Annotated in this window: 57 protein-coding genes and 1 tRNA gene (1 of these 58 cut by a window edge); 39 read left to right on the top strand and 19 right to left on the bottom strand. The window is 66.9% G+C overall.

Going from position 1 to position 56,005, the window contains the following annotated elements; translation table 11 throughout:
- Together QZM35_RS30370 and mnmC are read right to left on the bottom strand one after the other, a co-directional pair.
- Positions 1-255, bottom strand: the beginning of a protein-coding gene (locus QZM35_RS30370; RefSeq protein ID WP_089424132.1) for a cation:proton antiporter. 960 nt of this gene lie to the left of the window's left edge; only the first 255 of its 1,215 coding nucleotides appear in the window; its start codon is at positions 253-255; its stop codon lies beyond the left edge, outside the window.
- A 671-nt stretch (positions 256-926) separates the two neighbouring features.
- Positions 927-2,873 carry a bifunctional tRNA (5-methylaminomethyl-2-thiouridine)(34)-methyltransferase MnmD/FAD-dependent 5-carboxymethylaminomethyl-2-thiouridine(34) oxidoreductase MnmC gene (gene mnmC, locus QZM35_RS30365; protein WP_301777392.1) on the bottom strand — a complete coding sequence of 649 codons (1,947 nt, stop codon included), beginning with the start codon at positions 2,871-2,873 and terminating at the stop codon, positions 927-929.
- Between the two features lie 388 nt (positions 2,874-3,261).
- Between mnmC and QZM35_RS30360 the strand changes: the two genes are divergently transcribed.
- On the top strand, positions 3,262-3,540 hold the full coding sequence (locus QZM35_RS30360; RefSeq protein WP_006401505.1) for an HU family DNA-binding protein: 279 nt from the start codon (positions 3,262-3,264) through the stop codon (positions 3,538-3,540).
- Positions 3,541-3,658: 118 nt separating this feature from the next.
- Here QZM35_RS30360 and QZM35_RS30355 read toward each other — a convergent pair whose 3' ends face one another.
- Positions 3,659-4,972 carry a GTP-binding protein gene (locus QZM35_RS30355; RefSeq protein WP_089424129.1) on the bottom strand — a complete coding sequence of 438 codons (1,314 nt, stop codon included), beginning with the start codon at positions 4,970-4,972 and terminating at the stop codon, positions 3,659-3,661.
- A 159-nt stretch (positions 4,973-5,131) separates the two neighbouring features.
- Positions 5,132-5,581, bottom strand: coding sequence for a lytic transglycosylase domain-containing protein (locus tag QZM35_RS30350; protein WP_069246751.1), 450 nt, complete (start codon positions 5,579-5,581; stop codon positions 5,132-5,134).
- A 366-nt stretch (positions 5,582-5,947) separates the two neighbouring features.
- Here QZM35_RS30350 and gspD point away from each other — a divergent pair, with 366 nt between their 5' ends.
- The 3 genes from gspD to gspF are packed head-to-tail and all read left to right on the top strand — an operon-like array spanning position 5,948 to position 10,996.
- Positions 5,948-8,278 carry a type II secretion system secretin GspD gene (gspD, locus tag QZM35_RS30345; protein WP_301777391.1) on the top strand — a complete coding sequence of 777 codons (2,331 nt, stop codon included), beginning with the start codon at positions 5,948-5,950 and terminating at the stop codon, positions 8,276-8,278.
- Positions 8,275-9,774, top strand: coding sequence for a type II secretion system ATPase GspE (gene gspE / locus QZM35_RS30340; RefSeq protein WP_039351516.1), 1,500 nt, complete (start codon positions 8,275-8,277; stop codon positions 9,772-9,774). Before gspD ends, gspE begins: the two co-directional genes overlap by 4 nt.
- Positions 9,775-9,778: 4 nt before the next feature.
- Entirely contained in the window at positions 9,779-10,996 is a 1,218-nt protein-coding gene (gene gspF / locus QZM35_RS30335; protein WP_069246748.1) for a type II secretion system inner membrane protein GspF, read from the top strand.
- A 35-nt stretch (positions 10,997-11,031) separates the two neighbouring features.
- Here gspF and QZM35_RS30330 read toward each other — a convergent pair whose 3' ends face one another.
- Positions 11,032-11,442 (bottom strand): type II secretion system protein N, encoded by a 411-nt coding sequence (locus tag QZM35_RS30330; RefSeq protein ID WP_039351532.1) that lies wholly within the window; start codon positions 11,440-11,442, stop codon positions 11,032-11,034.
- 175 nt (positions 11,443-11,617) lie between these two features.
- Here QZM35_RS30330 and gspG point away from each other — a divergent pair, with 175 nt between their 5' ends.
- From gspG to QZM35_RS30290, 8 genes are read left to right on the top strand one after another with little or no spacing between them, the layout of a single operon-like run.
- Positions 11,618-12,070, top strand: a complete 453-nt coding sequence (gene gspG, locus QZM35_RS30325) for a type II secretion system major pseudopilin GspG (protein WP_011350483.1) — start codon at positions 11,618-11,620, stop codon at positions 12,068-12,070.
- Between the two features lie 38 nt (positions 12,071-12,108).
- Complete coding sequence (locus tag QZM35_RS30320; protein WP_089424127.1) at positions 12,109-12,678, top strand: GspH/FimT family pseudopilin; 570 nt, start codon at positions 12,109-12,111, stop codon at positions 12,676-12,678.
- A 2-nt stretch (positions 12,679-12,680) separates the two neighbouring features.
- Positions 12,681-13,082, top strand: coding sequence for a type II secretion system minor pseudopilin GspI (gene gspI / locus QZM35_RS30315; RefSeq protein WP_046550081.1), 402 nt, complete (start codon positions 12,681-12,683; stop codon positions 13,080-13,082).
- Positions 13,060-13,749 carry a type II secretion system protein J gene (locus QZM35_RS30310; protein WP_301777390.1) on the top strand — a complete coding sequence of 230 codons (690 nt, stop codon included), beginning with the start codon at positions 13,060-13,062 and terminating at the stop codon, positions 13,747-13,749. Before gspI ends, QZM35_RS30310 begins: the two co-directional genes overlap by 23 nt.
- Before the next feature lie 2 nt (positions 13,750-13,751).
- A complete protein-coding gene (gspK, locus tag QZM35_RS30305) occupies positions 13,752-14,882 on the top strand; it encodes a type II secretion system minor pseudopilin GspK (RefSeq protein WP_174974705.1) in 1,131 nt (376 codons plus the stop codon).
- Between the two features lie 26 nt (positions 14,883-14,908).
- Positions 14,909-16,270: a type II secretion system protein GspL gene (gene gspL, locus QZM35_RS30300; protein ID WP_089424126.1), complete on the top strand. Its 1,362-nt coding sequence runs from the start codon at positions 14,909-14,911 to the stop codon at positions 16,268-16,270.
- Positions 16,267-16,773: a type II secretion system protein M gene (gene gspM, locus QZM35_RS30295; RefSeq protein WP_301777389.1), complete on the top strand. Its 507-nt coding sequence runs from the start codon at positions 16,267-16,269 to the stop codon at positions 16,771-16,773. Before gspL ends, gspM begins: the two co-directional genes overlap by 4 nt.
- A 32-nt stretch (positions 16,774-16,805) precedes the next feature.
- Entirely contained in the window at positions 16,806-17,594 is a 789-nt protein-coding gene (locus QZM35_RS30290; protein ID WP_301777388.1) for a type II secretion system protein N, read from the top strand.
- Positions 17,595-17,616: 22 nt separating this feature from the next.
- Here the strand turns inward: QZM35_RS30290 and QZM35_RS30285 are convergent, their stop codons facing one another.
- Both QZM35_RS30285 and QZM35_RS30280 read right to left on the bottom strand, forming a co-directional pair.
- Entirely contained in the window at positions 17,617-19,188 is a 1,572-nt protein-coding gene (locus QZM35_RS30285) for an efflux transporter outer membrane subunit (protein ID WP_089424124.1), read from the bottom strand.
- 276 nt (positions 19,189-19,464) lie between these two features.
- Entirely contained in the window at positions 19,465-19,749 is a 285-nt protein-coding gene (locus QZM35_RS30280) for a multidrug ABC transporter ATPase (protein WP_089439027.1), read from the bottom strand.
- 174 nt (positions 19,750-19,923) lie between these two features.
- On the opposite strand from QZM35_RS30280, the gene QZM35_RS30275 reads away from it, so the two are divergent.
- Both QZM35_RS30275 and QZM35_RS30270 read left to right on the top strand, forming a co-directional pair.
- On the top strand, positions 19,924-20,415 hold the full coding sequence (locus QZM35_RS30275; protein WP_301777387.1) for a MarR family winged helix-turn-helix transcriptional regulator: 492 nt from the start codon (positions 19,924-19,926) through the stop codon (positions 20,413-20,415).
- Between the two features lie 177 nt (positions 20,416-20,592).
- Positions 20,593-22,152, top strand: a complete 1,560-nt coding sequence (locus QZM35_RS30270) for a DHA2 family efflux MFS transporter permease subunit (RefSeq protein ID WP_206148630.1) — start codon at positions 20,593-20,595, stop codon at positions 22,150-22,152.
- A gap of 39 nt (positions 22,153-22,191) precedes the next feature.
- Here the strand turns inward: QZM35_RS30270 and QZM35_RS30265 are convergent, their stop codons facing one another.
- Positions 22,192-23,118 carry a LysR family transcriptional regulator gene (locus QZM35_RS30265; protein ID WP_085041246.1) on the bottom strand — a complete coding sequence of 309 codons (927 nt, stop codon included), beginning with the start codon at positions 23,116-23,118 and terminating at the stop codon, positions 22,192-22,194.
- Between the two features lie 140 nt (positions 23,119-23,258).
- Between QZM35_RS30265 and QZM35_RS30260 the strand changes: the two genes are divergently transcribed.
- From QZM35_RS30260 to fliR, 9 genes are all read left to right on the top strand, one after another.
- The gene (locus tag QZM35_RS30260) at positions 23,259-23,735 is read left to right on the top strand and encodes a CidA/LrgA family protein (protein WP_089424120.1); all 477 of its coding nucleotides are present in this window, start codon (positions 23,259-23,261) and stop codon (positions 23,733-23,735) included.
- A gap of 13 nt (positions 23,736-23,748) precedes the next feature.
- Complete coding sequence (locus QZM35_RS30255; protein ID WP_069246735.1) at positions 23,749-24,471, top strand: LrgB family protein; 723 nt, start codon at positions 23,749-23,751, stop codon at positions 24,469-24,471.
- 253 nt (positions 24,472-24,724) lie between these two features.
- Positions 24,725-25,261 carry a flagellar basal body-associated protein FliL gene (gene fliL / locus QZM35_RS30250; protein ID WP_089424119.1) on the top strand — a complete coding sequence of 179 codons (537 nt, stop codon included), beginning with the start codon at positions 24,725-24,727 and terminating at the stop codon, positions 25,259-25,261.
- Positions 25,262-25,283: 22 nt separating this feature from the next.
- Entirely contained in the window at positions 25,284-26,282 is a 999-nt protein-coding gene (gene fliM, locus QZM35_RS30245; RefSeq protein WP_069246733.1) for a flagellar motor switch protein FliM, read from the top strand.
- Positions 26,275-26,766, top strand: coding sequence for a flagellar motor switch protein FliN (gene fliN / locus QZM35_RS30240; protein ID WP_069246732.1), 492 nt, complete (start codon positions 26,275-26,277; stop codon positions 26,764-26,766). Before fliM ends, fliN begins: the two co-directional genes overlap by 8 nt.
- Complete coding sequence (gene fliO, locus QZM35_RS30235) at positions 26,763-27,326, top strand: flagellar biosynthetic protein FliO (RefSeq protein ID WP_089430390.1); 564 nt, start codon at positions 26,763-26,765, stop codon at positions 27,324-27,326. Before fliN ends, fliO begins: the two co-directional genes overlap by 4 nt.
- A gap of 36 nt (positions 27,327-27,362) precedes the next feature.
- Entirely contained in the window at positions 27,363-28,124 is a 762-nt protein-coding gene (gene fliP, locus QZM35_RS30230; protein ID WP_027788754.1) for a flagellar type III secretion system pore protein FliP, read from the top strand.
- Between the two features lie 20 nt (positions 28,125-28,144).
- The gene (gene fliQ / locus QZM35_RS30225; protein WP_039351961.1) at positions 28,145-28,417 is read left to right on the top strand and encodes a flagellar biosynthesis protein FliQ; all 273 of its coding nucleotides are present in this window, start codon (positions 28,145-28,147) and stop codon (positions 28,415-28,417) included.
- Between the two features lie 23 nt (positions 28,418-28,440).
- Entirely contained in the window at positions 28,441-29,223 is a 783-nt protein-coding gene (gene fliR, locus QZM35_RS30220; protein WP_089430389.1) for a flagellar biosynthetic protein FliR, read from the top strand.
- 132 nt (positions 29,224-29,355) lie between these two features.
- On the opposite strand, the gene QZM35_RS30215 is transcribed toward fliR, so the two are convergent.
- Positions 29,356-29,820 (bottom strand): CPBP family glutamic-type intramembrane protease, encoded by a 465-nt coding sequence (locus QZM35_RS30215; RefSeq protein WP_301777386.1) that lies wholly within the window; start codon positions 29,818-29,820, stop codon positions 29,356-29,358.
- A gap of 19 nt (positions 29,821-29,839) precedes the next feature.
- Positions 29,840-30,091, bottom strand: coding sequence for a response regulator transcription factor (locus tag QZM35_RS30210; protein WP_179255026.1), 252 nt, complete (start codon positions 30,089-30,091; stop codon positions 29,840-29,842).
- A gap of 316 nt (positions 30,092-30,407) precedes the next feature.
- Between QZM35_RS30210 and QZM35_RS30205 the strand changes: the two genes are divergently transcribed.
- The 8 genes from QZM35_RS30205 (at position 30,408) to QZM35_RS30170 (ending at position 42,164) form a co-directional block, all read left to right on the top strand.
- On the top strand, positions 30,408-31,412 hold the full coding sequence (locus QZM35_RS30205; RefSeq protein ID WP_089430481.1) for an ABC transporter substrate-binding protein: 1,005 nt from the start codon (positions 30,408-30,410) through the stop codon (positions 31,410-31,412).
- A gap of 121 nt (positions 31,413-31,533) precedes the next feature.
- Positions 31,534-32,331 carry an ABC transporter ATP-binding protein gene (locus QZM35_RS30200; protein WP_039351969.1) on the top strand — a complete coding sequence of 266 codons (798 nt, stop codon included), beginning with the start codon at positions 31,534-31,536 and terminating at the stop codon, positions 32,329-32,331.
- Between the two features lie 37 nt (positions 32,332-32,368).
- Complete coding sequence (locus QZM35_RS30195) at positions 32,369-33,226, top strand: ABC transporter permease (protein ID WP_089424115.1); 858 nt, start codon at positions 32,369-32,371, stop codon at positions 33,224-33,226.
- 88 nt (positions 33,227-33,314) lie between these two features.
- A complete protein-coding gene (locus QZM35_RS30190) occupies positions 33,315-34,682 on the top strand; it encodes a sensor histidine kinase (protein ID WP_301777431.1) in 1,368 nt (455 codons plus the stop codon).
- Positions 34,683-34,695: 13 nt separating this feature from the next.
- Positions 34,696-35,373, top strand: coding sequence for a response regulator (locus tag QZM35_RS30185; protein WP_041492705.1), 678 nt, complete (start codon positions 34,696-34,698; stop codon positions 35,371-35,373).
- Positions 35,374-35,654: 281 nt separating this feature from the next.
- The gene (locus QZM35_RS30180; protein WP_089424113.1) at positions 35,655-36,785 is read left to right on the top strand and encodes a porin; all 1,131 of its coding nucleotides are present in this window, start codon (positions 35,655-35,657) and stop codon (positions 36,783-36,785) included.
- Positions 36,786-37,119: 334 nt separating this feature from the next.
- Positions 37,120-39,138: a site-specific DNA-methyltransferase gene (locus QZM35_RS30175; RefSeq protein ID WP_174974697.1), complete on the top strand. Its 2,019-nt coding sequence runs from the start codon at positions 37,120-37,122 to the stop codon at positions 39,136-39,138.
- On the top strand, positions 39,138-42,164 hold the full coding sequence (locus tag QZM35_RS30170; protein WP_174974695.1) for a type III restriction-modification system endonuclease: 3,027 nt from the start codon (positions 39,138-39,140) through the stop codon (positions 42,162-42,164). Before QZM35_RS30175 ends, QZM35_RS30170 begins: the two co-directional genes overlap by 1 nt.
- A gap of 256 nt (positions 42,165-42,420) precedes the next feature.
- Here the strand turns inward: QZM35_RS30170 and QZM35_RS30165 are convergent, their stop codons facing one another.
- The 5 genes from QZM35_RS30165 to egtB form a co-directional block, all read right to left on the bottom strand.
- Complete coding sequence (locus QZM35_RS30165; protein ID WP_089430385.1) at positions 42,421-42,804, bottom strand: hypothetical protein; 384 nt, start codon at positions 42,802-42,804, stop codon at positions 42,421-42,423.
- 188 nt (positions 42,805-42,992) lie between these two features.
- Entirely contained in the window at positions 42,993-43,247 is a 255-nt protein-coding gene (locus QZM35_RS30160) for a hypothetical protein (protein ID WP_089430384.1), read from the bottom strand.
- A 43-nt stretch (positions 43,248-43,290) separates the two neighbouring features.
- Positions 43,291-43,593, bottom strand: coding sequence for a hypothetical protein (locus QZM35_RS30155; RefSeq protein ID WP_046550033.1), 303 nt, complete (start codon positions 43,591-43,593; stop codon positions 43,291-43,293).
- Positions 43,594-43,889: 296 nt separating this feature from the next.
- The gene (gene egtD, locus QZM35_RS30150) at positions 43,890-44,903 is read right to left on the bottom strand and encodes an L-histidine N(alpha)-methyltransferase (protein WP_301777385.1); all 1,014 of its coding nucleotides are present in this window, start codon (positions 44,901-44,903) and stop codon (positions 43,890-43,892) included.
- Positions 44,887-46,110 carry an ergothioneine biosynthesis protein EgtB gene (egtB, locus tag QZM35_RS30145; RefSeq protein WP_089430382.1) on the bottom strand — a complete coding sequence of 408 codons (1,224 nt, stop codon included), beginning with the start codon at positions 46,108-46,110 and terminating at the stop codon, positions 44,887-44,889. The genes egtD and egtB overlap by 17 nt, the downstream gene beginning before the upstream one ends.
- Before the next feature lie 562 nt (positions 46,111-46,672).
- On the opposite strand from egtB, the gene QZM35_RS30140 reads away from it, so the two are divergent.
- Both QZM35_RS30140 and QZM35_RS30135 read left to right on the top strand, forming a co-directional pair.
- A complete protein-coding gene (locus QZM35_RS30140) occupies positions 46,673-47,149 on the top strand; it encodes a carboxymuconolactone decarboxylase family protein (protein ID WP_089424106.1) in 477 nt (158 codons plus the stop codon).
- Positions 47,149-48,030 carry a sigma-70 family RNA polymerase sigma factor gene (locus QZM35_RS30135; RefSeq protein ID WP_301777384.1) on the top strand — a complete coding sequence of 294 codons (882 nt, stop codon included), beginning with the start codon at positions 47,149-47,151 and terminating at the stop codon, positions 48,028-48,030. Before QZM35_RS30140 ends, QZM35_RS30135 begins: the two co-directional genes overlap by 1 nt.
- A 108-nt stretch (positions 48,031-48,138) precedes the next feature.
- On the opposite strand, the gene QZM35_RS30130 is transcribed toward QZM35_RS30135, so the two are convergent.
- On the bottom strand, positions 48,139-48,642 hold the full coding sequence (locus QZM35_RS30130) for a DUF2628 domain-containing protein (protein WP_089424104.1): 504 nt from the start codon (positions 48,640-48,642) through the stop codon (positions 48,139-48,141).
- Positions 48,643-48,950: 308 nt separating this feature from the next.
- A tRNA-Val gene (locus tag QZM35_RS30125) sits at positions 48,951-49,027 on the bottom strand.
- A gap of 587 nt (positions 49,028-49,614) precedes the next feature.
- On the opposite strand from QZM35_RS30125, the gene QZM35_RS30120 reads away from it, so the two are divergent.
- From QZM35_RS30120 to QZM35_RS30105, 4 genes are all read left to right on the top strand, one after another.
- Entirely contained in the window at positions 49,615-49,800 is a 186-nt protein-coding gene (locus tag QZM35_RS30120) for a hypothetical protein (RefSeq protein ID WP_174974672.1), read from the top strand.
- Between the two features lie 70 nt (positions 49,801-49,870).
- On the top strand, positions 49,871-50,587 hold the full coding sequence (locus tag QZM35_RS30115) for a hypothetical protein (protein ID WP_301777383.1): 717 nt from the start codon (positions 49,871-49,873) through the stop codon (positions 50,585-50,587).
- A 76-nt stretch (positions 50,588-50,663) separates the two neighbouring features.
- Positions 50,664-50,981, top strand: coding sequence for a hypothetical protein (locus QZM35_RS30110; RefSeq protein WP_301777382.1), 318 nt, complete (start codon positions 50,664-50,666; stop codon positions 50,979-50,981).
- A gap of 678 nt (positions 50,982-51,659) precedes the next feature.
- Entirely contained in the window at positions 51,660-52,220 is a 561-nt protein-coding gene (locus QZM35_RS30105; protein WP_254600248.1) for a hypothetical protein, read from the top strand.
- Between the two features lie 248 nt (positions 52,221-52,468).
- Here the strand turns inward: QZM35_RS30105 and QZM35_RS30100 are convergent, their stop codons facing one another.
- Positions 52,469-53,227, bottom strand: coding sequence for an anti-sigma factor (locus QZM35_RS30100; RefSeq protein ID WP_089430376.1), 759 nt, complete (start codon positions 53,225-53,227; stop codon positions 52,469-52,471).
- Entirely contained in the window at positions 53,224-53,745 is a 522-nt protein-coding gene (locus QZM35_RS30095) for a sigma-70 family RNA polymerase sigma factor (protein ID WP_089430375.1), read from the bottom strand. Before QZM35_RS30095 ends, QZM35_RS30100 begins: the two co-directional genes overlap by 4 nt.
- A gap of 156 nt (positions 53,746-53,901) precedes the next feature.
- Here QZM35_RS30095 and QZM35_RS30090 point away from each other — a divergent pair, with 156 nt between their 5' ends.
- Together QZM35_RS30090 and QZM35_RS30085 are read left to right on the top strand one after the other, a co-directional pair.
- Positions 53,902-54,996: a catalase family peroxidase gene (locus QZM35_RS30090; protein WP_301777381.1), complete on the top strand. Its 1,095-nt coding sequence runs from the start codon at positions 53,902-53,904 to the stop codon at positions 54,994-54,996.
- On the top strand, positions 54,996-55,526 hold the full coding sequence (locus QZM35_RS30085; RefSeq protein WP_174974674.1) for a cytochrome b: 531 nt from the start codon (positions 54,996-54,998) through the stop codon (positions 55,524-55,526). Before QZM35_RS30090 ends, QZM35_RS30085 begins: the two co-directional genes overlap by 1 nt.
- Positions 55,527-56,005: the final 479 nt, after the last annotated feature.

The following is a 56,005-nucleotide window of genomic DNA, read 5'->3' as shown; positions in this document are numbered from 1 at the left end:
GAGCTCGAACAGCAAGAGGCCGAGCGCGACGTCGATCAGCAACCGCGAAGTTTCGTCGGTGCTTGCATCGATCACGCCGAAGCCGAACGACCCGGCGATGAGACCGATCACCGCATAGCCGGTGATGCGAGGCAGACGCCATGCGCGATAGCAAAGCTCGCCACACAGGCCGGCCGCGAACAACGCGAGCCCGGCCCAGAACACGGCATCCGGCGTAAGCGGCCAGTTGGGCAGGAATGAGAACGCCGACTTCATCGTGGTGACTTCTCCTTTGGAAGCGACCGCCAGCGACACGGGGTCAAGCGTCAGAAATGGATGCGCGCCGGCTGGGTATCGCCCCGAATGTGATTGTTGTGTCGACGACGGCGGGACATGGGATCCGCCTTTTCCACCACAGGGCGGAAAGTCGTTCAGGTTGCCGATCTGGATTGTCGGCCTGGTGTGTGAACGGACTGCGCAGTCTCGATGATTCAGATTCGAAATCGTGCCGACCGTTCCATTGAAGCATGTCCGGCGCCTGGCCGGATGAACGCGAAGGAAACCGATTGTGCCACAGCTTTTTCGGTCTGGAACCCATTGAATCGACTCGCGGCGCTGTGCGGTACCGCAGGTCTTTGGTTTCAAAGGTTTACTTGTATATATACGTAGTAGAAGTTAACAAAGGGCGCACAGTTCTGTGGATAACTTCGGTTTACGTCGACAGATCAAGGCGTTGCAGAACCCATAACCCGTTGCACAGGCTGTTCGCGCACAGAGGTTTGAGTTGAGCAACTTTCGGGCCGCCTCACAGCTGTGCCGAGTTGCCCAGTTTACGTCCACTGTGATTACACACGAAGTGCGCGTGGATTTCGCGCGGTTATCCACAGCGTCGAGTGGATAACCTTGCGCGAAAAAATCGGGAAACTGTGAGCAGCTTGGGTGAACGGTCAGCCGGGCGGGCCGACGCGGCGCGCGCGCAACGCGCGGATCAGGAAGCGTGCAGGGTCGACGGCATCGGCAAGTTCGCGCTCGAGCGGCCAAGGCTCGCCTTCGAGTTGCGACGCGATCAATTCGGCGCCGAGCGCCGCCCATACGAGGCCGCGCGAGCCGAAGCCGAATGCGCCGTAGAGCCCGGGCATGCGCGGCAGGTCGCGTGCCTGCGCACCGCTCAGCGCGCGGGCATTGGCGATGGCGCCTGCTTCGTCCGCGAGCGGGCCGAGCAGCGGCAGGCGGTCGCCGACGACCCAGCGGAACGCAACGCGGCCGCGCAGTGTGTCGGGGTCCGGCAGGTCGCCGATCAGGCCCGGTAGCAGATGCCGTACGCGCTCGATGTTTTCGAGGTGGCCGGCCGCGCGCATCGCGGGATCGACGTCGTCGGGTTCGAACGTCGCGCCGATCAGCAGCGTGCCGTCGTCGAGCGGCACCGCGTAACCGTCGCCGATCGTCGGGCACGGCAGCGGGGCCGTGCTGCCCGCCGGCAGCAACGTGAGCTGGCCGCGCACCGGCTGCAGCGCGACATGGTGCAGCCCGGCGAGCCGCGCGGCGTCGCCGGCATTCGCGAGCACGACGACGGGCGCTTCGGCCAGCGTGCTGCCCGCATCGTCGAGTGCATGCCATGCGTCGCCCCGCCGTTCGAGCTTGGCAACGCGGGTGGAAGCGAGCAAGCGTACGTGTTCGCCGGCCGCCGCATATTGGGCCGCGCACAGCCCGGCCGGCCAGACGGCGCCGCCGTGCGGAAACAGCAGGCCGCCCTGCGCGACCGGCAGGTTCAGATGCGTGCGCGCGGCCTCGACGTCGAGCAGCGAGACATAGTCGGACGGCGCACCGAACGCATCGAATGCCTCGCGCATCCGCTCGAAGTCGCCGGCCGATTCGGCGAGATGGATCATCCCGTGCGTGCTGCGCGCGAATGCGTGACCAGCACGTTCGAGTGCCTGCCAGCGTGCGAGCGCGTGCAGGAAGCCGCCGCGCGTGAGCCGGCTCGCGACGTTGTCGTCGCGTGTCATCAGCGGATGGAATACACCGGCCGGATTGCCCGACGCGTCGCTCGCGATCCGGTCATGTCGCTCGATCAGCGTGACTTCCCAGTCGCGCGCGGCCAGGCGTTCGACGACCGCGCAGCCCGCCAGCCCCGCGCCGATCACGATCGCACGGCGCGTCGCAACGGGCAGTGCGAGCGGCGGCTCGTGCCGGCGCGCGCGCCAGCGCGGCGCATATTCGCCGACGAGCAGATCGTCGACCTCGCGATACGTGAAACCCGATTTGACGAGGGCGTGTTTCAACGCGTCAGAACTCGCATGCGCTGCAAAGGTGGCGTGTTCCCCGGCGATTTTCGACAGCGCGCGGATCACGTCGGCCGATTGGAGATCCGCGTCGTTCGATGCCGCGAAGCGGTCGAGACAGAACGCGTCGGCGCGCGCGACGATCTTCCCCAGCATGTCGATCGCATCGCCGAACGCCAGCGTGAGCACCACGCGTCCTTCGTCGAATTCGAGCCGATGAAGGCCCGGCACGCGCATCGGCCACGCGTCGGCAAGGGCATCGACATCCGCCGATATGGTTGTGTCCGCAACGATATACGAAGCGGCGAGGCGCAGGTCGTCTCGTGCGAACGGATGCGGTTCGACTGCGACGAAATGCAGCCGCTCGCAGCGCGCGGGATCGTCGCGCCAGGCGGCCCAGGCCGCGAGAAAGCTGCCGCCCGCGCCGAATCCGGTCGCCACGATCGTGAACGTGCGGCGGCCCTGCCAGCGTGCCGGCAGCCCATTGCCCGCGACGAACACGCGATGCGCGAGCGCGCCTGATGCGCCGCGATGGAGATCGCCGAACTCGGGCGAGACGAGCGTGCCGTCGTCGCGGCGCGCGAGCGTGGCGGGAACAAGTCGGTCGGTCATGCGAAACAAAAAACGTGGCAGCCAAGCCTGGCAAGGGATTGCGCGGGGCCGTCCGACCGGTCGTTGGAAAAAGCCAACGGCGCGGCGCACGGGCGGACCGCGCTGCGTATCCTGTCCGGTTGGCGCTGGTCAAAAAACGGGCAGTCGATGATTCATTCGGCGAAATACCGATGAAAATCTTTGAAACCCTTGTCGTTATTGGGTTTGCGCTGCGCTATCATAGCAACGCCGTACCGCGGGGTGGCCACCGGCTCACCGGAGGGCGCGTCGCGCGGGCCAGGATTCGGCGCTGTGTCGTCGGAGTCTGACTCTCGACGGCACGGTTCGCGCACGTATAATCGGCGCGTTCGCGCTGTTCGTGTCAACCTAACCTGATAAAGGAACCTTAATGAACAAACAGGAACTGATCGACGCCGTCGCCGCCCAAACGGGCGCCAGCAAGGCTCAAACCGGCGAAACGCTGGACACGCTGCTCGAAGTCATCAAGAAGGCCGTGTCGAAGGGTGATGCGGTTCAGCTGATCGGCTTCGGCAGCTTCGGTTCGGGCAAGCGCGCAGCACGTACGGGCCGCAACCCGAAGACCGGCGAAACCATCAAGATCCCGGCAGCCAAGACGGTCAAGTTCACGGCTGGCAAGGCGTTCAAGGACGCCGTCAACAAGCGTTAAACCAGCGCCTGTTCCAAGAAAAACCCGCCTTTCGGCGGGTTTTTTGTTGGGCGCGCGCAGCATTTTCGCCACAGTCCGCGCCCCTCTTGCAAGATTTAACGGTTGTTTTTACAACGCGTTACGCGTGCACGATCTGCGTGTCGCCGTGATCGTCGTCGTCGTGCGAATCGACATCCCACGCCGGGAACGGATCGTCGAACGCGTGCCATCCGGCCGCGCCGAGCGCGAATTCCGCATCGGTCAGCAGGCACGCATCGAGCTTCTCGCGCCATGCATCCGCATCGAGCGCGATACCGATCAGCACGAGTTCCTGCCGGCGATCGCCCACTGTGCGATCGTCGATGTCGCCGTGCCATTCAGCGCGGATTTCACCGAGCAGCTCGTCGTCGTCCGGCCATTCGGCGCGATCCTGCGCCGCCCACCAAAGTCCCGCCGGGCCATGTCGGCATACGCCGCCCGCCTGCGACAGCGAACCCGCGATGTCGTTGCGCGTCGCGAGCCAGAAGAAGCCCTTGCTGCGCAGCACGCCCGGCCACTCCTGATGCAGCAGCGCCCAGAGTCGCGCCGGATGAAACGGCCGGCGCGCGCGATAGACAAAATTGCCGATCCCGAATTCGTCGGCTTCGCCGTGCACGTGCGCATGATGTTCGTCATGGCAGTCGGGGTCGTCGCAATGCGTGTGATCGTGATCGAGCGACGCGAGCCAGCCAGGTGCGTTCGCGGCCTCGTCGAAATCGAAGCGGCCCGTGTTCAGCACTTCGTCGAGCGGCACGTTGCCGAACGTCGACACGACCTGGTGCGCGCGCGGATTGAGTCGCGCGAGGATGTGCTGCAGGCGGGCAAGGTCGTCCGCGGCGACGAGGTCGGCCTTGTTGATCACCAGCACGTCGCAGAATTCGATCTGCTCGATCAGCAGCTCGACGAGCGTGCGGTCGTCCTCTTCCGATGCGGCGATGCCGCGCGTCGCGAGTGCATCGTCCGAGCCGTAGTCGCGCAGGAAGTTGTACGCGTCGACCACGGTGACGAGCGTGTCGAGCCGCGCGATGGTCGACAGCGACGTGCCGTCATCGTCGACGAACGTGAAGGTTTCGGCGATCGGCATCGGCTCCGCGATGCCGGTCGATTCGATCATGATCGCGTCGAAGCGGCCTTCCGATGCGAGCGTGCGGATCTCGACGAGCAGGTCGTCGCGCAGCGTGCAGCAGATGCAGCCGTTCGACATCTCGACGAGGCGTTCCTCGACGTGCGACAGTGCCTGCGCGTCGCGCACGAGCGACGCATCGATGTTGACCGCCGCGAGATCGTTGACGATCACGGCGACTTTCAGGCCCGCGCGGTTCGCGAGGACGTGATTGAGCAGCGTGGTCTTGCCGGCGCCGAGGAAGCCGGACAGCACGGTGACGGGCAACGGCTGGTTCATTGCCGGATTCATAGCGATATGCACCAACGGAAAAATTGAAAAAGCGGCCGCGACGCCCTTCCGGGGCGCGATCGTCCCGCGGACGGGCGAAATTGCGGCGTGAGATCCGCATTGTGCATCAAACGCGCGCCGGCCGGCCGGTACGGCATCAGGCCGCGCTGCGGCGCGGCGTCACTGCACGGGCGGCAGCAGCTTCCACTGCGTCAGGATGCCGGCGATCTGCCGTGCATACTTGTCGCGCAGCGACGGGGTTTCCGAATGATAGGCGCCGACCGCCTGCCACGTGTTGCCGTAACGGTTCATCTTCTGCTTGAGATGCCACGCAGCGATATAGACGTTCTTGCACGGCTCCATCAGCGTGTCGCGGCCGATTCCATAGCGCGACAGCGTGGGCAGGTGGATCGAATTGATCTGCATCAGGCCGTAGTCGACCGAGCCGTTCGTGTTCTTGTTCAGCGCGCCGGGCCGGTTGCGCGATTCCTGCCACGCGATCGCGCGCAGGATCAGCGGATTGACCTGCTGATATTTAGCGGCCTCGTCAAAACAGTCCGCGCGAGCGTTCGCGCTGGCGAAATACCCGCCGGCGGCGATCAACACGATCGAAACGAACCGTCTGTTCATGGTGCGAAATCGACAAGAAAATGCGTGAGGGTCGGGAAAACCCGTGCCTGTTATTCGTGCGACGAGAATCGTGCCGCCCGTATCATACCGACAGTCCGTCAGCTTGCGACAGTCAGGAATACGGCCGCCCGGTTATACCGCATTTCCGTGTCGGTTCATCGTGAAACGGGAGCGATGGCCGCATGCCGAGAATAATGCAGAATCTTACAGATTGCATACGATTCGCCGGATACATGTCGTATGTGAGACAGTCCTCGGATCAATGTGATATTTCGGACATGAAAAACTGCTAATGTCGCCTCTTTCGGACTTGGATCCCAGCACTACCGCCGGAAGTGGCCTGAGCCGGCATCGACCCATTCATCCATGACAAGAAATCGCTTCGTTATGCGGCGTGTCGCCACGACCCTGATCGTCGCCGGCATCATCGTCTCGCAGGCCGCCTACGCTCAGGTCACGCTCAATTTCGTGAATGCGGATATCGACCAGGTCGCCAAGGCGATCGGCGCCGCAACCGGCAAGACCATCATCGTCGACCCTCGTGTGAAGGGGCAGCTCAACCTCGTGGCCGAACGGCCGGTGCCGGAAGACCAGGCGCTGAAGACGCTGCAGTCGGCGTTGCGCATGCAGGGCTTCGCACTCGTGCAGGACCACGGCGTGCTGAAGGTCGTGCCCGAGGCCGACGCGAAGCTGCAAGGCGTGCCGACCTACGTCGGCAATGCGCCGCAGGCGCGCGGCGACCAGGTGATCACGCAGGTGTTCGAGCTGCACAACGAATCGGCGAACAACCTGCTGCCCGTGCTGCGGCCGCTGATCTCGCCGAACAACACGGTTACCGCCTATCCGGCGAACAACACGATCGTCGTGACCGACTACGCGGACAACGTGCGGCGCATCGCGCAGATCATCGCCGGCGTGGACAGCGCCGCGGGCGCGCAGGTGCAGGTCGTTCCGCTGCGCAACGCGAATGCGATCGACCTCGCCGCGCAGCTGCAGAAAATGCTCGACCCGGGCGCGATCGGCAACAGCGACGCGACGCTGAAGGTGTCGGTCACGGCCGACCCGCGGACCAACTCGCTGATGCTGCGCGCGTCGAGCGCGTCGCGCCTCGCGGCCGCCAAGCGGCTCGTGCAGCAGCTCGACGCGCCGAGCGGCGTGCCGGGCAACATGCACGTCGTGCCGCTGCGCAACGCCGATGCGGTGAAGCTCGCGAAGACGCTGCGCGGGATGCTCGGCAAGGGCGGCGGCAGCGACAGCGGCTCGTCGGCGTCGTCCAACGATGCGAACAGCTTCAACCAGAGCGGCGGCTCGTCGTCGAGCGGCAACTTCTCGACCGGCACGTCCGGCACCCCGCCGCTGCCGTCGGGCGGCCTCGGCGGCTCGTCGTCCTCGTCCGGGTATGGCGGCGGCTCGTCCGGCGGTGGCCTCGGCACCGGCGGCCTGCTCGGCGGCGACAAGGACAAGAGCGGCGACGACAACCAGCCGGGCGGGATGATCCAGGCCGACTCGGCCACCAACTCGCTGATCATCACCGCGTCCGATCCGGTGTACCGGAACCTGCGCTCGGTGATCGACCAGCTCGACGCACGGCGCGCGCAGGTCTATATCGAAGCGCTGATCGTCGAGCTGAACTCGAATACGTCCGGCAACCTCGGCATCCAGTGGCAGGTCGCGAGCGGCCAGTTTCTCGGCGGCACGAACCTGAGCCCCCAGCTGGGTATGGGCAATAGCATCGTCAATCTGACGACGGGCTCGGCGGGCACCACCGGGGCCGGCCTGGCGGCCAACCTGGCTACGCTGACCCCAGGCCTCAACATCGGCTGGCTGCACAACATGTTCGGCGTGCAGGGGCTCGGCGCGCTGCTGCAATACTTCGCGGGCGTGAACGACGCGAACGTGCTGTCGACGCCGAACCTGATCACGCTCGACAACGAGGAAGCGAAGATCGTCGTCGGCCAGAACGTGCCGATCCCGACCGGCTCGTATTCGAACCTGACGAGCGGCAATACGAACAATGCGTTCAATACCTACGACCGTCGCGACGTCGGCCTGACGCTGCACGTGAAGCCGCAGATTACCGACGGCGGGATCCTGAAGCTGCAGCTCTATACCGAGGATTCGGCGGTCGTCAGCGGCACGACGAACGCGCAGACCGGCCCGACCTTCACGAAGCGCTCGATCCAGTCGACGATCCTGGCCGACAACGGCGAGATCATCGTGCTCGGCGGCCTGATGCAGGACAACTACCAGGTATCGAACAGCAAGGTGCCGCTGCTCGGCGACATTCCGTGGATCGGTCAGCTGTTCCGTTCGGAATCGAAGCTACGCGCGAAAACCAACCTGATGGTGTTCCTGCGCCCGGTGATCATCTCCGATCGCAGTACCGCGCAGGAAGTCACGTCCAACCGCTACGACTACATCCAGGGCGTGACGGGCGCGTACAAGTCGGACAACAACGTGATCCGCGACAAGGACGATCCGGTCGTCCCGCCGATGCCGATCGGCCCGAGCCAGGGCGGCACGGCCGCGGGCAACCTGTTCGATCTCGACAAGATGCGTCGCCAGCAGCTGCAGCGCCAGGTGGCGCCGGTGCCGGCCCAGCCGTTGCCGGAAGCGACGCCTGCGCAGCCGCAGAGCGTGCCGCAGCAGGCCGTGCCGCAACAGCCGCTGACGGCCACGCCGGGAGCGTCGCAGTGAGCGACGTGCACGCCTCTTCCACCCACGACGGCGCGCCGGGCGAACGGCAGCCGCCGTCGCCGCTCGCCGCGCGACTGTTGCCGTACGGCTTCGCGAAGAGCGGCCAGGTGCTGATCGCGCATCAGCTCGACGACACGCTCGAGGTGTGGATCAGCGAACGCACGAGTGACGCCGCGCTCGCGGAAATCGCGCGCAACTTCGGCTCGATCTCCGTGCATCGCGTGCCGGCCGACGAGCTCGCGCAGGCGATCAACCATGCATACGCACGCCAGGACGGCAGCGCCGCGCAGGTGGTCGGCGAAGTCGAGGGCGAAGTCGACCTGTCTCGGCTGATGCAGGACATCCCCGAAGTCGAGGATCTGCTCGAATCGGAAGACGATGCGCCGATCATCCGGATGATCAACGCGCTGCTCACGCAAGCGGCACGCGAACAGGCGTCGGACATCCACATCGAGCCGTTCGAGAACGCGTCGGTCGTGCGCTTTCGCGTCGACGGCACGCTGCGCGACGTCGTGCGGCCGAAGAAGGCGCTGCACGGCGCGCTGATCTCGCGGATCAAGATCATGGCGCAGCTCGACATCGCCGAGAAGCGCCTGCCGCAGGACGGCCGCATCACGCTGCGCGTCGGCGGGCGGCCGGTCGACGTGCGGGTGTCGACGCTGCCGACCGGGCACGGCGAGCGCGCGGTGCTGCGTCTGCTGGAAAAGGATGCGCAGCGCCTGAACCTCGAGGCGCTCGGAATGGGCCGCGACACGCTCGTGCAGTTCGACAAGCTGATCGCACGCCCGCACGGCATCGTGCTCGTCACGGGCCCGACGGGTTCGGGCAAGACGACCACGCTGTATGCGTCGATGTCGCGGCTCGAAACCGCGACGACGAACATCATGACCGTCGAGGACCCGATCGAATACGACCTCGGCGGCATCGGCCAGACGCAGGTGAACGAGCGGATCGGGATGACCTTTGCCCGTGCGCTGCGCTCGATCCTGCGCCAGGATCCGGACGTGATCATGATCGGCGAGATCCGCGACCTCGAAACCGCGCAGATCGCGGTGCAGGCATCGCTGACGGGCCACCTCGTGCTCGCGACGCTGCACACGAACGATGCGGCCTCGGCCGTCACGCGGCTGACCGACATGGGCGTCGAGCCCTACCTGCTCGCGTCGTCGCTGCTCGGCGTGCTCGCGCAGCGGCTGGTGCGGCAGCTCTGCCCCGTCTGCAAGGAAGAACGCCAGGAAGAAGGCCGCACCGTGTGGCATCCGGTCGGCTGCGACAAGTGCGGGCATTCGGGGTATTCGGGCCGGCGCGGCGTATACGAACTGCTGCTGGTCGACGAGTCGATCCGCTCGCTGATCCACCGCAATGCCGCCGATGCGGAGATTCTCGCCGCCGGCCGGGCGGAAGGGATGCGCACGCTGCGCGACGACGCCGAGCGCTGGCTCGCGTCCGGTGCGACGTCGCTCGAGGAAGTGCTGCGCGTGACGGGAGGCGCATAGCGCGATGCCGGCATTCCGTTTCGAAGCAATCGATTCGGCGGGACGCGCGCAGAAAGGCGTCATCGATGCCGACAGCGCACGTGCCGCGCGCGGGCAACTGCGTACGCAGGGGCTCACGCCGCTCGTCGTCGAGCCGGCCGCCAGCGCGACGCGCGGGGCGCGCTCGCAGCGGCTCGCGTTCGGCCGCAAGCTGTCGCAGCGCGAACAGGCGATCCTCACGCGCCAGCTCGCGAGCCTCCTGATCGCCGGGCTGCCGCTCGACGAGGCGCTCGGCGTGCTGACCGAGCAGGCCGAGCGCGACTACATCCGCGAACTGATGGCCGCGATCCGCGCCGAGGTGCTCGGCGGCCATTCGCTCGCGAATGCGCTGGGCCAGCATCCGCGCGACTTTCCGGAAATCTACCGCGCGCTCGTCGCGGCCGGCGAGCACACCGGCAAGCTCGGCATCGTGCTGTCGCGCCTGGCCGACTACATCGAGCAGAGCAACGCGCTGAAGCAGAAGATCCTGCTCGCGTTCACGTATCCGGGGATCGTCACGCTGATCGCATTCGGCATCGTCACGTTCCTGCTGAGCTACGTCGTGCCGCAGGTCGTCAACGTGTTCGCGAGCACGAAGCAGCAGCTGCCCGTGCTGACGATCGTGATGATGGCGCTGTCGGATTTCGTGCGGCACTGGTGGTGGGCGATCCTGATCGCCGTCGTGCTCGTCGTGTGGTTCGTGAAGGCGACGCTGTCGCGCGACGGGCCGCGCCTCGCGTTCGACCGCTGGGTGCTCACCGCACCGCTCGCGGGCAAGCTCGTGCGCGGCTACAACACGGTGCGCTTCGCGAGCACGCTCGGCATCCTCACCGCGGCGGGCGTGCCGATCCTGCGCGCGTTGCAGGCGGCCGGCGAGACGCTGTCGAACCGCGCGATGCGCGCGAACATCGACGACGCGATCGTGCGCGTGCGCGAAGGCTCCGCGCTGTCGCGCGCGCTGAATAACGTGAAGACGTTTCCGCCGGTGCTCGTGCACCTGATCCGTTCCGGTGAAGCGACGGGTGACGTGACGACGATGCTGGATCGCGCGGCCGAAGGCGAAGCGCGCGAGCTCGAGCGTCGCACGATGTTCCTGACGAGCCTGCTCGAGCCGCTGCTGATCCTGGCGATGGGCGGCATCGTGCTCGTGATCGTGCTGGCCGTGATGCTGCCGATCATCGAGCTGAACAACATGGTGCAGTGACGGCCTGACCGCGGGGCGGGCCGTCGCCTTCGGCTTCAGCGAACGTAGATCGCCGGGGACGGCGTGTTGGCGGGCAGCTGGACTTCGGTGCGGGCGCCGTTGCGCTCGACGATGATCGAGCGGGGGCGGACTTCGGCGAGCTTCGCGCCGGACGTGACGTCCGCGCCGAGCGACACGGCACGCGGCGGTTCGCCACCGACACCGATGATCGCGGCGCCGCCGTGGTCGAGCGCGAGGATGCCGAACAGGTGGATGTCCTGCACGGCATTCTTGTCGAGCTGACCGCCGAAGAGCGCCGCGGCGTCCTCGGTGCGGATCGGCAGCCGCGCGGCGGCGGCGGGCAGCGGCGCTTCGCGGGCGGACAGCGTGACGACCCAGTAGGTGGCCGTCGCGCACAAACCCGCGAAGAGGGCTAGGGAGAGGATCCGGATCGAGAGCGCGTTCATGCGCGCTATTGTACGGATGTATATGAAATTTGCGTTGGGTGAAAGCCCTCGGCAATGCGCGCCTTACAATGCGTGCTCCGCGCCCGCGGGTTCGGAAGGTTGCCGTCAGGCAATCGTCCGGCGCGCCGGGTGCGTCACCCGACCAACGACATTTTTTGGAAAGAGGTAGTCAGTCATGCAAACGTGGATCACTCGCCGCAACGCGGCCGTGCGTCGCCAGCGCGGTTTCACGCTGATCGAGATCATGGTGGTGGTCGCGATCCTCGGGATCCTGGCGGCGCTCATCGTGCCGAAGATCATGAGCCGCCCGGACGAGGCACGCCGCATCGCCGCGAAGCAGGACATCGGCACGATCATGCAGGCGCTCAAGCTGTACCGTCTCGACAACGGCCGCTACCCGACCCAGGATCAGGGCCTGAACGCCCTGATCCAGAAGCCGTCCACCGATCCGATCCCGAACAACTGGAAGGACGGCGGCTATCTCGAGCGCCTGCCGAACGATCCGTGGGGTAACGGCTACAAGTACCTGAACCCGGGCGTGCACGGCGAGATCGACGTGTTCAGCTACGGCGCCGACGGCAAGGAAGGCGGCGAAGGCAACGACACCGACATCGGTTCGTGGCAATAAGCGCTCACTGACCGGCCCGACGCTTCGTCCCCTTCTTCATGCTCGCCACTCGCACGACCTTCCGCTGCGGCCGCGATTGCCGTGTGCGTCGCGGCGCGGCTTCGTCCGCACCGGTGCGTGCCGACGGCGGGCAGGCGTTGCATGAGGCGCGGCGTCATCGCGCGCGCGGCTTCACGCTGCTCGAAATGCTGGTCGTGCTCGTGATCGCGGGGCTGCTCGTGTCGCTCGCGTCGCTGTCGCTCACGCGCAATCCGCGCACCGACCTGCGCGAGGAGGCGCAGCGCATCGCGCTGCTGTTCGAGACGGCCGGCGACGAAGCGCAGGTGCGTGCCCGGCCGATCGCGTGGCAGCCGACCGCGCACGGCTTCCGTTTCGACGTGAGCTCGCCCGACGGCTGGCGCACGCTGCGCGATGACCTGCTGCGCCCGCGCGACTGGGACGGTGGCGTCACGGGCGCCGACATCGATTATCCGGGGTCCGACACGCATGCGAACCGCGTCGTGTTCGGCACCGAGAGCATCGACACGCCGGTGCGCGTGACGCTGCATTCGGCGGTCGGCAGCGCGACGATCGTCGGCACCGGCAACGGCCGCTACGAGGTGCAATGACGATGCGTCGTCGCCTGCCCTCTTCCGTTTCTTCATCGCGCGGTTTCACCATGATCGAGGTGCTGGTCGCACTCGCGATCATCGCGGTCGCGCTCGCCGCATCGATCCGCGCGGTCGGCACGATGGCGACCAACGCGTCCGATCTTCATCGCCGCCTGCTCGCCGGCTGGAGCGCCGACAACGCGCTCGCGCAGATGCGGCTCACGCACGCGTGGCCGGAGATCGGCGAACAGAGTTTCGACTGCTCGCAAGGCAACGTGCAGCTCGTCTGCACGCAGCGCGTGAGCACCACGCCCAACCCGGTGTTCCGGCGCGTGCGGATTTCGGTGAGCATGCCCGGGCACACCGGCGTGCTCGCGCAAATGGTGACGGTGGTCGCGAATGAAACCAGCCGTCCGCTCTGACGCGCCGATGCGACGCCTGCTCGCCCGCCCCGCCCGCGGCTTCACGCTGATCGAGCTGATGATCGCGATCGCGATCCTCGCGGTGGTCGCGATCCTCGCGTGGCGCGGGCTCGACCAGATCATGCGCGGTCGCGACAAGGTCGCGGCCGCGATGGAAGACGAGCGCGTGTTCGCGCAGATGTTCGACCAGATGCGCATCGACGCGCGGCTCGCCGCGACCGACGACGAAGCCGGCCAGCCGGCGATCGGCGTGGCCGGCAATACGCTGCAGATCGTCCGCGAACTCGAGGTGCCGGGCGTGGCGCCGCGGCTGCAGGTGGTGCGCTACCGGATCGCCGGCGGGCGCGTCGTGCGCTATGCATCGCCCCCGATCGACGACGCGAACCGGCTGCGCAACATGCTGAAGGACAGCAGCGTCGAAGGCTGGAGCTGGGTCGCGCTGATGGGTGGCGTCGGCGCGATCGACGCGAAGCTGTACGTGCCGCGCGTGGGCTGGACCACCAACCTGCAGACGGCCAACGACGCGCTCGCGCAGAACAACGATGCGCTCAAGGTGCCGCAAATCGGCAACGCGCCGCCTGCGCGCGCGGTGACAGGGCTGCAGGTCAGCATCGGCGCGACGTCGCTGCGCGTGCCGGTCACGCGCATCTTCCTCGTCGGGGAATGACGATGCGCGCGCGCCCTCCCCGCTCATTGCTTGCCACCCGTGCCGCCGGTCACGCACGGGCACGCGGCCGCCAGCGCGGCGCGGCGATCATCACCGCGCTGCTGGTCGTCGCGCTGTCGGCGATCCTCGTCTCGGGGATGCTGTGGCGCCAGCAGGTGCAGATCCGCCGGATCGAGAACCAGCGCGTGATCGCGCAGGCGCAGTGGGTCGCGCGCGGCGCGCTCGACTGGACCCGGATGATCCTGCGTTCCGAAGGCGATACGGCGCCCGGCATCACGTATCTCGGCGGCATCTGGGGCGTGCCGATCGCGAAGACGAAACTGTCGGACTTCCTCGGCCGGATCGGTGCGCCCAACGACGCCGGCGGCGAAGACACCTATCTCTCCGGCTCGATCGAGGACGCGCAGGCGAAGTTCAACCTGCGCAACCTCGTGGCGTCGCCGGCGCCCGGCGTGCTGCAGTTGAACGTCACGCAGGTCCAGGCGTTCCAGCGCCTGCTGACGACGCTCGGCTACGACGGCGCGTTCGCGAAGCGCATCGCGCTGCAGGTGCGCGCGAGCCTGCTGAATTCGGCGACGCGTTTCCAGATGCCGACGCTGCCGGGTGGCGGTACGGCGCCGCCGGTCACCGCGCCGGTGACGACCGATCAGCAAGGCGGCGGCGGCTTCACCGACGATCCCGGCATGACGGGCGGCGATCGCGGGCCCGCGCCGCTGATGATGACGGGCGTCGACAGCCTGCTCGACGTCGACGGCGTGACGCCCGAGATGGTCGCGCGGTTGCGCCCGTTCGTCACCGTGCTGCCGACTACCACGCCCGTGAACATGAACACCGCGCCGGCCGAGGTGATCGCGGCGCTGATGCCGGGGATGAGCGTATCGTCCGCGCAGGCGCTCGTGTCGCGCCGCGAGACCGTGTTTTTCCGCAACGTCGGCGACGTGCAGCTCGCGCTGCGCGGCGCCGGTGCGCCGAACGTGACGCTCGACTCGAGCGTCATCGACGTCAATTCGAGCTATTTCATCGTGCATGGCCGGATCCAGCATGACCGGGCGGAGGTTGATCGCACCTCGCTCGTGTATCGTGATCCGACCACGCACTCGACACGGGTCGTGCGCATTCGCGACCAGCTATAACGACGCCAATCGGGAGAGGAGCTCTTGTGAGCACGTTGATTGTTTCTTTGCCGCCGCGCGAGCCTGCCGTGCCGTTGCAGGAATGGCAGTGGCCCGAGCTGCCGTTCACGCTCGTCGACAAGGCCGGCCACGTGCAGCGCGCCGGACGCGCCGCGCTTGCGTTGCTGCCGCGCGCGAATGCGACCGTGCTGATCGTCGCCGCGCGCGACGTGCTGCTGCTGGCCGCGACCGTGCCGCCGCTGAAGGGACCGAAGCTGCGCCAGGCGCTGCCCAACATCGTCGAGGATCAGCTGATCCAGGATCCGCTCGGCTGCCATATCGCGCTCGATCCGGACGCGCTGCCCGACGGGCGCCGCGTGCTGGCCGTCGTCGATCGCGCGTGGTTCCGCACGATCTGCGACGCGTTCACGGCGGCCGGCCACCGGCACCTGAGCGCGGTGCCCGCGACCCGCTGCCTGCCGGCGCCGCACGTCACCGCCGCGCCGGCCGACAGCGAAGTCGATGCCGCCGCGGTTGCTGCCGACGCCGTCGAGGCGCCGCCCGCCCGTCCGGCGACGGTGGCCGCGGTGCTCGGCCTCGCGGCAGCGGTCGAACCGGTGCTCGTCGAGGCCGGCGCGCTGCCGGCTGCGGCCGGTGCGCCGCGCCTCGAACTCGCGGTCGCGCGCGGTGCGCTCGGCGAAGGCTTCGCGGCGCCCGCGTCGCGTGCTGCCGGCACACTGGCTGCGCTGGCAGGCGGCGGCGACGTCGAACTGTACGAACTCGGCGAACCGGGCGCGGAGCCGCGCCTGGCATCGGTCGGACGCACCGACGGCGGCCCGCTGCTGCCGGGCGCCGCGCCGCTGTCGTTCGACGCGTTCGCGCGGCGCGCGCTGACCGAGAAGTTCGACCTGTGCCAGTTCGAATTCGAATCGCAGCCGTGGCGCTTCGACCGCGCGACGGTGAAGCGCCTGCGCGTGCCGCTCGCGCTCGTCGCGGCGACGCTCGGCGTGGCGGTGATCGGGATGAACCTGCACTGGTGGAAGCTGTCGCGCGAGCGCGATGCGCTGTCCGCGCAGATCACCGAGACGCTGCTGTCCGCATTCCCGAAAACGACGACGGTGCTCGATCCGCCCGCGCAGATGCAGCGCCAGCTCGACCAGTTGCGTCTCGCGGCCGGCGAACTGTCGCCGAACGATTTCCTCGCGCTGGCGAGCGGGCTGTCGCGCTCGATGGGCGCACTGCCGCTGAACGGCATCGCGTCGCTCGACTATCACGACCGGCGGCTCGACGTCGGCTTCAAGCCCGAGGTCAAGGTCGATCCCGATTTCACGCAGCGCCTCGCGCGTAACGGACTGTCCGGCGAAGTCGACAGCAACACGGGCAAATGGACGATCCGGAGCCGCTCATGAAGACGGAACAACTGAACCAGACGCTGGCCCAGTTCTGGGGCGAGCGCTCCCAGCGCGAAAAGATGCTGCTCGGCTGGGGCGGCGCCGTGCTGGCGGTCGCGATCGCGTATTCGGTGCTGTGGGCGCCCGCGCAGGAAGGCCGCGCGCGGATCCAGCGCGAGCTGCCGACGATGCGCCGCGAGCTGGCGCAGATGACCGCGCAGGCGAACGAGGCGAAGTCGCTGACGGCCGCCGCACAGGGCGTGGCGCCGACCGGCCTCGCGCTGAAGGACGCGCTGACCGCGTCGCTGTCCGATCACGGGCTGCAGGGCGCGCAGGTGCAGATCGTCGGCAACGGCGTGCAGATCCAGATGAAGAACGTGTCGTTCCCGGCGTGGACGCAGTGGCTCGACGATGCGCGCCGGCAGTTCAAGGTGCAGGTCGGCGAGGCGCATGCCACCGCGCTGAAGGACGATGGCCAGGTCGACCTGACGGCCGTGATGCAACCGTCTACGCAGAAATGACGCAGTTGGACGACGCAAGTGGCGGTCGGCCGATGAGGCCGGGGATCAAGCGGCTCGCCACCGCATTGCCGTGGGTACTGGCGGGCGGCCTGGCGACGGCGGTGACGCTCGTCGCACTTGCGCCGGCCGCGTGGATCGCGCCGCAGTTCGCGCGCGCGACCGGCGGGCACGTGAATCTCGTCGATCCCGACGGGTCGCTGTGGCACGGCTCGGGCACGCTGATGCTCGCGCCGGGGGCCGACCAGAGCGCGGCGACGCTGCTGCCCGGCCGGGTCGAATGGACCACGCGCTTCTGGCCGCTGCTGACCGGGCGCGTGCAGATGCGCATGCGGCAGACCGAGGCGATGCCCGACGCGGTCACGCTCGATGCGACGTGGCGCGGCGCGGTGCTGTCGGCGGGCACGATGGCCGTGCCCGCGTCGCTGCTCGCGGGGCTTGGCACACCGTTCAACACGCTCGACCTGCAGGGCGACGTGCGGCTCGGCTGGAGCGACTGGCGCCTGATCGGCAACAACGCGTTCGGCCAGCTGACGGTGACGATCGAGTCGATGAGTTCGCGCGTCTCGCGCGTGAAGCCGCTCGGTTCGTACCGCGCGGTGCTGCAGGCGAAGGGGGCCGGTGCCGATCTCGATCTGTCGACGACGCAGGGCCCGCTGTTCCTCGACGGCCACGGCACCTTCGGCCCGGGCCAGGGCTCGTTCCGCGGCACCGCGCACTCGGCGCCCGAGCAGCAGGCGAACCTCGCGGGGCTGCTGAACCTGCTCGGTCACCCGATCGGCAACAACGAGGTATCGCTGATCTTCGGCGACGCGCAGCGCTGACGCGCGCGTCGCCCTTCCCTTCCTACTTCTGCGCGAGCGGCGCGGCGACCGCCGGTGCGGTGGCCGCGGGCGCGGCCGCACCGGACGCCGGCACCGGTGCAGGCGCCGCCACGTCGCCGTTCTCGCGCGCCATCTCCGCGACGTTCCAGCCGCCGCCGAGCGCCTTCACGAGCCCGACCGACGACGTCATCCGCTGCCCGGCGATCGTCGCGAGCTTCTGCTGTGCGGTGAACGCGGTGGTCTGCGCGGTCAGCACGTTCAGGTAGGCGACCGTGCCGGCCTTGTACTGGTTCGTGACGATCGCGAGCGAATGCTCGGCGCTGTCGACGGCCTGCCGCTGCACGTCGATTTCCTGCGCGAGGATGCGCTGCGACGCGAGGTTGTCCTCGACGTCCTGGAACGCGGTGAGCACCGCGAGGCGGTACGCGGCGACGTCCTGGTCGTAGGTCGCACGCGCGGCGTCGGTCTGCGCGGCGCGCAGGCCGGCGTCGAACAGCGTGGCCGCGAGCTGCGGGCCGACCGTCCAGAAGCGCGCCGGCAGCGTGAACAGCTGCGACCACACCGAGCTCTGGAAGCCACCGGTGGCCGACAGCGTGAGCGTCGGGAAGAACGCGGCGATCGCGACGCCGATCTGCTCGTTCGCGGCCGCCGCACGGCGCTCGGCCGCGGCGATGTCGGGCCGGCGCTCGAGGATCGCGGACGGCACGTCGACCGGCGTGATCGGCGGCTCGGCGGTGAGCGGATTCGGCGGCAGCGAGAAGGTCGACGCCGGTTCGCCGATCAGCGTCGCGATCGCATGCTCGTACTGCGCGCGGGCCACGCCGTTGTCGATCGATGCGGCCTGCGCGCTCTGCAGCTGCGTCTGCGCCTGGATCACGTCCGCACGTGCGGCAACGCCCTGCGCGTACTGGTTCTGCGTGAGCTTCAGCGACTGTTCGTACGACTTCACGGTGTCGTCGAGCAGCTTCTGCAGCGTATCGGACGTGCGCAGCTGGAAATAGGTCTGCGCGAGCAGCGCCTGCTGCGACAGCCGCGCGTTCGCGAGATCGGCCGCGGCGGCCGCTTCGCCGGCACGCTGCGCGCTGACGGTGCGACTCACCTTGCCCCACAGGTCCGGTTCCCAGCTCGCGTCGAGGCCGACGCTGTAGCTGTTGTTGATCGAGCCGGACGAACCGCTGCCGAAGCTCGACGACGAACCCGACGACACCGACGTGCGCGGCGTGCGGGCGCGCGAGCCCGACGCGGTCAGCCCGACGGTCGGGAAATACGCGGCCCGCGCCTCGGTGACGAGCGCGCGCGCCTGCCGGTACGCGGCCGCCGATTGCGCGATGGTCTGGTTCGACGCGTTGAGCCTGCCGATCAGCGCATCGAGCTGCGGATCGTTGTAGACCGTCCACCACGCACCGCGGTCGGTGCGGTCGGCGGGCTGCGCGACCTTCCAGCCGGCCGGCGCTTCCTTGTAGGCGGCGGGGATCGACGTGTCGGGCCGGTGATAGTCGGGCCCGACGGCGCAGCCGGCGAGCAGCACGGCCGTCGCGACGGCGACGGCGGCGCTCAGCGGGCGAAGGGCGCGCGGGAGGGAGGCGTACGGCATGGTGGTTTTCCTGTCTGGGCGCGACGTCCGGCGAGCGGCGTCGCGCGATGCGGTCGTCGTGCCGCTGGCGGACAAATGGTAACTGACGGCGGGAAAGCTGCGCAGCCCCAAGGGTACGGTGCACAAGGACAGGAATGTGTTACCGGCGCGAGCGGCCGGTTTACCGGCCATTACGGCCAGCTGACGGGAAGACAGGGATGCGACGCCGGCCGTGCGGGGCGCGGTCGGCGCTCAGGCGGTGCAGCCAGGAAGGCGGGGGACGCGCACGGTCAGTGATCAGTGGCAGCGCGCGGGCAGCGGGAGCGGTTCGGCGGCGGACCGCCATGTCGACGGCTCCGTCGCGGCCGGCTGGCCCGCGCGGCGAGCGCCGTCTTTCGCGTTGCGCTGCCGGCGATGATCGAACCATGCGAACCCGAGCGCCGCGAGCGAGCCGCCCGGGACCACCAGCATCGTCACGTACAGCGCGATCTTCCAGCCGCGGTGCGGCCCGGAGAACGCATGATGAGCGGTATCGGTCAGGTTGCGGCGCAGCGCGCCGGCGGCATTTTTCAGGAACAGCATCGCGAACATCCTCGGGGTGCCCGCAGCGCGGGCGCATCGGTCAGAACATAGTCTCCGGCAGTGCAACATGCACGTCGTAACTGGTTGCCTCAAATAATATTGACTATGCAATCAATTTTCAAGATACTGGGCGCGTTTAAATCTGAAACGCACTATTGCTGCGTGCGCAATCGCATGACCGGCGGCCTCTACGATCCCGAGAACATCGCGCTGGAAACGAGCCTCGGCTATTACCTGTCGAAGGCGAAGCAGGCGCTCGTCGAGCGGATGGACCGTGCGCTCGAGCCGCTCGACCTCACCGCGCAGCAGATCGGCGTGATCCTGCTGCTGTCGCGTGGCTATGCGCGCACGCCGTTCGAGCTGTCCCGCAAGATGTCGTACGACAGCGGGTCGATGACGCGGATGCTCGACCGGCTCGAACGCAAGGGGCTGGTCGCGCGCTCGCGCAGCGAGCAGGACCGTCGGATGATCGAGCTGACGCTGACCGAACGCGGCGCCGAAGCCGCGCGTGCACTGCCGTCGCTGATCGCGACCGCGCTCAACGCGCAGCTCGACGGCTTCTCGGCCGACGAGCTCGCGACGCTCACCGGTCTGTTGCAGCGCTTCATCGCCAACGGGCCCGGCTCGGCCGGGTGCCCGAAACCCGACGAAGAAGCGGACGGCTGAGGTGCGCGGAGGCCCCATGTCTAAGTTAAGCACTCGCTTATTTATCTGTCTGGGCAGAAGATGACAAGGCACGCGCTCCCCTTTTCCCTTTATCCGTTCCACCCGGCCGGGTTGCGCTGCGGCGCACACCCGTGCGTTGCGCCGGCGCATCGCGCGCGCCGCGTCTAGGAGATTCCGATGTCCGCCACCACGGCATCCGCCGCCCCCGCCGCCGAACCCGCGCCGTTGTCCGGCGGTGCGCTCGCGCTGCTCACCGTCGGGCTCGCGCTCGGCACCTTCATGGAAGTGCTCGACACGTCGATCGCGAACGTCGCGGTGCCGACCATTTCCGGCAGCCTCGGCGTCGCGACGAGCGAAGGCACCTGGGTGATCTCGTCGTACTCGGTGGCGTCCGCGATCGCGGTGCCGCTCACCGGCTGGCTCGCGCGGCGGGTCGGCGAGGTGCGGCTGTTCACGCTGTCGGTGCTCGCGTTCACGGTCGCGTCGGCGCTGTGCGGCCTCGCGACCAACTTCGAGACGCTGATCGCGTTCCGGCTGCTGCAGGGCCTCGTGTCGGGGCCGATGGTGCCGCTGTCGCAGACGATCCTGATGCGCAGCTACCCGCCCGCGAAGCGTGGGCTCGCGCTCGGGCTATGGGCGATGACGGTGATCGTCGCCCCGATCTTCGGCCCGTTGCTGGGCGGCTGGATCAGCGACAACTACACATGGCCGTGGATCTTCTACATCAACCTGCCGATCGGCATCTTCTCGGCGACCTGCGCGTATTTCCTGCTGCGCGGCCGCGAGACGAAGACGTCGAAGCAGCGGATCGACGCGATCGGCCTGGCACTGCTCGTGATCGGCGTGTCGTGCCTGCAGATGATGCTCGACCTCGGCAAGGACCGTGACTGGTTCAACTCGACGTTCATCGTCGCGCTCGCACTGATCGCGGTCGTGTCGCTCGCGTTCATGCTCGTGTGGGAGGCGACCGAGAAGGAGCCGGTGGTCGACCTGTCGCTGTTCAAGGACCGCAACTTCGCGCTCGGCGCGATGATCATCTCGTTCGGCTTCATGGCGTTCTTCGGCTCGGTCGTGATCTTCCCGCTGTGGCTGCAGACGGTGATGGGCTACACGGCCGGCAAGGCCGGCCTTGCGACCGCGCCGGTCGGGCTGCTCGCGCTCGTGCTGTCGCCGCTGATCGGCCGCAACATGCACCGGCTCGACCTGCGGATGGTCGCGAGCTTCGCGTTCATCGTGTTCGCCGGCGTGTCGATCTGGAACTCGACGTTCACGCTCGACGTGCCGTTCAACCACGTGATCCTGCCGCGGCTCGTGCAGGGGATCGGCGTCGCGTGCTTCTTCGTGCCGATGACGACGATCACGCTGTCGAGCATCTCCGACGACCGGCTCGCGAGCGCGTCGGGGCTGTCGAACTTCCTGCGCACGCTGTCCGGCGCGATCGGCACCGCGGCGAGTTCGACGTTCTGGGAGAACGACGCGATCTACCACCACGCGCGACTGTCGGAATCGGTGAGCGTGTATGCGCAGAGCACGACCGACTACCAGGGCGCGCTGTCGCAGCTCGGCATCGTCGGCCAGACGGCCAATGCGCAGCTCAACCAGCTCGTCACACAGCAGGGCTTCATGATGGCGACCAACGACTTCTTCCTGCTGTCCGCGTTCATGTTCGGCGCGCTCGCGGCGCTCGTGTGGGTCACCAAGCCGAGGAAGGGGGCGGGGCCGGCGATGGGGCATTGACCGCGCGGCGGGCGGCTGTTGCGCCCGCCTCGGCGGGCCTCACTCCCTTGCCCGCAACCCACCAAACGCCAGATCGTCACCCGGCGCGATCGGCAGCGTCGCCCGCGCCACGTCGAGCCACGCGCGCGCCGCGTGCGACAGATACCCCTTCTTCAGCCAGCCGAGCGCGATCGCCCACGTGATCTCCGGCTCGACGATCGGCCGGCACGTGAACTGGCCTGCGTCGAGCCGCCGGCAATACGGCTCGGGCAGCAGCGCGATGCCGACCCCCGCATGCACGAGCGCGGCCATGAAATCCCAGTGGCCGCTGCGGCTCACGATCGACGGCGTGAAGCCGGCCTGCCGGCACGCATCCAGCACCGCGTCGTGCAGCGCGAGGCTTTCCGCGTAGAACACGAACGACTCGCGCGCGAGATCCGCGAGCGGCACGGCCGCGTGATCCTCCCAGCGCGATTCGCGCGGCGCGACGAGCCACAGCGGCGCGCGCACCATCGGCAGCCGCTCGAAAGTGCCGGGATCGACCGGCTCCAGCAGCCCGCCGAGTTCCAGCTCACCCGACGTCAGCGCGGCCTCGATCATCCGCGCGCCCTGCTCGAACAGCTTCAGCTCGATGTTCGGGTAGCGCTGCTTGTACGCGGCGATGATCGGCGTGAACAGTGAGCCGCCGAGCGGCGGGATGCCGATCGTCAGCTCGCCGCGCCCGAGCGTGCCGAGATCGTTCAGCTCCGACTGCAGCTGCGCCTGCGCGGCGAGCACGTCCTGGCCGCGCTGGAACACGATCCGCCCCGCGTCGGTCAGCACCATCTGCCGGCCGTCGCGCAGCAGCAGCGGCGAGCCGATCTCGTCCTCGAGCGCCTTCACCATCTTGCTGATGGTCGGCTGGGTCACGAACAGCTTGTCGGCGGCCGCCGTGAAACTCTGCTGGCGAACCACCTCGACGAAGTACCGCAACGCGCGCAATTCCATCGATGACTCCCCAAAGTGGTGCGGCGATCAGAAAGCGAATTCCGAATTGGAATGACAAGGATAGAGACAAGTCATTTTATTTATGGTTAGGGGAAACCCTATACTCCCACCATCAACGGAATATCTGTAGGGAGCCCGCCATGACCAAGCCGACCGCCGCACTCGCCGCCCGCCCCGCCGCTTCGGGCAGCCTGGCCCGCACGGGCCGGATCGCGCTGCAGGCCGCCGCGCTCGGTGCGCTGTGGATGGCGGTCGACTGGGCCGTGCGAAAGATCGGGCTGCCGATTCCGTCCGGCGTGATCGGCCTCGCGGTGCTCCTCGTGCTGCTGTTCTCGGGCCGCGTCGCGCCCGCATGGGTGAAGGACGGCGCGAACTGGCTGCTGTCCGACATGCTGCTGTTCTTCGTGCCGGCCGCCGTCGCGGCCGTGCAGTACGGCGGGCTGTTTCGCGAGGACGGCTGGCGCATCGCGCTGGTGATGCTCGCCGGCACCGCGTTCGTGATGGTCGCGGTGGCCGTCGCGGTCGACCTCGCCGCGAAGCTCGAGCGCCGGCTCGCCGTGCAGCGCGTGTTCGCCGAACGCCGCCGCACGCGCCTCACCGCCGCGTCCGCCCACTGAGCCGGAGCCTGCCATGCTTGCCGCATTGTCGAACCTGTCCGCCGACCAGGCGAACACCGCGATCTCGTTCGGCTGCTTCGTGCTGACGGTCGTGCTGTATTTCGCGTCGAAGCGGCTCTACGCATACAAGAAGACGCTGCTGTTCTCGCCGCTCGTGTTCGTGCCGGGCGTGCTGGTGCTGCTCGTCCTGCTGACCGGCATCCCGTATTCGGTCTACTTCCACGACACGCGCTGGCTGATGTGGCTGCTCGGCCCGGCGACGATCGCGTTCGCGGTGCCGATCTACGACTATCGCGACCTGATCCGTCGCCACTGGCTGTCGCTGTCGGTCGGCGTCGCGGTCGGGATCAGTGCGGGCGTGTGCGGGTCGCTGCTGCTCGCGAAGCTGCTGCACCTGTCGCCCGAGCTGCAGCGCTCGCTGATGACGCGCTCGGTGTCGACGCCGTTCGCGCTCGCCGTGTCGGACAAGATCCACGCGCCGAAGGATCTCACCGCGCTGTTCGTGATCGCGACCGGCATCTGCGGGATGCTGCTCGGTGAGCTGGTGCTCGCGCTGGTGCCGATGCGCACGCGGCTCGCGCGCGGTGCGCTGTTCGGCGCGGCCGCCCACGGCGTGGGCACCGCGAAGGCGCGCGAGATCGGCAGCGAGGAAGGCGTCGTGTCGAGCCTGACGATGATGATCGCGGGCGTCGCGATGGTGCTGATCGCGCCGCTCCTGACGCTGCTGCCGATCTGACCGGGCGGCGGACGCCCGCCAGGCGCCGGCCCGGCCTGGCGCAATCGTGCCTGCCGCCAGCGGCGCGGCAGGCCCCGCGCGGCGGGTACGGCGCTCACGCCCCACGCCACCCACCCGCTTCAGCCGCCCGCCCCGGCGGCCCTTTCCGCCCCCACTTACCCTGCATCGAGCCGACACCCGGCCGACAATCGGCTGAGATAGCCGCAAATCCCCCCTCTTTTCCGCCCATCGGGCTCGGCCCGGATGCCGAACAATGCATGCTACGAGACATCACGCACGCATTCACATGGCCTCCACGACCGCAAACCCGACCGCCGACAAGCCGGCTTCCTCCGGCAAGTTCAAGCGCATCGCGCTGATCGCCGTCATCGCGCTGGGCGCGGCAGCCGCCGCAGCCGGCGGCATGTACGTGTTCCTGAGCAAGGAAGGCGTCGGCCATGCGAGCAAGCCCGCCGAGCCGGCGCCGCTGGCCGCGCCGGTGTTCTTCCCGCTCGACCCGCTGACCGTGAACCTGCAGTCCGACGACGGCGCGCAGCACTACCTGCGCGTCGGCCTGTCGCTGAAGCTCACCGACTCGAAGGCGCAGGAGCAGCTGACCGCGCGGATGCCGGAGATCCGCAGCCGGATCCTGCTCGCGCTGTCGAACAAGCATCCCGAGGAACTCGCGACGCCGGACGGCAAACGTTCGCTCGCGAAGGAACTGCGGGAGCTGATCGAGCAGCCGACGCAGCCGGGCAACCAGCGCGCGAAGGTCGACGACGTGCTGTTCACCGAGTTCGTCGTCCAGTAACGCGGCCGCGAAAGGAGCGCGTATGGGTCACCAGGAGTTCATGTCCCAGGAGGAGGTCGATGCCCTCCTCAAGGGCGTCACGGGCGAAGCCGATTCAGTCGACGAACAGCGCGACACGTCGGGCGTCCGCCCCTACAACATTGCGACGCAGGAGCGGATCGTCCGCGGCCGGATGCCCGGCCTCGAGATCATCAACGACCGCTTCGCGCGCCTGCTGCGGATCGGCATCTTCAACTTCATGCGGCGCACGGCGGAAATCTCCGTCAGCCAGGTGAAGGTGCAGAAGTACAGCGAGTTCACCCGCAACCTGCCGATCCCGACGAACCTGAACCTGGTGCACGTGAAGCCGCTGCGCGGCACGTCGCTGTTCGTGTTCGACCCGAACCTCGTGTTCTTCGTCGTCGACAACCTGTTCGGCGGCGACGGGCGCTTTCACACGCGCGTCGAGGGCCGCGACTTCACGGCCACCGAGCAGCGGATCATCGGCAAGCTGCTGAACCTCGTGTTCGAGCACTACACGACCGCCTGGAAGAGCGTGCGGCCGCTGCAGTTCGAGTTCGTGCGCTCGGAAATGCACACGCAGTTCGCGAACGTCGCGACGCCGAACGAGATCGTCATCGTCACGCAGTTCTCGATCGAGTTCGGGCCGACGGGCGGCACGCTGCACATCTGCATGCCGTACTCGATGGTCGAGCCGATCCGCGACGTGCTCGCGTCGCCGATCCAGGGCGAGGCGCTCGAAGTCGACCGCCGCTGGGTGCGCGTGCTGTCGCAGCAGGTGCAGTCCGCCGAGGTCGAGCTGACCGCGAACCTCGCCGAGATCTCGTCGAACTTCGAGAAGATCCTGAACCTGCGCGCGGGCGACGTGCTGCCGCTGGAGATCGAGGACACGATCACCGCGAAGGTCGACGGCGTGCCGGTGATGGAATGCGGCTACGGAATTTTCAATGGTCAATATGCGTTGCGCGTGCAGAAGATGATCAGCGCGGGCGATTCGATGAAGGAAGGTGGATATGAGTGAGCTGAACCAGACGCCCGAGGACGACGCACAAGCGATGGCCGACGCGGCCCTCGCGGCATCGGCCGCCGCCGCACAGGCGGCACCGGCCGCGGCGGAGGAAGATCCGGGCATGGACGACTGGGCGGCCGCGCTCGCCGAGCAGAACGAGCAGCCGGTGCCGGCCGGTGCGACAGGCGCCGGCGTGTTCCAGCCGCTGTCGAAGGCCGCGGCAAACACGACGCACAACGACATCGAGATGATTCTCGACATCCCGGTCAAGATGACCGTGGAGCTCGGCCGCACGAAGATCGCGATCCGCAACCTGCTGCAGCTCGCGCAGGGTTCGGTCGTCGAGCTGGACGGCATGGCCGGCGAGCCGATGGACGTGCTCGTGAACGGTTGCCTGATCGCGCAGGGCGAGGTCGTGGTGGTCAACGACAAGTTCGGCATCCGCCTGACCGACATCATCACGCCGGCCGAACGCATCCGGAAACTGAATCGATGAACGTAGTAAAGCCCGGCCGCCGCGTGCGCGTCGCAAGCGTGGCAGCGGCTGCCGCGGCCCTTGCGGCGTCGCTTGCCTGCGTACCGGCCGGCGCCGCCGACATGAACGCGGTGAACCACCCCGGGTCGATCGCATCGAGCGTGATGGTCGGCTCGGCCGCACCGTCGCTCGGCTTCGGCGCGGTGCTGCAGACGCTGGTCGGGCTCGCGGTCGTGATCGGTCTCGTGTTCGCGTGCGCGTGGCTCGCGCGCCGCTTCGGCTTCCAGCATGCCCGCCGCGGCGGCCCGCTGAAGGTCGTGTCGAGCGTCGCGGTCGGCGCGAAGGAAAGCGCGACGATCGTCGAGATCGGCGACACCTGGCTCGTGCTCGGCGTCGCGCCGGGCAACGTGCGATTGCTGCATACGCTGCCGGCCGGCTCGGCGGCGGCCCCGGTTTCCGCTGACGCGCCCGCCGGCGCCGCCCCGTCCGACGGCGGCCTGCCCGGCACGTTCGGCTCGCGGTTTCGCGACGCGCTCGCGGGCGAAGCCGCGAAGCGCCTCGGTCGCGGCAAGGACCGCTGACATGGCGCCGCGCCCTCTTTCCGACCCCGCATTCCGATGAAACACGCCTTCCTGCATCGCGCGGCGCGCTTCGCGCCCGTGCTGATCCTCTGCCTCGCTCCCGCGCTCGCCTGTGCGCAGGCGAACGGCCTGCCCGCGTTCAACGCGAGCCCGGGCCCGCACGGCGGCACCACGTATTCGCTGAGCGTGCAGACGATGCTGCTGCTCACGATGCTGTCGTTCCTGCCGGCGATGCTGCTGATGATGACGAGCTTCACGCGCATCATCATCGTGCTGTCGCTGCTGCGCCAGGCGCTCGGCACCGCGACGACGCCGCCGAACCAGGTGCTCGTCGGCCTCGCGATGTTCCTCACCTTCTTCGTGATGTCGCCGGTGCTCGACCGGGCGTACAACGACGGCTACAAGCCGTTCTCCGACGGCTCGATGCCGATGGAGCAGGCGGTGCAGCGCGGCGTCGCGCCGTTCAAGACCTTCATGCTGAAGCAGACCCGCGAGACCGATCTCGCGCTGTTCGCGAAGATCTCGAAGGCCGCGCCGATGCAGGGGCCCGAGGACGTGCCGCTGTCGCTGCTGGTGCCGGCGTTCGTCACGAGCGAGCTGAAGACCGGCTTCCAGATCGGCTTCACGGTGTTCATCCCGTTCCTGATCATCGACATGGTCGTCGCGAGCGTGCTGATGTCGATGGGGATGATGATGGTGTCGCCGTCCACCGTGTCGCTGCCGTTCAAGCTGATGCTGTTCGTGCTGGTCGACGGCTGGCAGCTGCTGATCGGCTCGCTCGCGCAGAGCTTTACGTAAGCCGCGGAGGAACACGCACGATGACGCCCGAACAAGTGATGACGCTCGCGCACCACGCGATGATGGTCGGCCTGCTGCTGGCCGCCCCGCTGCTGCTGGTCGCACTCGCGGTCGGCCTGGTCGTGAGCCTGTTCCAGGCCGCGACGCAGATCAACGAGGCGACGCTGTCGTTCATCCCGAAGCTGCTCGCGGTCGCCGCGACGCTCGTGATCGCCGGCCCGTGGATGATGACGACGATGCTCGACTACCTGCGGCAGACGCTGCTGCACGTCGCGACGCTCGGCGTCGGCTGAGCCGCGCGCACCACCCGGCGACGATGTTCTCGGTTACCTACGCGCAGCTCAACGGCTGGCTCACGGCGTTCCTGTGGCCATTCGTGAGGATGCTCGCGCTCGTCGCGACCGCGCCCGTCGTCGGCCATGCGGCGGTGCCCATCCGCGTGAAGATCGGCCTCGCCGCGTTCATGGCGCTGGTCGTCGCCCCCACGCTCGGCGCGATGCCGGACGTCACCGTGTTCTCCGCGCAGGGCATCTGGATCGTCGTCATGCAGTTCCTGATCGGCGTCGCGATGGGCTTCACGATGCAGATCGTGTTCGCGGCGGTCGGGGCGGCCGGCGACTTCATCGGGCTGTCGATGGGGCTCGGCTTCGCCACCTTTTTCGATCCGCACACGAGCGGCGCGACGCCCGCGATGGGCCGCTTCCTGAACGCGATCGCGATGCTCGCGTTCCTCGCGGTGGACGGTCACCTGCAGGTGTTCGCCGCGCTCACCGCGTCGTTCCAGTCGCTGCCGGTGTCGGCCGACCTGCTGCACGCGCCCGGCTGGCGCACGCTCGCGTCGTTCGGCACGACGGTGTTCGAGATGGGGCTGCTGCTCGCGCTGCCGGTGATCGCGGCGCTGCTGATCGCGAACCTCGCGCTCGGCATCCTGAACCGCGCGGCGCCGCAGATCGGCGTGTTCCAGGTCGGCTTTCCCGTCACGATGCTCGTCGGGCTGTTGCTCGTGCAACTGATGATCCCGAACCTCGTGCCGTTCGTGGCGCACCTGTTCGACATGGGGCTCGACGCGATGGGGCGGGTGCTGACGGGCTGGCGCTGAGCGCGGGTCATTCGTCCCGACGTACAGGCGTTGCCTCGACCGAGTCATCAAGATTTCGTGTGGGTTCAGGGGCCGTTCATCCGGCCAATTGGCGACGAATCTACGGATTGACCCGGGAACAATGCGTTCGCGTTAGATGAGGATGCTTGCCAGCGTGTTGCGGGCGGCATGGGCGGTGGCGACGACCAAAAAGGGACGACCACCAGGGTAATCACGCAGCACGAAGACCGTTGCGAAAATCAGCCCGCCCCATAAAGCGACTGCCACGTACAGGATGCTGTAGCCGTGCGTTGCACCGAACACAAGAGTGGAAACACCGATCGCTGACCAAACGTTCCCTCCGAATGTGCGGCGAAGCAACCGAATGGGAAGCCACTGGAAGAGAAATGTTTCCACTATTGGTGCAGCGAGCGAGCCAACAGACAGGCGCATCAATAGGTCGTACTTCACTATCTCAGGCAGCGCACCGGAGGACGGGCTGAGTGGTAATCCGAACACAAATTGGCCACCCCAGACAAAAACACCAGCGACGTATGTGAGAACGCAAGTCAGAAGCGCGGAAACGAGTACCGGGCTATGCGAGATAGTGCGAATCACGCTGTTATCAGGGCAGTCTTTAATAGTCGACGACGATGAGATCGACCGGGGAGCGAGTCAATGCGTCAATCAGCCCCTCCCCGCTATTGCAGCAATGCGAGATGAGGAAATCCGGTTCCCATTGAGGCAGACGCTTCAGCATTTCGATTACGACCGGATGGTCGTCGGCAATGGCGATGGTGGTTAGACTCATTGGATCGTCGAAATGAAATATCAAGTCAGAAAGCGAACCGAACAGATTATGAGAAATCAGAGGCGGCACGTTGCGCAACGCGATGCGTCCTCGTCGACCAAGGCTATTGTCGTGATGTCATGCTTCCGTAGTTGATCTGGGCGCAATGGATGATCCTCTTCGTGCTTGCCAAAGCGTAATGCCGAGAAATCAGCATAGATAGGCCTATTGCCATTCCAACCTCCGGCGCAATCCGGCTGGGGGGCGCTCTTCGAGCATTCGCGTCGGATTCGTGGAAAACCCCTAAAGGAACCGCCAACCCGCGAAAGGTTGCAGAAGGTTTCGCCTCCCTATACTCGTCGTGACGATGCATCAAGCATCGCGCCATACGAATACAACGAAGGAGACGATCCCGATGCGACCCATCCTGCGCACCCTCGCCATTGCAGCCAGCCTCAGCTGCGCGCTCGCCGCTCACCCCGCTTTCGCCGACGACGGCGGCAAGATCACGATCATGGTCGGCGGGATCGCGAAGCTGATCTACCTGCCCGCGCGGCTCACGCAGGAACTCGGCTACTTCAAGGCCGAAGGGCTCGACGTCGAGCTGCTGTCGCAGCCGGCCGGCGTCGACGCCGAGAACGAACTGCTGGCAGGCGCCGTGCAGGGCGTGGTCGGCTTCTACGACCACACGGTCGACCTGCAGAGCAAGGGCAAGGACGTGAAGGCGATCGCCGTGCTCTGCCAGGTGCCGGGCGAAGTCGAGATGGTGTCGACCAAGGCCGCGCCGACCTTCAAGTCGATGGCCGACGCGAAGGGCAAGACGCTCGGCGTGACGGGCCTCGGCTCGTCGACCAGCTTCCTCACCCAATACCTTGCGCTCCAGCACGGCGTGCAGTCGACCCAGTACACGATGCTGCCGGTCGGCGCCGACGCGAGCTTCATCGCAGCGATCAAGCAGGGCCGTATCGACGCCGGCATGACGACCGAGCCGACGGTGTCCGCGCTCGAGAAGATGGGCGACGCGAAGGTGCTGGTCGACCTGCGCACGCTCGAAGGCACGCGCGCCGCACTCGGCGGCACCTACCCGGCCGCGAGCCTGTACGTGCAGTCGGCGTGGGCCGATTCGCACAAGGATCAGGCGACCAAGCTCGCGCACGCGTTCGCGAAGACGATGCAGTTCATCCACACGCACAGCGCCGACGAGATCGCCGCGAAGATGCCGGCCGACTACCAGAAGGACAAGGCGCTGTACGTGAGCGCGCTGAAGGCGTCGCTGCCGATGTACACGGCCGACGGCAAGATGCCGGCCGATGGCCCGGCCACCGTGCTGAAGGTGCTGTCGGCGTTCAACCCGTCGGTGAAGGGCAAGCACATCGACCTGGCGCGCACCTACACGAACGATTTCGTGAACGCGAAGTAATCGAACTCGGCAGTCGCGCCGGCGGCGGCGATCCCGCCGCCGTGCGCGCCCCGTTCCGGCCCGGTTGACCGGCCCGGCGCCGCCACGCTGCGACGCTCTCCTCACCCGCAGGATCAATGCGATGAACCAGGCAGTCTCCCCGAGCACACCGGCGATCGAGTTTCGCAACGTGTCGTGCCGCTTCATTTCGCCGGAAGGCAAGGCCACCGTCGCGCTGCGCGACTTCAGCATGAGCGTCGCGCGCGGCGAGTTCATCGCGATCGTCGGCCCGACCGGCTGCGGCAAGTCGACGACGCTGAACCTGATCACCGGGCTGCTCAAGCCCGCAACGGGCGAAGTGCGCGTGATGGGCCGCCCGGTCGACGGGATCGACCCGCGCATCGGCTTCGTGTTCCAGGCCGACGCGGTGTTCCCGTGGCGCAACGTGATCGACAACGTCGCGGCGGGCCCGCTGTTTCGCGGCCGCTCGAAGGACGTCGCGTACACGCAGGCCGAGGAATGGATCCGCAAGGTCGGCCTCGACAAGTTCACGAAGCACTACCCGCACCAGCTGTCCGGCGGGATGAGGAAGCGCGTCGCGCTCGCGCAGACCTTCATCAACCAGCCGGAAATCCTGCTGATGGACGAGCCGTTCTCCGCGCTCGACATGCAGACGCGCACGCTGATGCAGGACGAGCTGCTGCAGCTCTGGTCGGCGAACAAGGGCTCGGTGGTGTTCGTCACGCACGATCTCGAGGAGGCGATCGCGCTGGCCGACCGCGTGTTCGTGCTGACCGCGCGGCCCGCCACGCTCAAGCGCGTGTACGAGATCGACCTGCCGCGCCCGCGCGTCACGTCGGAGATCCGCTACGACACGCGCTTCATCGAAATTTCCAAGGACATCTGGCACGACCTGCGCGAAGAAGTGCAGATCGGCTGACGCATACGCTCAAGGCAAGGACCGCAAGGACAGGAGCATGACCGACATGACGCTTCCCCCCACCGCCATTCCGGCAACGACGCTCGAGGACGAGTCGCGCGCCGCTCAAACCCGCCTGCGCCGCCGCCGGCAACTGATCATCGGCCTGCGGATCGCCGTACTCGTGATCGTGCTCGGCGGGTGGGAACTCGCCGCACGGTTGAAGTGGATCGATCCGTTCTTCTTCTCGCAACCGACGCTGATCTTCGCGCAGATCCAGGACTGGTTCGTGAACGGCACGTCGCAGGGGCCGCTCCTCACGCAGGTGTGGGTCACGCTCGAGGAAACCGGCATCGGCTTCGTGATCGGCTCGGTGGCCGGCGTGATCTGCGGGATCGTGCTCGGCCGCAACAAGCTGATGGCTGACGTGTTCGGCCTGTACATCCAGATCGCGAACTCGATTCCGCGCGTCGTGCTCGGCTCGATCTTCGTGATCGCGCTGGGCCTCGGGATGGCGTCGAAGATCGCGCTGGCCGTCGTGATGGTGTTCTTCGTCGTGTTCGGCAACGCGTTCCAGGGCGTGCGCGAAGCCGACCGCTACCTGATCGCGAACGCGCAGATCCTCGGCGCGTCGCGCCGGCAGATCACCACGTCGGTCGTGATCCCGTCCGCGCTGAGCTGGATTCTCGCCAGCCTGCACGTGAGCTTCGGCTTCGCGCTGGTCGGTGCGGTCGTCGGCGAATTCCTGGGTTCCAAGCAGGGCATCGGCCTGCTAATCTCCACCGCCCAGGGCGCGTTCAACGCGAGCGGCGTGTTCGCGGCGATGATCGTGCTGGCGGTGGTCGCGCTGGCCGCCGACTACCTGCTGACCTGGCTCGAGAAGCGGCTGCTGAAGTGGCGCCCCGCGGCGTTCTGAACGCCGCAGGCGGACGCCTGACATGACACACCCAACCGCGCCGGCGCTCCCGGCGCGGTTCGGCATTTCGGAGAAGGAGCGCAACAGGATGGCGCACAGCCTGCGCGGACGGCTGCTGTGGTGGCTGCTGCTGCCGCTCGCGGTGTTCGTGCTGATCGCCGGCGCGATGTCGTACGACACCGCGCGGACCACGGCCGCGCTCGTGCAGGACAGCGCGCTCGTCGCGTCCGCGCGCACGATCGGCGAGGACGTCGAATGGCGCAACGGGCTGCCGGTCGCCGACGTGCCGCCGGCCGCGCTGGAGATCTTCGAATCGCCGTCGCGCGATTCGGTGTTCTACAAGGTGATCGACGGCCACGACCGCCTGCTCGCGGGCACGCCGGCGCTCGACGTGCCCGCGCGGCATGGCGTCGAGCCGACGCTGTACGACACGTCGCTCGACGGCGTGCCGTTGCGCGCGGTGGCCTACGATCGCCAGCTGTACGACGAGGGGCAGATCGAGACGGTGACGGTGGTCGTCGCGAAGACGACGCGTTCGCACGGCGCGATGGTCGCGACGATCTGGCGGCCGCAGCTGGTGCGCCTGTCGCTGATGCTGGTGCTCGCGATGGGGCTCGTGTACCTCGGCCTCACTTTCGAGATGCGGCCGCTGATGAAGCTGAAGGACGACGTGGCCGACCGCGGGCCGATGGAGCTGGAGCCGATCCGTCCCGAGCGGTTGCAGCACGAGCTGCGGCCGATCGTCGACGCGATCAACCAGTGCATCGCGCGGCTCAACACGCACACGGCCACGCAGCGCCGCTTCATCGCGGATGCCGCGCACCAGCTGCGCACGCCGATCGCGGTGCTCGATACGCAGATCCAGTACGCGCAGCAGCGCGGCAACGACGATCGTGAGCTCGCGTCGGTGCTCGACAGCATGCAGCGCAGCAGCCGCAAGATGGCCGACGTGACCGACAAGCTGCTCCTGCTCGCGCATGCGGAAGCGACGCCGTCGACGCTGCTGACCCATCGCGTCGATCTCGCGGCCGTGGTGTCGAGCGTGCTCGAGGAAACGATCGTGCTCGCGCAGCGGCGCGATATCGATCTCGGGGCCGACCTCGGCGAACGGCTCGACGTCGCGGGCAGCGACAGCCTGCTGACCGCGCTGGTGATGAACCTCGTCGACAACGCGGTGCGCTACACGCAGCCGGGCGGCTGCGTGACGGTGGCCGCCCGCCGCGACGGCGACGCGATCGTGCTCGACGTCGTCGACAACGGCCCGGGCATCCCGGCCGAAGCGCGGCCGCACGTGTTCAAGCGGTTCTACCGCGTGTCGGCCGACACCGAAGGCTCGGGCCTCGGGCTCGCGATCGTCCGCGAGATCGCGCAGGCGCACGGCGGCAGCGCGTCGCTTGCGCCGGGAGCCGGCAATCGCGGTATCGTCGTAACCGTACGGCTGCCCGCCTACGATTGAAGAGAACGCCGTCATGAAACTCCTGCTGGTCGAAGACAACGCCGAACTCGCGCACTGGATCGTGAACCTGCTGCGCGGCGAGGATTTCGCGGTCGATTCCGTCGGCGACGGCGAACGCGCCGACACGGTGCTGAAGACCGAACGCTACGACGCGGTGCTGCTCGACATGCGCCTGCCCGGCATCAGCGGCAAGGAGGTGCTCGCGCGGTTGCGGCGCCGCAACGACAACGTGCCGGTGCTGATGCTGACCGCGCACGGCTCGGTGGACGACAAGGTCGACTGCTTCGGCGCGGGCGCCGACGATTACGTGGTGAAGCCGTTCGAATCGCGCGAGCTGGTTGCGCGGATTCGTGCGCTGATCCGCCGGCAGGCCGGCGTCGGCACGACGCAGCTCGTGTGCGGCGATCTCGTCTACGCATTCGGCACGCGCGAATTCCGCTGCGGCGAAACGGTGCTCGCGCTGCGCCGCCGCGAGCACGCGATCCTCGAAACGCTGATGCTGCAGCAGAACAAGACGGTGTCGAAGGCGCGCCTGATGGACAGCGTGTTCGCGCTCGACGACGAACCGAGCGCCGACGCGATCGACATCTACATCCACCGGCTGCGCAAGCATCTCGCGGGCAGCACGGCCGAGATCATCACGCTGCGCGGGCTCGGTTACATCCTGCGCATGAAGAGCACGCAGGACTGACGGGCCGCGTAGCGAGCCCTGAATACCGATTCGTAGCACGAAACGTCATCGATGCATGCCGGCGCCCCCGGCTTGCCGGCTTCCGCCTGCCTGCCCGATCCGTGATGGTTGCGCGTTCGGTGTTTTCACCGATCCGATTCTTTCCTCCGGGAAAGCGTCGTGAAGGATTGCCCCCTCTACGATGCTATGCGTCGGCCCTCTCGCTGTGGCCGGCAAGAGTCGGCATACATTGCGTACTGCCAACGACCAGATTCCAATGCGGCAGCTCGGAGGAGACGATCTTGAAACGAAAAACCCTTGCCCTTTCCATCGCGGCGGCTGGCCTGTGCGCCGGCACCCAGGCGCATGCGCAATCGAGCGTGCAGCTCTACGGCCTGATGGACCTGAGCTTTCCGACCTACCGGACCCACGCCGACGCGAACGGCAAACACGTGATCGGCATGGGCAACGAAGGCGAACCGTGGTTCAGCGGCAGCCGCTGGGGCCTGCGCGGCGCTGAAGACATCGGCGGCGGCACGAAGATCATCTTCCGCCTCGAAAGCGAATTCGTGGTCGCGAACGGCCAGATGGAAGACGAAGGCCAGATCTTCGACCGCGACGCGTGGGTGGGCGTCGAGGACGAGCGCTTCGGCAAGCTGACGGCCGGCTTCCAGAACACGATCGCCCGCGATGCGGCCACGATCTACGGCGATGCGTACGGTTCCTCGAAGCTGACGACCGAGGAAGGCGGCTGGACCAACTCGAACAACTTCAAGCAGATGATCTTCTACGCGGCCGGCCCGACCGGCACGCGCTACAACAACGGCGTCGCGTGGAAGAAGCTGTTCAGCAACGGCATCTTCGCGAGCGCCGGCTACCAGTTCAGCAACTCGACCTCGTTCGCGACCGGCTCCGCGTATCAGGCCGCGCTCGGCTACAACGGCGGGCCGTTCAACGTGTCGGGCTTCTACAACCACGTGAACCACAACGGCTTCCGGAACCAGACGTTCTCGGTCGGCGGCAACTACACGTTCGACATCGTGCGCCTGAATGCCGGCTACTTCCGCTACAACGGCGACCAGGGCCCGCTCGGCCAGCGTCACGACGATTCGTGGACGGTGTCGATGAAGATCGCGCCGAAGGGCGCGCTCGACTACGAGCTCGGCTACCAGCAGATGCGCATCAAGAACGCCGCGAACAACGCGGACGGCTTCACGCCGAACGCCAACCTCGGCGCGTTCAGCCTGACCAACGGCGTCGCCAACGGCTTCAAGGAGACGATCTACGGGTCGGTGTTCTACCACCTGAGCAAGCGCACCGAGGTGTACCTGGCCGGCGACTACATGAAGCTGCATGGCGGCTACACGGTGTCGTCGACGTTCGGCGCGAAGAACCAGCTCGAACTGACGTCGGGCATCCGCACGCGCTTCTGACCTGAAACGGGGCCAGACGGGCCCCGCCGCACCTCCGTCCGGGATTCTCCATGCGGGCACGCCGGCGCTTGGCGCCGACCGTGCCCTTTTTTTGTCCTTTCCCGAGCGCGCCCGGGACGCCTGCCAGGCGCCCGCCCGTCGGCCATGCGACAACCGGCCCGAAGCCGCTGGCGGCCCGTCCGGCGGGCAATCGCGGCCGATGCCCGCACGCTCGCCCCACATCGGCGCTTGACCTCGGCCGGGTGACTCGATAGCGTTTCGGGTTTGCCCGGGTGGCCGTTGCCGCCGGGGCCGTGAGTGCGCCCGATGTCCTGGCGCGCGCGGCCGGGCTCCGATGGAAAAGACGATGCAGAAACTCGATGCGGCCAGCCCGCAGGCGATGTCGACGGATTTCACCGCCGACAACGTCGCGCGCCTGAAGGCGCTGTTCCCCGAACTCGTGACCGAAGGCCCGGACGGCGCGTCGGTCGACGTCGACGTGCTGAAGGCGCTGGTCGGCGACCGCACGGTCGGCGACGCCGACGAGCGCTACGGCTTCCACTGGCACGGCAAGCGCAGCGCGCGCCAGGCCGCGCTCACGCCGTCGACGGGCACGCTGCGGCCCTGCCCCGACGACAGCGTCGCGTGGGACGACACGCGCCATCTCGTGATCGAGGGCGACAACCTCGACGTGATGAAGCTGCTGCACAAGAGCTACGCGGGCAAGGTGAAGCTCGTCTACATCGACCCGCCGTACAACACCGGCAGCGATTTCGTCTATCCGGACGACTTCAGCGACAGCATCCGCCACTACCTGGCGATGACCGGGCAGACCCACGGCGGCGTGAAGCGCAGCACCAACACCGAAGCGAACGGCCGGTTCCACACCGACTGGCTGAACATGATGTATCCGCGCCTGAAGCTCGCGCACGCGCTGCTGTCCGACGAAGGGCTGATCGCCGTGCACATCGACGAGCATGAGGTGCACGCACTGGTGCTGATGCTGCGCGAGATCTTCGGCGAGGAGAACGAGCTCGGCGTCGCCGTGTGGGACAAGCGCAACCCGAAGGGCGACGCGCGCGGCGTCGCGTACCAGCATGAATCGCTGGTGCTGTTCGCGCGCAACGCCGAGACACTGCTCGAACAGGCGCCGCTCAAGCGCCCGAAGCGCAATGCGCAGCGCATGCTCGACGCCGCGCATGACGCCGTGTACCGCAGCGGCAACGCGAAGGACGCGCAGAAGGCGTACCGCGCATGGATGAAGGCGCAGACCAACCTGTCCGGCGGCGAGGTGATGTACGACCGGCTGTCGCCGGAAGGCCGCGTGTACCGCCTCGTGTCGATGGCCTGGCCGAACAAGAAGAAGGCGCCGGACGAGTATTTCACGCCACTGATCCACCCGGTCACCGGCAAGCCGTGCGCGATGCCGGCGCGCGGCTGGCGCAACCCGCCCGCGACGATGCAGGCGCTGATCGAGCGCGGCCAAATCGAATTCGGCGCGGATGAAACCACGCAGCCGCAGCGGATCTACTACCTCGACGAGAACATGTACGAGAACGTGCCGTCGGTGCTGCCGTTCGCGGGCTCCGACGACGCGTTGCTGAAGACGCTCGGCATCCCGTTCGACCTGCCGAAGCCGGTCGATTTCGCGGCGGCCGTGATCGGCTGGTGCACGCGCGGCGACGACATCGTGCTCGACTGCTTCGCCGGCTCCGGCTCGACCGGCCACGCGGTGATGCAGGTGAACGCGACCGACGGCGGCGCGCGCCGCTACATCCTCGTGCAGCTGCCCGAGGCGCTCGACCGCCGCGACAAGACGCAGACGGCGGCCGCCGACTTCTGCGCGAAGCTGAAGAAGCCGCTGACGCTCGCCGAAATCACGAAGGAACGCCTGCGCCGCGCCGCGCAGCAGGTCGCGCGCGACTATCCGGAAAGCTATGGCGACCTCGGCTTTCGCGTGTACCGGCTCGACACGACCAACGTGATCGAGTGGGACCCGCGCCGCGACGACTTCGACCACGCGCTCTTCGCGTCCGTCGAGCACGTGAAGACCGGCCGCACCGAGGACGACCTGCTCGCCGAGCTGACGCTGAAGCTCGGCCTCGACCTGTGCACGCCGGTCGAGCATCACCAGGTGGCGGGCAAGACCGTGCACCTGATCGGCCGCGCGATCGTCGCGTGCTTCGATGCGCGCATTTCGCGCGACGACGCGGGGCCGCTGGCCGACGGCATCGTCGACCTGCTCGATGCGACCGGCACGACGCACGACGTCACGTGCCTGTTCCGCGACAGCGGCTTCGTCGACGACGTCGCGAAGCTCAATCTCGCCGCGCTGCTCGAACAGCACGGCGTGAAGCGCGTGCGGAGCCTGTGATGCGGCTGCATTTCGAAGCGGATCTCGACTACCAGCGCGAGGCGATCGACGCCGTCTGCGACCTGTTTCGCGGCCAGGAATCGTATCGCGGCGACTTCAGCGTGCTCGCGAACGCCGCGCCCGGCACGACGGCCGCCGCGCAAGGCTCGCTCGGCTTCGCGGTGTCGGAACAGGGTGTCGGCAACCGGCTGTCGCTGACCGACGACGCGCTCGCGCGCAACCTCGCCGACGTGCAGCTGCGCGGCGGGCTGCCGCCGTCCGGCCTGCCCGGCTCGCGCGACTTCACCGTCGAGATGGAAACCGGCACCGGCAAGACCTACGTGTACCTGCGCACGATCTTCGAGCTGAACCGCCGCTACGGCTTCACGAAGTTCGTGATCGTCGTGCCGTCGATCGCGATCAAGGAAGGCGTGCACAAGACGCTCTCGATCACCGAGGATCACTTCCGCGCGCTGTACGCGGGCGTGCCGTACGACTACTTCCTGTACGACTCCGCGAAGCTCGGCCAGGTGCGCCACTTCGCGGCGAGCGCGGCGATCCAGATCATGGTGATGACGGTGGCCGCGATCAACAAGAAGGAAATCAACAACCTCTACAAGGACAGCGAGAAGACCGGCGGCGAGAAGCCGATCGACCTGATCCGCGCGACGCGGCCGATCGTGATCGTCGACGAGCCGCAAAGCGTCGACGGCGGGCTCGAAGGCCGCGGCCGCGAAGCGCTCGCCGCGATGGCGCCGCTCTGCACGCTGCGCTATTCGGCCACGCACGTCGACCGCCACCACATGGTGTACCGGCTCGACGCGGTCGACGCGTACGAGCGCAAGCTGGTCAAGCAGATCGAGATCGCGTCGGCGATCGTCGAGGATGCGCACAACAAGCCGTACGTGCGGCTCGTCGGTGTGTCGAACCGGCGCGGCGCGATCAGCGCGCGCATCGAGCTCGACGTCGCGACGACGGCCGGCGTGAAACGCCAGATCGTGTCGGCCACCGACGGCGACGATCTCGAACGCCTGACCAAGCGCGCGCTGTACGCGGGGCTGCGGATCGGCGAAGTCCATGCGGTGAAGGGTGCCGAATACGTCGAGCTGCGCCATCCGGAAGGCGAGGCGTTCCTGTCGCTCGGCGAGGCGTTCGGCGACATCGACACGCTCGCCGTGCAGCGCGAGATGATCCGCCGCACGATCCGCGAGCATCTGGACAAGGAACTGCGCCTGGCCGAACGCGGCGTGAAGGTGCTGTCGCTGTTCTTCGTCGATTCGGTCGAGCGCTATCGCCGCTACGACGAAAACGGCATGCCCGCGAAGGGCGACTACGCGCTGATCTTCGAAGAGGAATACGCACGTGCGGCACGCGTGCCGGCCTACCGCGCGCTGTTTGACGGCGTCGACGTCGCGCTCGAAGTCGGCCGCGCGCACAACGGCTACTTCTCGATCGACCGCAAGGGCGGCTGGACCGACACGAGCGAAAGCAGCGCCGCGGCGCGCGAGAACGCAGAGCGTGCGTACGGCCTGATCATGCGCGAGAAGGAAGCGCTGCTGTCGTTCGACACGCCGCTGAAGTTCATCTTCTCGCACTCGGCGCTGAAGGAAGGCTGGGACAACCCGAACGTGTTCCAGATCTGCACGCTGCGCGACATCCAGACCGAGCGCGAGCGCCGCCAGACGCTCGGCCGCGGGCTGCGCCTTGCCGTCGACCAGGACGGCGAACGCGTGCGCGATCCGGGCGTGAACACGCTCACCGTGATCGCGACCGAGCGCTACGAGTCGTTCGCGGAGAACCTGCAGAAGGAAATCGAGGCCGACACGGGCATCCGGTTCGGGATCGTCGAGGAACACCAGTTCGCGGCGCTGCCCGTGCAGGAAGGCGACGGGCCCGCGCATGCGCTCGGCGTCGAGCTGTCGCGCGTGCTGTGGAACCACCTGCACGAGCAAGGCTACGTCGACGCGCAAGGCAAGGTGCTCGACCGGCTGAAGGATGCGCTGCGCCAGAGCGCGCTGGTGCTGCCGGAGGCGTTCGAGGTGCTGCGCGCGCCAATCGTCGCGACGCTGCGCAAGCTGTCGGGCCGCTTCGCCGTGCGCAACGCGGACGAGCGCCGTGCGATCGCGCTGCGGCGCGATGCGTCGGGCAAGGCCGTCGTGTTCGGCGAGGATTTCCGCGCGTTGTGGGACCGCATCCGCCATCGCACCGTGTACCGCGTCGAGTTCGACAACGCGAAGCTCGTGCGTGACTGCGCGGCCGCGCTGCACGACGCGCCGGACATCGCCCGCGCACGGCTGCAGTGGCGCAAGGCCGAGATCGACATCGGCAAGGCAGGCATCGAGGCGATCGAGGTGGCCGGCGCCGGCACGGTGCTGCTCGACGAAGGCGAGCTGCCGCTGCCCGACCTGCTCACCGAACTGCAGGACCGCACGCAGCTCACGCGCCGTTCGCTCGCGACGATCCTGGCCGACAGCGGCCGGCTCGAGGATTTCCGCGTGAATCCGCAGCAGTTCATCGCGGTCGCGGCCGATGCGATCAACCGCTGCAAGCGGCTCGCGCTCGTCGCGGGCATCGCGTACCACAAGCTCGGCGAGCGTCATGTGCATGCGCTCGAATCGTTCGAGAGCGAGGCGCTGACCGGCTATCTGCGCAACCTGCGGCCCGATGCGCAGAAGTCGATCCACGAGGCGGTCGTATGCGAGACGGACGCGGAACGCGCGTTCGCCGATGCGCTCGAGGCGCACGACGGCGTGAAGCTGTACGCGAAGCTGCCTGCGTGGTTCCGCGTGCAGACGCCGCTCGGCAGCTATCACCCGGACTGGGCCGTGCTCGCGGAACAGGACGGCGGCGAACGGCTGTACTTCGTCGTCGATACGCCGAATGCGGACGGCCACGTGCCGAGCGAGCACGAGCGGGCGAAGCTCGCGTGCGGCGAGGCGCATTTCCGGGCGCTGGTGGACGGCGACGGCGCGGCGCGCTTCGTGCGCGTGACGCAGGCGGACGCGTTGTTTGAACCTGCAGTGCCCCTGGCGAGCGCCGGGCGCTGAAACGAAGGGCGGCGATGAGCCGCCCTTTTTTATCGGCTTTTTCGACGCGGCCCGGCGCGCTCGCCATGCGCGCGCCTTGCGCCGATTTCCGGTCTGTTACCCGCGTGTCAGCGATCCGTATTCGCGCCCGTTCGCGGCGCGGTTACGGCTGGTTGCAAATCGGGTCGGCACGATGTTTTCGCGCGACAGCCGCGTTGCATTCCCGCCATGAAAAAAGGGCGCCGAAGCGCCCTTCCGTCACGATTGCGCGCCGCGCTTAAAGCGTGCGGCCCAATGCGTGGTGATGCGAATGATGCGTGGCCGTCGACGCGTGCGTCGTGTGGCCATGCGCGTGTGCGTGCGTGTGACCGCGGCCCGGCTGCGCGCCGGCGCGATCGGCGATCGTGTCGGAGCGGTCGGCCGCGCGCGACAGGCCCTTGTCGCGGTCGCCCGCGTGCATGCCGTTCGAGTTGCTCAGCGCATGGCCGCTCATGTGGCCGGCGGACATGCCGCCTGCATTGCCGCCCAGGCCGCCTGCACCGTGACCTCCGCCGCCACCACCGTTTCCACCGCCATTGCCGCCGGCTGCGGCATACGCGGACACCGTGCCGAGCGCGAGCAGCGCGGCCGTCAGTACGGACAGATATCGTTGCTGTTTCATCTTGTGCTCCCTGGAGCGCGTTCGTGTGACTGCATTCTATGAACGCGCCGGATTCGCGCCACGCGACGTTGTAAATGATCGTAACGAGGCGCGCGGCGCGCATTCGTCAGATCAATCCGGATCGTGCTTGAGCGGGGAACGAGGCAGGTGGGCGCGGCGCCGCAGCGCCGCCCCGGTGACGATGATGCTTACTGCGCCGGCTGCATGCCCTGCGCGGCGGCCCTGTGTTGCGCGGCCTGCTCCTGCGCCTGCTTCTTCGCCATGTGGTGGCCGACGATACAGCCGCCCACCGCGCCGACGACCGCGTGGTGCCCCGCATAGTGGCCGGCCACACCGCCGACCACCGCGCCCTTCATGCAGCCCGCCGCGTGCGCGCTGCCGATCGTGGCAAGCGCCACGATGGCCGCGGTGGCACCCAGCCTGATGTGTCGAATGGGCATCATGTTTTCATTCTCCTCGTGTGGAGATCAAGTCGAGCCGCTTCGCTCAATCCCAGCGGCCGCCACGCCAGCCGCCGCGATCGCGCCACTCGTGCTCGCGCCATTCACGGCGGCGCCACTCGTGTTCGCGCCATTCGCGCTGACGCCAGCCGTCGCCACGCCAACCGTCGTCGCGATAGCCGACCGGCGCGTACATGACGGGCGGAGGCGGCGCCACGTAGACGGGCGCCGGCGCCGCATAGGCGGGTACGCCGATGCCGACCGACAGGTCGACGTGGGCCGAGGCGACGCCCGAAGCTGCCAGCGCCGCTACACCGAGAACTGCACCGAGAATGAGTTTCTTGTTCATCTCGCAACTCCCTGCACGTGTCGTGCGTCATGTGAATACGGTTCGGAGTCTAGGCACCGGACACAGACACAGGTGAAACGGGTATGCGAGACAGGTAACGGACGTTTACGGGTTCCCGCAAAGCCTTGCGGGACAAGGAAGAGGCCGCATTCCAAACACCGTTGCAGCGGTGCATCGGAGCGGTAAAAAAGGGATTTTCGGCACGAAACCGGGCGATCGGCACGCGCCGGCGAGCATTGGAAAGCGCCGAAAGCGAACCGCCCGCACCGCACGCGAGCGGTTCGCAAGCACGTGCATCACGCGCGAATATCGTCGACGCTGCGCAGCCAGTGCACGCTGAACAGGTTGTCCGCGTCGGTCCACACGGTATCGGGCACGAATCCAGCGCGGCGCGCGATCGCATGGAAACCGTCGATCGTGAACTTGTGCGAATTCTCCGTGTGGATGCGCTCGCCGGCGTCGAAGCGGAATGCGTGGCCGCGCACGTGCACGATCTGCGCGACGTCGCTGACGAGATGCATCTCGATGCGCTGCCGTGCGCTGTCGTAGAACGCGCAATGCGAGAACGCATCGACGTTGAAATCCGCACCGAGCTCGGTGTTCGCGCGCACCAGCAGGTTCAGGTTGAACTGCGCGGTCACGCGTTGCGCATCGTTGTACGCGTCGTGCAGCGTGCGCTCGTCCTTCACGAGATCGGTGCCGACCAGCAGGCCGCCGCCACGCAGCAGCCGCGCGGCATCGCGCAGGAACGCATCGGCTTCTTCCGGCGCGAAGTTGCCGATCGTCGAGCCGGGAAAGAAGCCGATGCGCCGCGCCGGTGTCGCGGTCAGCTCGGCCAGTTGCTCGGCCTTCGTGTAGTCGGCCGCGATCGGCGCGACGTCGAGCCACGGATACGCGGCACGCAACCGCGCGGCGGCATCGTGCAGGTAGTCGGCCGAGATGTCGACCGGCACGTAGCGCGCCGGCGCGTTCGCATAGTTGCCCGCGAACGCGTCGAGCAGCACGCGGATCTTCTCGAGCGAGCCCGCGCCGAATTCGACGAGTTCCGCATGCGGGCCGACGCGCCGCACGATCTCGGCCGCGCGATCGCGCAGGATGCCGAGCTCGGTGCGGGTCGGGTAATACTCGGGCAACTCGCAGATGCGATCGAACAACGTGGAGCCGGCCGCATCGTAGAAGTATTTCGGCGGAATGCTGCGCGGCGTACGCGACAGTCCGTCGATCAGGTCGCGCTCGAACGCGCTCGGCCGCGAATCGCGGGCGGGTTGCTGGCCACCGCTCGTGGCCGTCTGGTCAGACGTCTCGCGCAAGTCGCACTCCCGTGAATTGCCAGCGCGCGGCCGGCGGAAAGAAATTGCGGTACGTCGGCCGTTCGTGCCCGGGCGGCGTCGCGATGCTGCTGCCGCGCAGGACCTGCTGGCCGACCATGAACTTGCCGTTGTATTCGGCCGCTACCCCGACGAGCGGCCGAAAGCCCGGATACGGCTCGTAGGACGAGCGCGTCCATTGCCACACGTGCCCGAGCATCTGCCGGATGCCTTCGGCGGGGAACGCGGCTTCCCATTCGAATTCGGTCGGCAGGCGCGCGCCGGCCCATTCCGCATACGCGGCCGCTTCGTAGAAGCTCACGTGGCACACCGGCGCGTCGGGTGCGAGCGGCTCGACGCCGTGCAGGCCGAACGTGCGCCGTACGCGCGTGGCGGCCGCATCGTCGTCGTCGGGCATCCAGTACGCGGGCCCTTGCCACCCTTCCCGCTGCACGGTGGCCCAGCCGTCCGACAGCCAGAACTCGGGGCGCGTATAGCCGCCGTCGGCGACGAACGCAGCGAATTCCGCATTCGTCACCAGGCGGCTCGCGATCTCGTACGGCCGCACGAGCGCCGTATGGCGCGGCCGTTCGTTGTCGAACGAGAACGCCTCGCCGTCGTGGCCGATCTCGACGAGCCCGCCCGGCTGATGCAGCCAGTGCTGCGCGCCGGCGTCGCCCGCGGCCATCGCGCCCGCGTCCGTCCCGTTGCGCGGCCGGAACGCCGGCTTCAGCGGGTTACACGAGAACGCGTGCAGCATGTCGGTGACGATCAGCTCCTGATGCTGCTGCTCGTGATGGAGCCCGAGCTCGACCTCGGGCGCGATCGTCTCGAGCAGCGCCGCGTCGGCGCTGGCCAGCGCGCGCAGCATCGCGTCGTCGACGTATTGCCGGTACGCATGCACCTCGTCGAGCGACGGGCGCGTGAGCAGCCCGCGTTGCGGCCGCGGATGGCGCGGGCCGAGCGCTTCGTAATAGGAATTGAAGAGGAACTGGAATGCCGCGTTGAACGGCGCGTAGCCGGGCACGCGTCGCATCAGCACGACGGTTTCGAAGAACCAGGTCGTATGCGCGAGGTGCCATTTCGTCGGACTGGCGTCGGGCATCGACTGCACGGCCTGGTCCTCGGCGGACAACGTCGCGGTCAACGCGACGCTATGGGCGCGCACGTCCTGGTAACGGCGCTGAAGCTGTGATGCAAGGAGGCTCATCGGTTTACCGTCCACGTCGCGATTCGCTGCGTTGCGTGTTGCCGGAAAAAGGAAAGCCTTGCGCGTGATGCGCGCGGCTGACGTGCGACCTGCTGCTGCGTCGTCGGGCAGCCGGCGCGCGCGCCGGGCCGCGGATGCGGCGTCACTTCATCTGCCCGTGCAGAACAGTATGGGCCAGAAATGTGAATGTTGCTGACCGAGATGCGGATGAAACGCCAGATAAATGTAAATGAAAGCAACCGATCAGTTGCCAATTGCTGACAACGGCGCGCATCGAGGGGCATGTGGAGGCCCAGGCGTCGGCCGTTGTGCTCGATTCATGCCGCGGGCGTTCGCGGCCGTGATCGTCTCCCTGATGTGAATGCGAAATCGTCTGACCAGCACTTGCGCGCGAAGCATGCTCGCCGCGTTTGTTGCATTCGACGAGCACCCTGCCCGCCCTTCCCCCGCGGCCTTCCACGCCGATCCGCTCACCGGCTTCAAAAAAAATTTCGCGTCGATGTCACATACGCGGGGGGCTCGCTCGTCATATCCCCGGAACCCACACCAAAGGAGAAGGATCATGACTGCGAAACTCAACCCGTTTGCCGCCGCGCCGGCCCTGATGAAGCACTGGATGACCGTCTCGGTCGCCGCCGCGCAGAGCCTCGAGCCGACGCTCATCGAGCTGGTCAAGATCCGCGCATCGCAGATCAACGCATGCGCGAACTGCATTAACATGCACGCGGCCGAAGCCCGCGAGCAAGGCGAGACCGAGCAGCGCATCTACCTGCTGTCCGCGTGGCGCGAAGCGCCCTGCTACACCGACCGCGAACGCGCGGCGCTCGGCTGGACCGACGCGCTCACGCGACTGTCGGAGGGCCACGCGGCACACGATGCGGCCTACGCGGCGCTGAACGACCACTTCAGCCAGGAGGAACAGGTGAAACTCACGCTGATGATCAACGTGATCAACGGCTGGAACCGGCTCGCGGTCGGCTTCGGGCTGTGGATCGAACCGGCCGATGCAAAGGCCGCCGCCGCGAAGATGGTGGCCTGATGCCGAACCTCGACCCGGCCAACGGCAGCGCCGAAGCACGGGCCGATGCGGCGGCGAGCTTCGACCCGCTGCGCCGCACGCTGATCCGCGTCGCGTACCGGATGCTCGGTTCCGTCGCGGATGCCGAGGACATGGTGCAGGAGGCGTTCATCCGCTGGATGGACGTCGACCGCACCGAGGTGCGCGTGCCTGAAGCGTTCCTGCGCCGCATGGTGATGCGCATGTGCCTCGACCAGCTGAAGTCCGCGCGGCACCAGCGCGAGACCTATGTCGGCCCGTGGCTGCCCGAGCCGGTCGTCGAGGAAGACGAACAGGAAGACGTCACGCTGCCGCTGCTGCTCGCGCTCGAACGGCTCTCGCCGCTCGAACGCGCGGCGTTCCTGCTGCACGACGTATTCGGCCTCGAGTTCGACGAAGTGGCCACGACGATCCAGCGTGACCCGGCCGCGTGCCGGCAGCTCGCCGCGCGGGCCCGCACGCACGTGCGCGAGGCGCGACCGCGCTTCCATGTCGAGAAGCAGCGCGGGATCGAATTGGCGGAAGCGTTTTTTGCGGCGTCACGCAGCGGCGACATGCGCGCGCTCGGCGCGATGCTCGCCGAGGACGTGAGCCTGCACGCGGATGGCGGCGGCAAGCGCCCGGCCGCGGGCACGCCGGTGTTCGGCTTCGAGCGTGTGATGAAGGTGCACGCGTACCTGGCCGAGGTGTTCGCCACGCATGCGTCGACGCTCGTGCGTGCGGGGTTCATCAACGGGCTGCCGGGTTTCGTTACGCAGGAAGCGGACGGCGAGCTGCAGACCACGGCGCTCGAGATCGAGGACGGGAAAATCGTCGCGATCTATGTCGTGCGGAATCCTGACAAGTTGAAGCATCTGCATTGAGTGCGGCGGAATCACGCGTCGGGTGCCGTGCGCATGCGCGGCCGCGATGCGCCCTTTTCTTCGCCCTGCCGCCCTGCTTTACCGGCTGCCGGCCGCTGGCTCCTGCAATCAATACGTCCCGGCCACGAGGTAGATCAAGACACCGAGCAACGGCGTTGCAATCGCAAAACCGGCTGCTGCGAGCCAGTTCGTGCCGCCCTGCGCTTCCAGCAGCGCGAGCAACGATTCGCGGGACGTCGCGCTCGGGCGCAGCTTTTCGATCCTGCGTTCGACGTGCGTCCTGTAGAGGCTGTTCCCGCACCAGCCGAGCGTGACCGCGATCCCGATGGTGACCGGGTCGAACGTGGTCGATTCGAAGTAACGCGGGAAGAACAGCAGCTCGACCAGCGTGATCGCGAGCGTCGCGCCAAGGACGGCGGCCGCCTGCCAGTACATGCAGCGATACGCCATCCACACCGGGCCGAGGAAACAGGCTGCCCAGTTCCACGACTGCCGATTCTTTCGCGATGCGGCGATCTCCCACTTCCTTTCGAACCAGGCGGCTTTCTTGCCGACGTAAGCGGCAATCTCGTCATTGCTCGCGGATGACGTGGCGGTCGTGACGTCGGACATGGTCGTGTGCTCTCAGTCGCGCGGATCGCGCGTCGTTGTTTTGATGTGCTGGAGGTCGGGCGACGGTCGGAACCGCTGCTTCGATGCGCACACAATTCTACGCGCGGCACAGTGGCCGTTGTATGGCGGATCGAGGTGTCGGTGAGGAAGGATGCGATGCCGCGGATCGCGCAACGCATCGGGGCGACATGCGTTGTTTCGGCCGGAAAAAGAAAAACGCCACGCGATGTTGCCGCGTGGCGTTTGTATGTTGGCGAGCCGCATTGCCTGTAGGCAAGTTGTGCTGCCAGACCCCTTCATTTGTTCGTTGGTAGGCTCGATTGGATTCGAACCAACGACCCCCACCATGTCAAGGTGGTGCTCTAACCAACTGAGCTACGAGCCTAAGAAGCCGCGAATTATAGAGAGGGTTTTTGAGGAGCACAAGCCCCTTCGTGAAAATTTTTTGAATCAAGGTGCGCGGAGGCCGACGATCGATGTTGCGTGGCGATGCCGGGAACGTTGGCTTCACCTGTTCGCATCACAGCAAAACGCGTCGATGCGCTGTGGTGTTATCCACATAGCCCTCTGGATAACCCTCCGGCAAGCCTCTGGATTCACAGTGGAACGATTGAGGATATGTCGCCGCGGCTGTGAATCGACGAAAAGTTGTTCTGTGCTGCCGGGAGCTGTTCACGTCGCGCACCCAGGGTTATGCATTCTGCTTCCCGTCGAGAATTCATGGGGTTAGGGACGTTATCCACTGTGAGGCACCGGGTTTGTTAACTATCACTACGTATGTATACGAACTCTGTTAACACCTTTGGATAAGCACAGTCCGCCGACTGTGATCCGCGCAGGATATGCACTGCGTGCAGTGATCGGATAAACGAAACGGCAAGCTATGAGGGCATCGAACGATGCCCGAGCCGCTGTATCTGTAGAATCGCCGGCATTCAGGATGCGAAGGACTGGCGCACAGGTTCACGACAGATGAGTATTTCTTCGTTGGCCCGGCTAGACGCACTCGAGATCGATGCCGTCGTACGCCGGTTGCAACAACACCCGTGCGACATCGTGTTCGAGCAACGCGTGTCGATGCCGGAAGCCGATGTCCTGTGTTTCTGCTACAAAGGCGAGCGATTCAACGTGAAGTTCGATCTCGACTACAGGGAATGATGACGACCGACACGATGAAACCGAAGCAAGACTTGGGCAACGCGAGCGCTGCCCGCAACCGGAGCGGGTAATGGGCCCCATGCACTGCGGTCGGCACGGATGCGACAACGGCATCACGACATCGAAGGGCATCGCCGCGCGCATCCGGCAGCGCGGGCAGTTCATGTCGGGCGAGCTCGTGAAGGTTTCGCTCGACCGACGGAAATACAGCCTGGAAATGTGGATGCTGCGTGCTGAACTTGCCGAGCACGAGGTCGATGCGACCTTTATCGACAACGTTGCGCACGTGACGGCGTTTCCGAAGATCGCGGCGCTGGAGCGCTTGCGGGAGCGTCTGTGTTCGGCATGCCTGGACGAGCTGCTCGTGCGTTCCGGCGAGGTGCCCTATAAACCGACGACGAAAGAGCAAGCGTTCGACACGTCCGTCGTCGCGGCGAATGCGAATTGGCCCCGCGGCTTCGCGCGCTGCGAGTTGCACGGGTTGATCCGACCGACGCGAACCTCACCGGATATCGAGGCCGCTATCTTGTCGATCGACGTGATCCGCGATTGTCACGTCGTGCGGGTGATCAATGCCAGCGTGGAGCATGGGGCCACGCATTGGTTCGACGAAGCGTTCTTGCGCAAGGTGCTCGGGCCGGACATCGACATCGTTGAATCGACGTTTCGCGTCGGTGAGCGGGCGACGTTCGTGCAGATGTGGGACGCCGGTGAGCTCGTGTGTCCGGTGTGCCTGCGAGAGGTGTTGGAACGTAGCGGTCTGCGCAAGGACGACACGCGGACGTGAGCGCAACGGAGCAATCGTGATGGGCATGATCGCGCAATACGACATCGACCCTAACCCGTGATATCCGGAGAGCACCATGAGCAAGCTGAATTTCGGCGTGGTCGATCGTTGTTCCGTCCGGCTCAATACCGCGACGCTGCTCGGCCTGAAGTCCGCCTATGAGGATTTTGCGAAGACCGGTCAGGACCTGCGCAACTTCGAGATCTGCATCGAAGACGAAAGTAAAGCCCGGGCGGATCCGACGCCTGAGGATCACGTCATCAGCGTGACGTTCTCGGCGAAGATGCCGCCGGGCATGCGCGGGCTCGGTAACGCGAGTCCGCTCGGGACGTCGATGAAGTACGTCGTTTCTCCGGAAACCGGCGAGATTCTCAGGGTTTATCTGACCAAGTGACTTCGGAGGTGGTGAAGGTCGTAAGCCTTCACGTGTGGACAACTGCGGCACAAACGATGCGAAACGCTGTGCCGACACAAGGTGAGCGTTTGCCCGGATCACAAGCTGGGCGCGGATCTCGGCGAATGTTGGCCTCGACAAGCCGATCAGAATGTTCGAGCACGCAACTGGACGGAGAGAAGCAAGCCCTGAGAGCGGGGTCCATGCGGAACGTGCAACGTGTTTGTGCGCTTGTCCACAGCGCGGATGTGGACAACTCACACACCCAACAGTCGAATCGCTGTGCGTCGGACAGGTGAGCGCCATGCATTCGACCATGCGAATCAGCCCGAACGTCTTGTCTGACATGGATTTTCCGGAATAGCGCAGGCGATGTGGAGCCTGCTGGCGCGATCCGTCATGATGGAATGCCTTGTGGATATCGATCAGCCAACGCACTCGAAATCCTGTGCATTCAACGGGTGAGGGTACGCGAATTCGGCGAGGATGTTCGCGTTACCTCACGGGTCGTGGATATCGCACTTTCATACAACTCGACTCCACGATTCGCGGTGCGGTTCAGGCACCGACTCGGCGAGCGTCGCGAGAGAAGGCGGCATATGCTAGGACAAAGTCGCCCAGCGAGGGAGACCGTTCGCTATGCTGCCCGTGACACCGCACCGATTCCCGCCGATACACATGAGCGCAACTGCACGGACCATTCTCAAAGCCATTCTGAGCATCCCCATTGCCTTTGGGCTCGCCTATCCCGTTGTCCATTCCTCCGAAGACGGAGGCGTTCTCGGCGAAATAGCGGTGCTTGGGGCGATCGGCAGCATCGTCGCCATCGCGGGTTTCCTGGCGCTGGTCTATGCCTACGCGAGCGACCTCAGGACGACCCTGAAATCGGTCAACCGAGGATCGCGTGCGGCCGAACCCAACAGCGTCTGGCTGATGTTCCTCTTGCCCTACAACTTCATCGAGGACTTCTTCATTATTTCCAACGTTGCGAAGTCCCTGGAAGCGGAGTCTCGTATCAATCCGGCTCTGTCGGGGTTGCGCTCGTTCGGCCGGATCAGCGGCATCGGGTGGTGTCTTGCCCAGGTTCTTTCGTTGATACCCAATACCATTGGCTCGATCGCTGGCGGCGTCGCGGTTTTCCTCTGGGTTTGGCACTGGGTGTTCGTGCGCCGGACGAACAAGATGCTTGCCGGCAGCCAGGTCTCGGTGACGACTCTATCTGGACGGACAGGATCGTAGTCCGCCTTGGAAACCAGATCGCTTACCGGTGATCGATGTGGATATCCTGTTCCGCGGCGACTCGAAACCCTGTGATTCCAAAGGTGAGGGCGCCGGCGTGGCCTCGGTGTGAATAACAGCCCGGGAAAGCCAGTCGAAACGCTGTGCAGGCGAATGGTGAGCGGGCGCCCGTTCAAGCCCGCCGGGCCGCCCCACTAAAGGCGCCGGCGGCTGCCACCAATCGCCAGCCGGGCGCGCATCCTGTCACTTCAAGTCTGCTGATCGAGCGCCTGCACGACCGCTTTCTCCGCGAGACTCCCGGCCGGCCCGACCACCGCATAGTTGAGCCCGTTCACCGATCCATATCGCGCGAGCAACGCACCATCTACGCGTTGCCCGGCCGGCAGCAGCCGATGTTTCGATTCCGCTGGCCGCATATAGAAGCTCAGCGTCCTTCCGGCCTCGTCCTCATAGAGCACCATTGCAGCCGTGGCGCCGCTATCGGTCGTGAACAACCGCCCGCCGACCGGCCTGAACCCCGCCGCGCTCAAATCCGGCAGCTTCGCCGAAGCCCCCACGCGCCGGGTGAGCCACCCCTGCAAATCTCCCGCACCGGTCGGCCGGTAATCGACCTTGGCCGTTTGATCGACCACCATCATCCGGTAAGCCTCGACCGCATCGCTCATCGGCGCGATGGGCGGCGGCGCGTTCCACCCGCGCGCCTGCCAGCCGCCGAACGTCCCGAGCCCGACGCAGAACACGAACGAAGCCGCCATCGCGAACCGCATCCGCGTGCGCTCCATGCGCCGTCCGCGAATCGCCGCCGGGTCGAGCGCGGGGTTATCCGCCGGCATCCGCACGCTCTCGAGCGCGGCCCGCAACCGCTGCGCATCCTGCTGCCATTGCCTGACCTGTTCCGCGCGCTCCGGATGCAGCGCGAGATAGCGCTCGACCGCGGCGCGCGCATCGTCGTCGAGCTGGCCGTCGACGTAGGCCTGGAGGTCGTGTTCGTTCGGAGGCGTGTTCATTTCTTCATCAACCGGAGAGAAGGAGCGGGAAGCTCGCCGTCGCTGAGCTGGCGCAGCGCCTGGCGCGCGCGGGAGAGCCGCGACATCACGGTGCCGATCGGCACGTCGAGCAGGTCAGCGACTTCCTGATAGGTGAAGCCCTCGACGGCGACAAGCAGCAGCAGGCTGCGCTGCTCGTCGGGGAGCCGGCCGAATGCTTCGAGCGTCGCGCGCGCCGCGAATTCGCGTTCGGCGGACGGCCAGTGCGCTTCGTCGTCGTCGCGGATGCGCCCAAGCAGCCACGCGTAGCGCTTCGCGCTGCGCTTGCCGTCGAGAAACTGCCGGTACAGGATCGTGAAGAGCCAGCTGCGCAGCGACGCGTCGTCGCGGCGGCTCGACCAGCGCGACAGCGCACGCTCGAGCGTCGACTGGACGAGATCGTCGGCCGCGTGGACGTCACGCGCGAGCCAGAGCGCGAAGCGTCGCAGCCTGGGGATGAGTTCGCGCAGTGCTTCGTCGTCGAGGGCGGTGGAGGGCATGGCCGGGCCGGTTGCCGAATGGGTCGAGATGCCACGTAGGACGCCGGTGGGCGCCGCTTATTCCACCAGCATACGAAAAAATTTTTCGTGGAATAAAGCGGCGTGGGCGGCGTCCTACGCGGGTTCGACAATGACCTGATGGTCGGGAGTCTATATATGGAGCGATCTTCTTCCTCTTCTTCACCGCGGCGCGAGCCCGGGCGCGGGTGGTGGCGCTGGGCCGCGATCGGCGGCGCGGTGGCCGGCGTGGCCGTGGCGTTCGGGTATGTCGGCGGCTGGCTCGCGCCGGCGCGTCTGACCCCGCACCGGATCGTCGACGCGTTGCAGACGGCCGGCGGCGGCATTCACCCGGGCTTCCGGCGCAATCACGCGAAGGGCGTATGCGTGACCGGTTACTTCGAAGGCAACGGTGCGGCGAGCGCGTATTCGGTCGCGCCGTTCTTCAAGGCGGTGCGCACGCCGGTGGTCGGGCGGTTCGCGTTGCCGGGCGGGAATCCGTATGCGCCCGACAGCAGCGTGCCGATCCGCAGCCTCGCGCTGAGGCTCACCGCGCCGGACGGCGAGCAATGGCGCACCGGGATGAACGCGATGCCCGTGTTTCCGGTGGCGACGCCGCAGGCGTTCTACGCGCAATTGATGGCGACCCGGCCCGATCCGAAGACGGGCAAGCCCGACCCGGCGAAGGTGAAGGCGTTTTTCGGCGGGCATCCGGAGACGGCCGCGTTCCTGCAGTGGATCAAAGGTGCGAAGCCGAGCGCGAGTTACGTCACCGAGAGCTATTACGGGTTGAACGCGTTCTACTTCGTCGACGCGGCGGGCAAGCGCCAGGCGGTGCGATGGCGCGTCGTGCCGGAGCAGACGGCCGGCGCCGGCGACGTCGCGACGGCGGCGGACCCGAACGTGCTGCAGCAGGACGTGACGCAGCGGATCGCTGCCGGTCCGCAGAAGTGGAAGCTGCTGGTCACGCTGGCGGAGCCAGGCGACCCGGTGGACGACGCGACGAAGGTCTGGCCCGCGCAGCGCACGACGATCGATGCGGGCACGCTCGTGCTCGACCACGTGGAGGCGCAGGACAGCGGGCCGTGCCGCGACGTGAATTACGACCCGACGGTGCTGCCGCAGGGGATTCAGGTGTCGGGAGATCCGTTGCTGCCGGCGCGGTCGGCGGCTTACGCGGATTCGTATCTGCGCAGGACCAGTGAAGAGGCCGGGGTAGCGGGCGTGGCGCGATTGAGTGGGGAGGGACGGTGATGAAGGCTTCGACGACGTTTAGCTTGCCGGCGCGGGTGCTGCACTGGGTGATGGCCGCGATGATCATCGCGATGCTGTTCATCGGGGTGGGGATGGTGGCGTCTGTCTCTGAGCGGCATGCGCTTCTGGTGGCGATCCACAAGCCTTTGGGTATTGCCGTACTCGTGCTGGTTTGCGTGCGGATCGTGGTGCGGGTTCTGTCGAAGCCGCCGGCATTGCCCGAGGATCTGCCGTGGTGGCAGAAGGTTGCTGCGCACGGGTCGCATCTCGTGCTGTATGCGCTGATGCTTGCGATGCCGCTGATCGGATGGGCGATGCTGTCGGCGGGCGGGTATCCGGTGACGTTGGGCGGTGGTGTGCAGCTGCCGGCGCTGGTGTCGGCTGATCCGGTGACGTTTGCCTGGCTCCGGGTCGCGCACCGGGTGCTGGCATATCTGTTCTTCGCGACGTTCCTCGCGCACTTTGCCGCGGCGCTGTATCACGGGCTGATTCGACGGGACGGCGTGGTGAGGGCGATGGTAGGGCGGTGAGCGACGGTGGGTTGCGTTCGATGCGGCGGGGCTGTTCACGGGCAACCGGGGCGGCTCCTGCCGTGCCGCTTATATATGACTAATAGAGCCGTTCAGGGCCTCCGGCACCCCATGTCAAAATAATTTCACAAAAGGGGTTGCGGAGACTGGGGCGGGTGCTTAGAATCACGCCTCTTTCGCGCTAACGGAAACGCAGCGCGGGGGAAAAGAGAAGTGCTGCTGTTGATGTCGGTTTTAACGACTCCAGCGCAAATGGAATTAAACCGCAGTCGTCGCAACGAAGTAGTTAAAAAGTTGTTGACGGATTTAAAAAAACGGTTGATAATCTCGCTTCTCTGCTGCTGAAAACGCGGCGCTGCTGGGAAACACGAAGTTCCTCGCAGAATGCTCTTTAAAAATTAACAGCCGATAAGTGTGGGCGCTTGATGAAAGCGAGCTGATCCTCGGATCAGATAGCGAAAGTATCAAGAGTCTCACAC

The sequence above is a fragment of the Burkholderia sp. AU45274 genome, from assembly GCF_030482505.1.
Lineage (GTDB): Bacteria > Pseudomonadota > Gammaproteobacteria > Burkholderiales > Burkholderiaceae > Burkholderia.
The sequence above is the reverse complement of the archived record's forward strand: the minus strand, read 5'-3'. Positions and strand labels throughout refer to the sequence as shown.

Coding starts and splice junctions, on each gene's coding strand:
- mnmC (WP_301777392.1), bottom strand. CDS start 2,873: ATGACCGACCGACTTGTTCCCGCCACGCTCGCGCGCCGCGACGACGGC.
- QZM35_RS30360 (WP_006401505.1), top strand. CDS start 3,262: ATGAACAAACAGGAACTGATCGACGCCGTCGCCGCCCAAACGGGCGCC.
- QZM35_RS30355 (WP_089424129.1), bottom strand. CDS start 4,972: ATGAATCCGGCAATGAACCAGCCGTTGCCCGTCACCGTGCTGTCCGGC.
- QZM35_RS30350 (WP_069246751.1), bottom strand. CDS start 5,581: ATGAACAGACGGTTCGTTTCGATCGTGTTGATCGCCGCCGGCGGGTAT.
- gspD (WP_301777391.1), top strand. CDS start 5,948: ATGACAAGAAATCGCTTCGTTATGCGGCGTGTCGCCACGACCCTGATC.
- gspF (WP_069246748.1), top strand. CDS start 9,779: ATGCCGGCATTCCGTTTCGAAGCAATCGATTCGGCGGGACGCGCGCAG.
- QZM35_RS30330 (WP_039351532.1), bottom strand. CDS start 11,442: ATGAACGCGCTCTCGATCCGGATCCTCTCCCTAGCCCTCTTCGCGGGT.
- gspG (WP_011350483.1), top strand. CDS start 11,618: ATGCAAACGTGGATCACTCGCCGCAACGCGGCCGTGCGTCGCCAGCGC.
- QZM35_RS30320 (WP_089424127.1), top strand. CDS start 12,109: ATGCTCGCCACTCGCACGACCTTCCGCTGCGGCCGCGATTGCCGTGTG.
- gspI (WP_046550081.1), top strand. CDS start 12,681: ATGCGTCGTCGCCTGCCCTCTTCCGTTTCTTCATCGCGCGGTTTCACC.
- QZM35_RS30310 (WP_301777390.1), top strand. CDS start 13,060: ATGAAACCAGCCGTCCGCTCTGACGCGCCGATGCGACGCCTGCTCGCC.
- gspK (WP_174974705.1), top strand. CDS start 13,752: ATGCGCGCGCGCCCTCCCCGCTCATTGCTTGCCACCCGTGCCGCCGGT.
- gspM (WP_301777389.1), top strand. CDS start 16,267: ATGAAGACGGAACAACTGAACCAGACGCTGGCCCAGTTCTGGGGCGAG.
- QZM35_RS30290 (WP_301777388.1), top strand. CDS start 16,806: ATGAGGCCGGGGATCAAGCGGCTCGCCACCGCATTGCCGTGGGTACTG.
- QZM35_RS30285 (WP_089424124.1), bottom strand. CDS start 19,188: ATGCCGTACGCCTCCCTCCCGCGCGCCCTTCGCCCGCTGAGCGCCGCC.
- QZM35_RS30280 (WP_089439027.1), bottom strand. CDS start 19,749: ATGCTGTTCCTGAAAAATGCCGCCGGCGCGCTGCGCCGCAACCTGACC.
- QZM35_RS30275 (WP_301777387.1), top strand. CDS start 19,924: ATGACCGGCGGCCTCTACGATCCCGAGAACATCGCGCTGGAAACGAGC.
- QZM35_RS30270 (WP_206148630.1), top strand. CDS start 20,593: ATGTCCGCCACCACGGCATCCGCCGCCCCCGCCGCCGAACCCGCGCCG.
- QZM35_RS30265 (WP_085041246.1), bottom strand. CDS start 23,118: ATGGAATTGCGCGCGTTGCGGTACTTCGTCGAGGTGGTTCGCCAGCAG.
- QZM35_RS30260 (WP_089424120.1), top strand. CDS start 23,259: ATGACCAAGCCGACCGCCGCACTCGCCGCCCGCCCCGCCGCTTCGGGC.
- QZM35_RS30255 (WP_069246735.1), top strand. CDS start 23,749: ATGCTTGCCGCATTGTCGAACCTGTCCGCCGACCAGGCGAACACCGCG.
- fliL (WP_089424119.1), top strand. CDS start 24,725: ATGCATGCTACGAGACATCACGCACGCATTCACATGGCCTCCACGACC.
- fliM (WP_069246733.1), top strand. CDS start 25,284: ATGGGTCACCAGGAGTTCATGTCCCAGGAGGAGGTCGATGCCCTCCTC.
- fliN (WP_069246732.1), top strand. CDS start 26,275: ATGAGTGAGCTGAACCAGACGCCCGAGGACGACGCACAAGCGATGGCC.
- fliO (WP_089430390.1), top strand. CDS start 26,763: ATGAACGTAGTAAAGCCCGGCCGCCGCGTGCGCGTCGCAAGCGTGGCA.
- fliP (WP_027788754.1), top strand. CDS start 27,363: ATGAAACACGCCTTCCTGCATCGCGCGGCGCGCTTCGCGCCCGTGCTG.
- fliQ (WP_039351961.1), top strand. CDS start 28,145: ATGACGCCCGAACAAGTGATGACGCTCGCGCACCACGCGATGATGGTC.
- fliR (WP_089430389.1), top strand. CDS start 28,441: ATGTTCTCGGTTACCTACGCGCAGCTCAACGGCTGGCTCACGGCGTTC.
- QZM35_RS30205 (WP_089430481.1), top strand. CDS start 30,408: ATGCGACCCATCCTGCGCACCCTCGCCATTGCAGCCAGCCTCAGCTGC.
- QZM35_RS30200 (WP_039351969.1), top strand. CDS start 31,534: ATGAACCAGGCAGTCTCCCCGAGCACACCGGCGATCGAGTTTCGCAAC.
- QZM35_RS30195 (WP_089424115.1), top strand. CDS start 32,369: ATGACCGACATGACGCTTCCCCCCACCGCCATTCCGGCAACGACGCTC.
- QZM35_RS30190 (WP_301777431.1), top strand. CDS start 33,315: ATGGCGCACAGCCTGCGCGGACGGCTGCTGTGGTGGCTGCTGCTGCCG.
- QZM35_RS30185 (WP_041492705.1), top strand. CDS start 34,696: ATGAAACTCCTGCTGGTCGAAGACAACGCCGAACTCGCGCACTGGATC.
- QZM35_RS30175 (WP_174974697.1), top strand. CDS start 37,120: ATGGAAAAGACGATGCAGAAACTCGATGCGGCCAGCCCGCAGGCGATG.
- QZM35_RS30170 (WP_174974695.1), top strand. CDS start 39,138: ATGCGGCTGCATTTCGAAGCGGATCTCGACTACCAGCGCGAGGCGATC.
- QZM35_RS30165 (WP_089430385.1), bottom strand. CDS start 42,804: ATGAAACAGCAACGATATCTGTCCGTACTGACGGCCGCGCTGCTCGCG.
- QZM35_RS30160 (WP_089430384.1), bottom strand. CDS start 43,247: ATGATGCCCATTCGACACATCAGGCTGGGTGCCACCGCGGCCATCGTG.
- QZM35_RS30155 (WP_046550033.1), bottom strand. CDS start 43,593: ATGAACAAGAAACTCATTCTCGGTGCAGTTCTCGGTGTAGCGGCGCTG.
- egtB (WP_089430382.1), bottom strand. CDS start 46,110: ATGAGCCTCCTTGCATCACAGCTTCAGCGCCGTTACCAGGACGTGCGC.
- QZM35_RS30140 (WP_089424106.1), top strand. CDS start 46,673: ATGACTGCGAAACTCAACCCGTTTGCCGCCGCGCCGGCCCTGATGAAG.
- QZM35_RS30135 (WP_301777384.1), top strand. CDS start 47,149: ATGCCGAACCTCGACCCGGCCAACGGCAGCGCCGAAGCACGGGCCGAT.
- QZM35_RS30130 (WP_089424104.1), bottom strand. CDS start 48,642: ATGTCCGACGTCACGACCGCCACGTCATCCGCGAGCAATGACGAGATT.
- QZM35_RS30120 (WP_174974672.1), top strand. CDS start 49,615: ATGAGTATTTCTTCGTTGGCCCGGCTAGACGCACTCGAGATCGATGCC.
- QZM35_RS30115 (WP_301777383.1), top strand. CDS start 49,871: ATGGGCCCCATGCACTGCGGTCGGCACGGATGCGACAACGGCATCACG.
- QZM35_RS30110 (WP_301777382.1), top strand. CDS start 50,664: ATGAGCAAGCTGAATTTCGGCGTGGTCGATCGTTGTTCCGTCCGGCTC.
- QZM35_RS30105 (WP_254600248.1), top strand. CDS start 51,660: ATGAGCGCAACTGCACGGACCATTCTCAAAGCCATTCTGAGCATCCCC.
- QZM35_RS30100 (WP_089430376.1), bottom strand. CDS start 53,227: ATGAACACGCCTCCGAACGAACACGACCTCCAGGCCTACGTCGACGGC.
- QZM35_RS30095 (WP_089430375.1), bottom strand. CDS start 53,745: ATGCCCTCCACCGCCCTCGACGACGAAGCACTGCGCGAACTCATCCCC.
- QZM35_RS30090 (WP_301777381.1), top strand. CDS start 53,902: ATGGAGCGATCTTCTTCCTCTTCTTCACCGCGGCGCGAGCCCGGGCGC.
- QZM35_RS30085 (WP_174974674.1), top strand. CDS start 54,996: ATGAAGGCTTCGACGACGTTTAGCTTGCCGGCGCGGGTGCTGCACTGG.